This is a genomic window from Pseudomonas sp. FeS53a (genome assembly GCF_000931385.1).
Lineage (GTDB): Bacteria > Pseudomonadota > Gammaproteobacteria > Pseudomonadales > Pseudomonadaceae > Metapseudomonas > Metapseudomonas otitidis.
Genome location: NZ_JYFT01000047.1, coordinates 646 through 57,411, shown reverse-complemented (window position 1 = coordinate 57,411; position 56,766 = coordinate 646). Strand labels below are relative to the sequence as shown.

The window sequence follows — 56,766 nt, the reverse complement described above, 5'->3', positions numbered from 1 at the left end:
CCCCTGGATCCCCCTCGCCCACCCCCGGCAATTCGCCGTCGTGCGCAAGGGCATCAGCGGCTACCAGCTCAACCCACTGGGGTCGAACAACTTTGCGCGGGTGAGGTTGGAGGGGAGGGAATAACCTGCAGTTCGAATGGATACATCTTTATCCCGTCCCCAACTCACCCAACCAACGCAAGGTCAACTCCGGCTGCCCCGTCGCGGCATCCAGCGCTTCGGCGACGACTTCGAAACCAGCCGAACGGTAGAAACCCACCGCCTTGACGTTGGCGCGGTAGACGTTCAGTTCCAGTGAGTGATGCCGCGCCTTGGCGCTGTCCAGCAGGCGACGGCCGAGTCCGCTGCGCTGGTGGTCGGGGTGGATGAAGAGTGCGGCGAGGTGGTGCTCGACCAGGGACAGAAAGCCACACACCTGGCCGTTTTCTTCCACGACCCAGTTTTCCGCGGCGGGCAGGTAGTGGTTGAGCATGGCGTCCCGCTGGCTGTGCCAGAAGGCTTCGGGGATGAAGTCATGGGCCTGGAGGGAGGCCTCCAGCCAGATGTCCACCAGGTCGGCGTACTCGTCGGGGCGGGCAAGGCGGATCATGTGCAGTCCTGTGCGGGGTCACGTTCGAAGCCGGCGATTATAGGCGCCGGCGAACGTCGGTCTGCAGAAGCGCGCCGGCCCCTTCCTCAGTGGTGGCCGGGAAGGGGGTGATGAGACGCGGTGGTCCGCTTCAGCTACAGCAGCGTCGACGACCTCCCCCGCCAGGTGGAGGCCATACCACTGCCGGGCTCAGGCCAACCCGAACGGATCGTCGATGGAGTGGCTCGGCTGGGTGAACCAGCGCGGGCCGTCTTCGGCCATGTAGAAGTGGTCTTCCAGGCGGATGCCGAACTCGCCGGGCACGCAGATCATCGGTTCGTTGCTGAAGCACATGCCCGGCGCCAGGGGTGTGGCGTCGCCGCGTACCAGGTAGGGGCCTTCGTGGATCTCCACGCCGATGCCGTGCCCGGTGCGGTGCGGCAGGCCGGGGAGCTGGTAGTCCGGGCCGAGGCCGTCGGCTTCCAGGGAGCGCCGGGCGGCGGCGTCCACCGCTTCGCAGGGGGCGCCCAGGCGGGCGGCGTCGAAGGCGGCCAGCTGGGCGCGCTTCTCGGCGTCCCACAGGGCGCGCTGGCGCAGGCTGGGGGTGCCGAAGACGTAGCTGCGGGTGATGTCCGAGAGGTAGCCGTGCAGGCGGCAGCCGGTGTCGATCAGCACCATGTCGCCGTCCCGCAATGGCCGGGGCTGGGCCACGCCGTGGGGGAAGGCGCTGTCGGCGCCGAACAGGACGATGCAGAAGTACGAGCCGCTGGCCCCGACGCGGCGGTGGGCCTGGTGAATGAAGGCCTCCACCTCGGCCGGGGTGATGCCCTCGCGGAGGATGCTGGCGGCGGCCTTGTGCACGGCCAGGGTCATGTCCTTGGCGCGCTGCATCAGGGCGATCTCGGCGGCGGACTTGCGGGCGCGGCAGTGCTGGGTGACGCGGCCGCCGTCGATGAAGCGGTAGCGCGGCGACTCATTGCGCAGGCCGTCGAACATGAAGAACGGCAGGCTCGGGCACAGCGCCACGCAGGCGTCGTCGGCCAGGCCCAGGGCGGCCAGGCGATCCAGCAGCAGGCGGTAGGGGGACTCGTGCTCCTGCCAGGTGCGGATGGCGCCCGGCACCACCTGGAAGCCGCGCACGGTGCCTTCCTCGAAGGCCGGGGCGAGGTATTCCAGCTCGCCCACGGCCGGCAGCAGCGCGCCCACCAGGCGTTCGCTGGGGTGCCACTGCACGCCGGTGAAGTAGCGCAGGTTGGCCCCGGCATGGAGGTACAACGCGCCGATGCCCTGCTCGACCATGAAGCGCTGGGCACGGGCGATGCGTGCGTGGTACTCCGCCGCCTCGATGGGTCGCGCGCCGGCGGTCATGTCGTGCAACTGGGCGAGCGCCGCCTCTGGCGTGCTGCCGCCTACACCCCTGGTCATCCCGTGGTCCTCGCTTGTCTGACAATCCGGCGGCGGAATTTAAGGGAGGCTGAACGAGGCGGTCAAAGGATTTTTTAAGTGTGACTTAATTTTATGGCCGCCGATGCACGTCGCGCGCGCCATTCGACCTTTCGCTGACAGCTTCCCGACAGCTTCAGCCACTATGCTGCGCAGGCCGGGCGACACGATCGCCCGACAGCTCCACCCTTCCCTTGCGCGGTACCGTGCCCACCGCCGGCCACAAGCCGGTGGCCCGGGCGCTTGCGCCGGGACTGCCGCCCGCCGCACCGCTCGGTATACTGGCCGTCTCCCGTCTCCCGTCACCAGAGCACCCGCCATGTCCGTCGACCGCATCGGAGAACGCCTGCGCCGCTACCGGCGTGCCGCGAAGAAGACCCTCAACCAGGTCGCCGCCGAATCGGGGCTCACCGCCAGCTTCCTCTCCCAGGCCGAACGCAACCTGACGGGCGTGTCCATCTCCTCCCTGGCCAACATCGCCAAGTCCCTCGGCGTGCCGATGAACGCACTGTTCGACCAGCCGCCGCAGCCCCAGCCCGACTCCCACCAGAACGAGCGCGTGCGCTACACCATCGAGGGCCAGCCGCTGGCCTACGAGCGCCTGTCCACCTCCTTCCCCGGCAACCTGCTCAACGCGGTGAAGATGAACATGCCGGTGGGCTACCAGTCGGAGCTGATCGCCCACGAGGGCTCGGAGTTCGCCTATGTGCTCTCCGGGCAGATCGTCTACACCATCGACGGTCGCCAGTACCCGCTCGCCGCCGGCGACTCGGTGCACTTCGACGCCGGCAAGACCCACTGCCTGGCCAACGTCGGCGAGAACGTGGCCGAGGTGCTGACCGTCACCACCATGCCGCTGTTCGACGACCGCAACGCCTCCTGACCCCTCGCAATTACCTCGATGCGACGCTCGGTGACGCCTGAATGTAAGTCTTGCTTAATTTCTGTTGACCACTTTTTCAGCATGACTTAATTTCGGCCACGCTTTGGCGTTGGGCAAGGAGCCCCGGCCAGAGCGCTCACCGCTGCACAGGGCCGGCCGCCTGACCCCGGGACCGGAACGCAGCGGGTTGTACCGAGCACGTGCCCGGTCCATAAGGCCGCGAGCCCGTGACGCCCTCAGAAAAAGAACAATCGAGGTCCCGCATGCCCAAGAACACCCTCGTCCAGGCCCTGCTCGCTGCCGGCCTGCTCCTCGGCACTTCCTTCGCCTCCGCCGCCAGCAACCTGGTGTTCTGTTCTGAAGGCAGCCCCGCCGGCTTCGACCCCGGCCAATACACCACCGGCACCGACTTCGACGCCACGGCGGAAACCCTCTTCAACCGCCTGGTGCAGTTCGAGCGCGGCAGCACCCGCGCCGGGCCGGCGCTGGCCGAGTCCTGGGACGTTTCCGAAGACGGCCTGACCTACACCTTCCACCTGCGCCCGGGCGTGAAGTTCCACACCACCGAGTACTTCACTCCCAGCCGCGAGTTCAGCGCCGACGACGTGCTGTTCACCTTCCAGCGCATGCTCGACAGGAACCACCCGTTCCGTAAGGCCTACCCCAGCGAGTTCCCCTACTTCACCGACATGGGCCTGGACAAGAACATCGCCAAGGTCGAGAAGCTGGACGATCACACCGTCAAGTTCACCCTCAACCAGGTGGACGCGGCCTTCATCCAGAACCTGGCCATGCCCTTCGCCGCCGTGCACTCGGCCGAGTACGCCGACCAGCTGCTCAAGGCCGGCACGCCGCAGCTGCTCAACCAGAAGCCCATCGGCACCGGCCCGTTCGTGTTCAAGCGCTACCAGAAGGACGCGCAGATCCGCTTCACCGGCAACAAGGAGTACTGGAAGCCCGAGGACGTGAAGATCGACAACCTGATCTTCGCCATCAACACCGACGCCTCCGTACGCGCCCAGAAGCTCAAGGCCGGCGAATGCCAGGTCACCCTCAATCCGCGCCCGGCCGACATCGCAGGCCTCAAGCAGGATCCGCGCCTGCAGGTACCCTCGCAGCCCGGCTTCAACCTCGGCTACATCGCCTACAACGTCACCCACCCGCCGTTTGACAAGGTGGAGGTGCGCCAGGCGCTGGACATGGCGGTGAACAAGCCAGCCATTATCGAGGCCGTCTACCAGGGCGCCGGGCAACTGGCGGTCAACGCCATGCCGCCGACCCAGTGGTCCTACGACGAGACCATCAAGGGCAGCGAGTACAACCCCGAGAAAGCCAAGGAACTGCTCAAGGCCGCCGGCATCGCCGAAGGCACCGAAATCACCCTCTGGGCCATGCCCGTGCAGCGCCCCTACAACCCCAACGCGCGGCTGATGGCCGAGATGATCCAGGCCGACTGGGCCAAGGTCGGCGTCAAGGCGCGCATCGTCACCTACGAGTGGGGCGAGTACATCAAGCGCGCCCACGCCGGCGAGCACGACGCCATGCTGTTCGGCTGGACCGGCGACAACGGGGACCCGGACAACTGGCTCGGCACCCTCTACGGCTGCGACTCGGTCAACGGCAACAACGTCTCCAAGTGGTGCGACGCCGACTACGACAAGCTGGTCAAGCAGGCCAAGGCCAGCACCGACCAGGCCCAGCGCACCGAGCTGTACAAACAGGCCCAGCAGCGCCTGCACAACCAGGTGCCGATCAGCCCCATCGCCCACTCCACCGTCTACCAGCCCATGAGCCGGAGCGTGGAGGGCTTCCGCATCAGCCCGTTCTCCACCAACTCCTTCTACGGCGTGGCCAACGCCCCGTGAGCACAGGGGCCTGGCGGCTGCCCCCGCCAGGCCCCGGTCTTCCGTGACCCACCCCTCCATCCGCCGCAGAGCGGAGGAGACCTTTTTTCATACCTGCCCCAACGAGTCCGCAAGGAAGCTGCGCTTGCGTGCGACGCCACCGGCTTGCCCGGTGACGACGGCAGTCCGCGCCAGCGCTCCTTGCTTCAAAGCGAAGCAATAACAACAAAGGAGCGAACGACATGAAGAAAGACCATTCCCGAGCGACCCTGGCCCTGGCCCTGCTGGCCGCCACCGGCGCGGCAGGGGCCGAGGAACAGCCCATGCCACCGGTGCCGGAGAACCCCAGCTACGCCGCCCAGGTACAGAACATCCCGGCGGTGGACAAGCCGGTGAAGGGCCAGGCCGGCGCCACCGGGTTCATCGAGGGGCAGAGCCTGACCCTCAGCACCCGCAACTTCGCCGCCCGCGAGCAGATGAAGGACAGCTTCGGCTTCACCATCCCCAAGGATGACGGCCCACAGCGCACCCACAGCCGCCGCGCATGGGTGCAAGGCACCCAGCTCAAGTACAGCTCCGGCTACACCCAGGGCACCATCGGCTTCGGCCTCGATGTCGCCGCGTTCAACGCCATCAACCTGGAACGCGGCAAGGGCCGCATCGGCGGTGGCGGCAACCGCACCCTGGCCGACAGCAACGGCCACGGCGTGGAGGAGTGGTCCAAGCTGGGCATCGCCAACGTGCGCCTGCGCGTCTCCAACACCGAGCTGAAGGCCGGCCGCTTCCAGGTGGACACCCCGGTATTCAGCTACTTCGACAACCGCGCCCTGCCCTCCAGCTTCACCGGCTACGCCATCACCAGCGAAGAGCTGGACAACCTGGCCCTGCAGGCCGGCAGCTTCCGCCGCGTCAGCCCGCGTACCGGCTCGGGCGACGAAGCCTTCACCACCGAGTACGGCACCCGCGAAGTGAAGGGCGAGCACATGCATTACCTGGGCGGCAACTACAAGCCGCTGGAGAGCCTGGAGATCGCCGCCTACGGTGGCCGCTTCGAAGACATCTGGGACCAGTACTACCTGGGCATCACCCACACCCTGGGGGACCGCGAAAACCTCTCCCTGCGCACCGCGCTGAACGGCTACCGCACCCGCGACACCGGCTCGCGCAAGGCCGGCTACATCGACAACAACGCCTGGAGCCTGGCATTCACCCTCGCCCACCAGGCCCACGCGCTGACCCTGGCCTGGCAGCAGATCGACGGCGACGAGTACTTCGACTACGTCCACGAAACGGCGGCCATCTACCTGGCCAACTCCCTGCTCTCGGACTACAACGGCCCCAACGAGAAGTCCGCGCAGATCCGCTACGAGACCGACTGGAGCTACTTCGGCGTCCCCGGCCTGTCCACCACCGCCTGGTACGCCAAGGGCTGGGACATCGACGGCACCCACTACGACGGTGATCGCAACGGCGCCTACGGCAACTACGTCGAAGTGCGCGGCATGGACGGCGAACGCCACCACGAGTACGGGCTGATGGCGGCCTACAAGGTGCAGAGCGGGGCCATCAAGGACAGCACCTTCAAGGTCACCTACATGTCCCACAAGGCCAGCAAGCAGCAGATCGACGGCAGCGTGAACGAACTGCGCGTGGTCAGCACTTTCCCCTTCGACCTGCTCTAGATTGAGACGGGCGCCGCCCAGCGGCGCCCCACAAGGAGACTCACATGCGCATGACGCTCCGTACCCTGCCCCTGCTGGTGGCCCTGGCCGCCGGCGCCCCGCTGGCCCAGGCGGCCAACCTGGTGGTCTGCACCGAAGCCGCGCCGGAAGGCTTCGACATCGTCCAGTACACCGGCGCGGTGACCGCCGACGCCTCCGCCGAAACGGTGTTCAGCCGCCTGGTGGCCTTCAAGCCCGGCACCACCGAGCTGGAACCGGCCCTGGCGGAACGCTGGGACATCAGCCCCGACGGCACCGTCTACACCTTCCACCTGCGCCCGGGGGTGAAGTTCCACACCACCGACTATTTCACCCCCACCCGCACCCTGACTGCGGACGACGTGCTCTGGAGCTTCCAGCGCGCCCTCGACCCCAAGCACCCCTGGCATGAGTCGGCCCAGCGCGGCTACGCCTACTTCGACGCCATGGGCATGCGCGAGCTGATCAAGTCCGTGGAGAAGGTCGACGACCTCACCGTGCGCTTCACCCTCAGCCGCCCCGAGGCGCCCTTCCTCGCCGACATGGCCATGGGCTTCGCCTCCATCTATTCCGCCGAGTACGGCGACCAGCTGCTCAAGGCCGGCAAGACCAACCAGCTCAACCAGCAGCCCATCGGTACCGGCCCCTTCGTGTTCAGCCGCTACGCCAAGGACGCCCAGGTGCGCTACAAGGCCAACCCGGACTACTTCCGCGGCAAGCCGCCGATCGACAACCTGGTGTTCGCCATCACCCTCGACCCCAACGTGCGCCTGCAGAAGGTACGCGCCGGCGAGTGCCAGATCGCCCTCTACCCCAAGCCGGAAGACGTGCCCGGCGTGCGCAGCAACCCCAACCTGGCGGTGGACGAGATCGACGCGCTGCTGACCACCTACGTCGCCATCAACACCCAGCACAAGCCGCTGGACGACGCCCGCGTGCGCCAGGCCATCAACCTCGCCGTGGACAAGCAGGCGATGATCCAGGCCGTGTTCGGCGCCGGCAACGCCAGCGTCGCGGTCAACCCCTACCCGCCGACCCTGCTGGGCTACAACCACCAGGTGCAGGACTGGGCGCACGACCCGGAGAAGGCCCGTGCCCTGCTGGCCGAAGCCGGGGTGAAGGACCTGAAGATCACCCTGTTCATCCGCAATGGCACCTCATCCACCATCCCCAACCCGGCGCTGGCGGCACAGATGATGCAAGCGGACCTGGCCAAGGCCGGCATCCAGATGACCATCCGCTCCCTGGAGTGGGGCGAACTGCTCAAGCGTTCCAAGGGCGGCGAGCACGACATGGTGCTGCTGGGCTGGGCTGGCGACAACGGCGACCCGGACAACTTCCTCGGCCCCAACCTGTCCTGCGCGGCAGCCGAGTCGGGGGAAAACCAGGCACGCTGGTGCAACCCCGAGTTCGAAGCCCTGATCCAGAAGGCCCGCAGCGTCAGCGAACCTGCCGAGCGGGCGAAGCTCTATGAACAGGCCCAGGTGGTTTTCCACCGCGAAGCCCCGTGGATTACGCTGGCGCACCCTAAGCTGTTCAACGTGCGCCGCAGCAACGTCGAGGGCTACGTGATCAGCCCGCTGACCAACAACCACTTCGCCACCACCCGGGTGAAGTAACGGCGCCGTCGCGGCACCCGCTGCCGCGACACCCGACAACAAGAACGACGCCCGCCCACCGTTACCCACGGAAGCGGGCGTGATACCTGAGGAGTCAATCACCGAGATGCTCAGTTTCATTGCTCGCCGACTGGGGCTGCTGATCCCCACCTTCTTCGGCGTCACCCTGCTGACCTTCGCGCTGATCCGCCTGATTCCAGGCGACCCGGTGGAAGTGATGATGGGCGAACGTCGCGTCGATCCCGAAATGCACGCCCAGGCCATGATCCGCCTGGGGCTCGACAAGCCCCTGTACGAGCAGTACCTCACCTACATCGGCAAGCTGGCCCAGGGTGACCTGGGCGAGTCGCTGCGCACCCGCGAGAGCGTCTGGCACGAGTTCCTCACGCTGTTCCCCGCCACCCTGGAACTGGCCCTGGCCGCCCTGCTGTTCGCCGGCACCCTCGGCCTGCTGGCCGGCGTGCTGGCGGCCCTGCGGCGCGGCTCGCTGTTCGACCACGGGGTGATGGGCATCTCCCTCACCGGCTACTCCATGCCGATCTTCTGGTGGGGCCTGCTGCTGATCATGTTCTTCTCGGTCTGGCTGGGCTGGACACCGGTCTCCGGGCGCATCGACCTGCTCTACGACATCGAGCCGAAGACCGGCTTCATGCTCATCGACACCCTGCTTTCCGACGAGGAAGGCGCCTTCGTCGACGCCCTCAAGCACCTCATCCTGCCGGCCATCGTGCTGGGCACCATCCCCCTGGCGGTGATCGCCCGCATGACCCGCTCGGCGATGCTCGAAGTGCTGCGCGAGGACTACATCCGCACCGCCCGCGCCAAGGGCCTGTCGCCGAGCCGCGTGGTGTTCGTGCACGGCCTGCGCAACGCGCTGATCCCGGTGCTCACCGTGTTCGGCCTGCAGGTGGGCACCCTGCTGGCGGGCGCCGTGCTCACCGAAACCATCTTCTCCTGGCCGGGCATCGGCAAATGGCTCATCGAGTCCATCGGCGCGCGGGACTACCCCGTGGTGCAGAACGGCATCCTGCTGATCGCCTGCCTGGTCATCCTGGTCAACTTCGTGGTGGACATCCTCTATGGCCTCGCCAATCCCCGCATCCGTCATCAACGTTGAGGAGCCGACCATGACCATCGCCCAGCCCCCGGTCGAGCCGGCCCTGCTCTACCCCTCGCCGCTGAAGGAGTTCTGGCAGAGCTTCTGCCACAACAAGGGCGCCGTCGGCGGCCTCGCCTTCATGATCCTGATCATCGTCTGCGCGCTGTTCGCCCCCTGGATCGCCCCCTACGACCCCAGCGAGCAGTTCCGCGACGCCATGCTGACCCCGCCGGCCTGGCTGGACGGCGGCCAGTGGCGCTTCGTGCTCGGCACCGACGAACTGGGCCGCGACCTGCTCTCGCGGCTGATCCACGGCGCCCGGCTGTCGCTGCTGATCGGCGTGGCCTCGGTGCTGATGTCGCTGATCCCGGGGATCTTCCTGGGCCTTCTGGCGGGCTTCTTCCCGCGCCTGATGGGCCCCTCGATCATGCGCCTGATGGACATCATGCTGGCCCTGCCCTCCCTGCTGCTGGCGGTGGCCATCGTCGCCATCCTCGGCCCAGGGCTGATCAACACCGTGATCGCCATCGCCGTGGTCTCGCTGCCCTCCTACGTGCGCCTGACCCGCGCCGCCGTGATGGTGGAGCTGAACCGCGACTACGTCACCGCCTCGCGCCTGGCCGGCGCCGGGCTGCTGCGGCTGATGTTCGTCACCGTGCTGCCCAACTGCATGGCCCCGCTGATCGTGCAGGCCACCCTGAGCTTCTCCTCGGCGATCCTCGACGCCGCTGCCCTGGGCTTCCTCGGCCTCGGCGTCCAGCCGCCCACCCCCGAGTGGGGCACCATGCTGGCCTCGGCCCGCGACTACATCGAGCGCGCCTGGTGGGTCGTCTCCCTCCCCGGCCTGACCATCCTGCTCAGCGTGCTGGCCATCAACCTGATGGGTGACGGCCTGCGCGACGCACTCGACCCCAAACTGAAGAACGCCGCCTGAGGAGCCCCCATGAGCCTTCTGGATATCAAGAACCTCTGCGTCCGCTTCGGCGACCTCAGCGCCGTGCCCGTGGTGGACGGCCTCGACCTGCAGGTGAACGCCGGTGAAGTGCTGGCCATCGTCGGCGAGTCCGGCTCCGGCAAGTCGGTGACCATGATGGCCCTGATGGGCCTGATCGACGCCCCCGGCTGGATCACCGCCGACCAGATGCAGTTCGACGGCACCGACATGCTGCGCCTCAAGGGCAGGCAGCGCCGGCACATCGTCGGCAAGGACCTGTCGATGGTCTTCCAGGACCCGATGACCGCCCTCAACCCCAGCTACACCGTGGGCTTCCAGATCGAGGAAGTGCTGCGCCAGCACCTCGGCCTCAAGGGCCGCGCCGCCCGCCAGCGGGCCCGCGAACTGCTGGAGCGGGTGGAGATCCCCGGCGCCGAAAGCCGCCTCGACGCCTACCCGCACCAGCTCTCCGGGGGCATGAGCCAGCGCGTGGCCATCGCCATGGCCATCGCCGCCGAGCCCAAGCTGCTGATCGCCGACGAACCCACCACCGCCCTGGACGTGACCATCCAGGCGCAGATCATGGACCTGCTGCTGAACCTGCAGCGCGAACAGGGCATGGGCCTGGTGCTGATCACCCACGACCTGGCCGTGGTCGCCGAGACCGCCAACCGCGTCTGCGTGATGTACGCCGGCCAGGCCGTGGAGGTGGGCAGCGTGCCGCGCCTGTTCGACGCCCCGGCGCACCCCTACACCGAGGCGCTGCTCAAGGCCATTCCCGAACACAGCGTCGGCAAGCCGCGCCTGGAGACCCTGCGCGGCATCGTCCCCGGCCGCTACGACCGGCCCCAGGGCTGCCTGCTGTCGCCTCGCTGCCCCTACGCCCAGGCCAGCTGCAAGGAACGCCGCCCCAGCCTCGACGCCTACGAACACGGTGCCGTGCGCTGCTACTTCCCGCTCAATTTCGACGAGGTGGCCTGATGAGTGCCGTCCTGACCGCCCGTGACCTGACCCGTCACTACTCCGTGTCCCGTGGCCTGTTCAAGGGCCATGCCACCGTGCGCGCCCTCAATGGCGTGTCGTTCCAGCTCGACGCCGGCAAGACCCTGGCCGTGGTCGGCGAATCCGGTTGCGGCAAGTCCACCCTGGCCCGCGCCCTGACCCTCATCGAGGAGCCCAGCTCCGGCTCCCTGCAGATCGCCGGGCGCGAAGTGGCCGGCGCCAGCAGCGAGGACCGCAAGCAGCTGCGCCGCGACGTGCAGATGGTGTTCCAGAACCCCTACGCCTCCCTCAACCCCCGGCAGAAGATCGGCGACCAGCTGGCCGAGCCGCTGGTGATCAACACCGGACTCTCCAGCGCCGAACGCCGCGAGCAGGTGCAGGCGATGATGCAGCAGGTGGGCCTGCGCCCCGAGCACTACCAGCGCTACCCGCACATGTTCTCCGGCGGCCAGCGCCAGCGCATCGCCCTGGCCCGCGCCATGATGCTCAACCCCAAGGTGCTGGTGGCGGACGAACCCACCTCGGCGCTGGACGTGTCCATCCAGGCCCAGGTGCTCAACCTGTTCATGGACCTGCAAGAGCGCTTCAACACCGGCTACGTGTTCATCTCCCACAACCTCGCCGTGGTGCGCCACGTGGCCGACGACGTGCTGGTGATGTACCTCGGCCGCCCGGCGGAGATGGGGCCGAAGGAGCTGATCTACGAGCGCCCGCTGCACCCCTACACCCGCGCCCTGCTCTCGGCGACCCCGGCGATCCACCCGGACCCGGCCAAACCGAAGATCAAGATCGTCGGCGAGCTGCCAAACCCCCTGGACCCGCCCCCCGGCTGCGCCTTCCACAAGCGCTGCCCCCACGCCACCGAGCGCTGCCGCAGCGAAGTCCCCGAACTGCGCCTGCTCGACGCCCGCCAGGTGGCCTGCCACCACGCCGAGAGCATCGCCGTCTAGCACGAGCCTTGTAGCCCGGCTTCAGCTCGGGATTCCCCTCCCCGGACTGAAGTCCGGGCTACGGCTACGAATCGGTGCTCAACAGGTACGAAAGCGGCAACCGTAGGATGGGCTGAGCTGTGCGAAGCCCATCGTTGCCTGGGTGGCCGGGATTGATGCGGTTCGCCGAGCTCACCGCATCCTACGAGCCGTGCCCGGCGCGGGGGCTGTGGGCTGAAGCACAGCCTTGTAGCCCGGGCTTCAGCCCGGGACTCCCCTCCCCGGACTGAAGTCCGGACTACGGCTACGAATCGGCACTCAACGGGTACGACTGCGGCAACCGTAGGATGGGCTGAGCTGTGCGAAGCCCATCGTCGCCTGGGCGGGTCGGGATTGATGCGGTTCGCCGGGCTCACCGCATCCTACGGACCGTGCCCGGCGCGGGATGTGTGGACGGTGGGCTGAAGCACAGCCTTGTAGCCCGGGCTTCAGCCCGGGATTCCCCTCCCCGGACTGAAGTCCGGGCTACGGCTACGAATCGGCACTCAAGGGGTACGACGGCGGCAACCGTAGGATGGGCTGAGCTGTGCGAAGCCCATGGTTACCTGGGCGCTCGGGATTGATGCGGTTCGCCGGGCTCACCGCATCCTACGGGCCTAGCCCGGCGCAGGGGCGGTGGGCTGAAGCCCACCCTACGGCTCCGCTGCGGCTCTTCTGTGGGAGCGGTTTCAACCGCGAATCTCGGTGCCAAACCAATCGCGAATGAATTCGCTCCCACGCGGAGGACGGTCGCTGCGTGGGGTGGATGGCGCCCTTACACCTACCGGCGGCTTCGACCGCGGCAACCGTAGGATGGGCTGAGCTGTGCGAAGCCCATCGTCGCCTGGGCGGGCCGGGATTGATGCGGTTCGCCGAGCTCACCGCATCCTGCGGGCGGCGCCCAGGGCGGGGGGATGGTGGGCTGAAGCGGAACGCCGCCCGGCCCACACTACGGCTTTGCGGGTTCGAAGAAGCGGCGGAACTGGCGCAGGTCGGCCTGGGCGGTGGGGATATCCACAGGCTCGAAGCGCAGCGTCTGGTGGGCGCTGCATTGGGCCAGGCGGTCGCAGTCGCGGGGGTGGAGCCAGCCGAGGATGGGGTAGCCGCCCATGGTCTGGTGGTCGGCCTGGAGGATGATCGGTTGCCCGTCCGGTGGCACCTGCACGGTGCCGCGCACCACGCCGAGGGACCACTGGCGCGTGGGCGGGCTCAGCGGCTCGCCCTTGAGGCGGGCACCCATGCGGTCGGATTGCGGGCTGAGCTGCCAGGGCTGGGCGAAGAAGGCCTGCACGTCGGAGGGCGCGAACAGCGCGGCGTCACCGCCCAGCATCACCCGCAACGGGCGTTCGGCCCGATAGTCCGGCTGCCAGGGCCAGGGGACGCTGGCGCCACGGGCGAACTGCCCGCCCCCGCCCGGCAACAGGTCGCCGTCGGCCAGGCGAGCGCCGCGGCCGTCCAGCCCGCCCAGGCCTTCGCGGGCCTGGCAGGCGACGCTGCCCAGCACCGGCTCGACGCGAAAACCACCGGCAATGGCCAGGTAGGCGCGCTGACCGCTGCGGGCGAAGCCGAGCCGGAGGCGCTGCCCGGCGTGCACGCGAAAGCGCGACCAGTTCGGCCGCACCACACCGTCCAGCTGGATGGGCAGCTCCGCCCCGCAGAGGGCCAGCCAGGTGTCGCCGAGGCTTTCCAGCTCGACGCCGCCCAGGGCGATCTCCAGCAGCGGCGCCGTCGGGGCGTTTTCCAGCAAGCGGTTGGCCCAGGCAGCGGCATGACGGTCCATGGGCCCCGAGGGGGACACGCCCAGGTGCTGCCAGCCGTGCCGGCCGCCGTCCTGCAGCAGGCTCAGCGGCCCGGCCTTGATGACGCGCAGGCCGCTCATGGCGCCACGCACTCGCGGCGGTAGGTGGCCTCGTCGATGGGCTCGAAGCGCACCCGATCCCCCTGCGCCAGCGGGCAAGGCGGCGTCTGGGCGGGGTCGAACAGGCGCTGCGGGCACAGGCCCAGCAGGTGCCAGCCGCCCGGGGAGGCCTGTGGATAAATGGCCGTCTGCCGTTCGGCGATGGCCAGGCTGCCGGCAGGAACCCGGGTGCGTGGGGTGGCCCGGCGCGGCAGGGCGAGCCGGGCGTCGAGTCCGCCCAGGTAGGCGAAGCCGGGGGCGAAGCCGATGGCGCCGACGCGGTATTCCACCGCGCAGTGCAGGTCGATCACCTGGCCGGGACGCAGCCCGCAGGCCTCCGCCACCGCGCCCAGGTCCTCGCCGCCGTACCAGACCGGCAGGCGGTGCAAACGCCCTTGCTCGTCAGGCGACGGGGCCGACTGCCACTGCTCCAGCAACGGCGCCAGGTCGGCGGCCAGCCGGGCGGGGTCGGTCTGCAGCAGGTCGTAGTGCAGCAGCAGGGTGGTCCAGCCCGGCACCAGCTCGCGGAGCTGCGGGCCGAGCCGCTGGCGGATGGCCTCGGCAAGCCGGGCGATGCGCAGCGGCAGGTGGTCGTCCGGGGTGTCGGCCAGCACCAGCAGCACGGCTTCGGCGCCGACCGGCTCAAGGCGGATCATGAGGCGTCCAGGTGGGCTCGCAGGCGCCGCAGCACCGCCAGGGATTCGGGGTTGTCACCGTGTACGCAGAGGCTGTCGGCCACCAGTTGCAGCGGCTTGCCGTCGATGTCGGGGAAGGACTCGCCCCGGGCGATGGCCACCGCCTGGTCGATGATCTGCTCGGGGTCGCGGTGCACCGCGTCGGGCAGGCGCCGGGGGGCGAGCTGGCCGTCGGAGAGGTAGGCGCGGTCGGCAAAGGCTTCGAACATCAGCGGCACGTCGGCGGCATCGGCCAGTTGCAGCTCGCGGCGGTTGTCGGCCAGGGCCAGCACCATCAGCGGCAGGCCCTTGCGGTAGCTGGCGCAGGCGTCGAGCACCGCTTCGAGCAGAGCGTCGTTGCGCACCAGGTCGTTGTACAGGGCGCCGTGGGGCTTGACGTAGGCGACCTGGGTGCCGGCGGCGCGGCAGAAGGCGTCCAGCGCGCCGATCTGGTACAGCACCACGGCGCGTACTTCCTCGGGGGACAGCTCCATGCGCCGCCGGCCGAAGCCCACCAGGTCCGGGTAGGCCGGGTGGGCGCCGATGGTGACGCCATGGTCCACCGCCAGTTCGACGGTGTTGAGCATGGTGAGGGGATCGGAGGCGTGGAAACCGCAGGCCAGGTTGGCCTGGTCCACCAGGGGCATGGCGTGTTCGTCGTCGCCCAGGGTCCAGGCGCCGAAGCTTTCGCCCATGTCGCAGTTCAGCAGGATTCGATTTTTCATCGCGTGATTATGGCGACAGAGTGCGCCCCACGCGAGGTGGCGTTTGTGCAGTTATCCACAGCGGAGCGCCGTGGCCCGGACGTCAGCCCGGGGTTCCGCTGCCCGGGTACGGGCAGCGGAACCGGCCTGGCGATCAGTACACGTCGCGGCGGTAGCGCCCTTCGTTGGCCAGGCGCTCCAGGCCCTCGTCGCCGAGGACCTCGCGCAGCACGGCATCCACGCCACCGGCCATGCCCTCCAGGCTGCCGCAGATGTAGAACACGGCACCCGCCTCGACCCAGGCTCGCACCTCGTCGGCGGCCTCGCGCAGGCGGTCCTGCACGTAGACCTTCTGCGCCTGGTCACGGGAGAAAGCCAGGTCCAGGCGCTCCAGTTCGCCCCGCGCGAGCCAGCCTTCGATCTCTTCGCGGCAGTAGAAGTCGTGGGCCTGGTTGCGTTCGCCGAACAGCAGCCAGTTACGGCGACGGCCCGCGCGGATGGAGGCCTGCAGCAGGCTGCGCAGGCCGGCCAGGCCGGTGCCGTTGCCGATGAATATGGCCGGCGTGTCGGCTTCGGCCAGGTGGAAGCGGGCATTGCGGCGCAGGCGCAGCGGCACGCTGGCGCCCACCGGCAGGTAGTGGGTGAGCCAGCCGGAGGCGATGCCGAGGGCGCCGTCGGCGCGGCGTTCCTGGCGCACGATCAGCTCCAGGGTGCCGTTGACCGGCAACGAGGCGATGGAGTACTGGCGCTGGGCGAGCGGTACCAGGGCATCCACCAGGGCCTGGGCGTGCAGCCCGACCAGATGTTCGAAGCTGTCCGGCAGCACGCGCCCTTCCAGTGCCTGGCGCAGCGGCAGGGTGCGGCCGTCGAGCTGCACCGCCGCTTCGCCGTCCAGGCCGTGGCGGGCCAGCCAGGCGGCCACCACCGGCTCGCCCTGGCAGGGCAGGATGTCCACCAGGTCGCCCGCGTCCCACTGGGCCGCAACCCCTGCCGGGGCGCTCAGGCTCAGTCGCCAGGTCGAGGCACCCTGACTGCCGGGGTTGAGGTGCTCGCGGGCGCTCAGGGTCCAGGTCTCGAAGGGCGCCTCTTCCCAGGTGGGCACCACGTCGCTGCCGGAGAGCGTCGCCAGGTGCCGCTGCCAGGCCTGGATGGCCTGGCCGTCGCCGTTGTCCACCTCGACGGTGTCGAACAGGGTCAGCGCGCCCTGGTTGGCGAGCCAGTCCTGCAGGCGGTGGGCGAAGCCGCAGAAGTGCTGGTACTGGCGATCCCCCAGGGCCAGCACGGCGTAGCGCAGCTCGCCCAGGGCCGAGGCCTGGCCGAGCACGCGGCGCTCGAAGCCACGGGCGCTGTCGGGGGCCTCGCCATCACCGAAGGTGCTGACCACGAACAGGGCATTGCGGGCCTGGGCCAGTTGCCCGGCATCCAGCTCGCCCAGGGACTGCACGCGCACCGGCACGCCGGCGGCCTGCAGTTGACCGGCGGTCTGCCAGGCCAGTTGTTCGGCGAAGCCGCTCTGGCTGGCGAACCCCACCAGCCAGGCGTCGGCCCCGCCCTGCCCGCCCAGGTCGCCACGGGCGGCCCGTACCGCGCGCTTCTTGCGGCGGCGGTCGAGGTAGAGCAGCCAGCCGGTGATGAAGAACAGGGGCATGGCCAGGCTCGCCAGCATCATCAGGATGCGCCCCGGCAGGCCGAAGTACTCGCCCACGTGCAGGGCATAGACGCTGGTGAGCAACTGGGCCTTGAAGCTCTTCTCGGTGTAGCGCTCCACCCGGCTGACGGTGCCGGTGGCCGGGTCGAGGGTGATCTGGTTGAGGGCGCGCGGGTGGGCGGCGTCCTTGAGCAGGAAGAAGACGGTGGCCGGCTGGCCGCCCACCGGGGGTAGGCGCAGGTTGTAGGCGCTCAGCTCCGGGCCGGCGGCGTCGCGGATGCTCGCCCACACGGCGTCGTAGTCCACCACCAGCGGCGGGCCGGCGGGGGCCTGCATGCCACCTGGGCGGCCACGGCCTTCGCCCCGGCGCTCGCCCGGCTTGCCCTGCTCCCCGGCGGGGGCATCGGCCAGCAGGCGGTTGAGGCCTTCGCGGTACCACTCGTAGGACCAGAACAGGCCGGTCAGCGCGGCCAGGAGGTACAGCAGCAGGCACCAGGTGCCGGCCACGGCGTGCAGGTCCCAGTTGAAGCTGCGGCCCTTGCGCGACCAGTCCAGGGTCAGCCAGGCGCGCCAGCTCGCGGCCTGGCGCGGCCAGCGCAGGTAGAGGCCGGAGAGGCAGAAGAAGATGAGGGCCAGGGTGCTGGCGGCGGTGATCTGCTTGCCGGTCTCGCCCATGGCGAGGAAGCGATGCAGTTGCAGCATCAGGCCGAAGAAGGCCTCGCCGGAAGGTTCGCCCAGCAGTTCGCCGGTGTAGGGGTCGAACCAGCGCATGGGCCCACGGCGTTCGCCCGGTGGCGGGGTGAAGAAGACCCGTGCGGCTTCGCCGCCTTCGGTGCGCACCCAGAGGCCGGCGACCGTCTTGCCCGCGGCGGCTTCGATGCGGCTGACCAGCTCGGCGGGGGGCAACACGCCGCCCTCGCGCACCTCCACCTGGAGGGTGTCGCGGTTGAACAGCTCGAGGATCTCCTCCTGGAAGCTGTAGGCCGCGCCGGTGACGCCCATGAGGGACAGCACCAGGCCCGCACTGATGCCGAGCAGCCAGTGCAGCTGGAACAGGATCTTCTTGAACACGTGTCAGTCCTCGGGAGCGGGCCGGGCGGCCCGCCGTATCGCTGGATCGGAACGGCAACCATGCCGGAACGCGGCGATTCTATTTGAGAACCTGACGCATCAGATCGCGATTCCGAAGTTTTACCTTTTATTTACAGCCAGGCCGCGAGCCGCTCTAGGACGCGGCTCACGAACAATCCCCATCAGAACGAGTAGGTGGCGGAGAGGATCGCCGAGCGGGCGTCGCCGTATTCGATGGCGGACGAGCGGGCGTTGGTGCCGTTCTGCTGGCGCACACGCTCCACGTAGTCCTTGTCGAACAGGTTGTTGACGTTCAGCTGCAGGTCGAGGTTCTCGTTGACCTTGTAGCCGAGCATGGCGTTGTGCACCCAGTAGGCGTCCAGCTTGGCGGTGGTGCTGGAGCTGACGTTGCGCTCGCTGACGTAGCGGGCGCCGTAGCCCAGGGTCCAGCCGGCAGGCAGCTCGTAGGTGGTCCACAGGTTCAGCGAACGCGGCGGGGTGTTGCCCAGCGCCTGGCCTTCACGGGCGATGCCGGCGGCGGTGTCGGCGGCCTTGAGGGTCTCGCTGTCGAGGAAGGTGTAGTTGGCGAAGACGTCCCAGCGCTCGCTGATGTGGCCGGTCACGCCCAGTTCGACACCCTGCACGCGCTGCTTGCCGGCCAGTTGGGTGGAGCCGTCGGCCATGGTCTCGCGGGCGTTGGTCTTGTCGACACGGAACAGCGCGCCGTCCAGTTCGAGGCGGCCGGCCAGCAGTTCCCACTTGGTGCCCAGCTCCCAGGTCTCGTTCTTCTCCGGGTCCAGGTTCTCGGTCAGGGCGCTCAGGCCTGTTCCGCTAGAAGCAATACTTTCGGCGCTCGGGTTGAAGGAGTTGCCCCAGGCGACGTAGAAGCGGCCGTTCTCCACCGGTTTGTAGACCAGGCCGGCGCGGCTGCTGAGCTTCTTGTCCTTGGATTCGAAGTCACCGTTTTTCACCTTGGTGGGGGAATAGGTCTTGGCGCGACCGTCGAACCAGTCATAGCGCAGCCCCACGTTCAGGTCCCACTGCTCGTTCAGCGCAATGGTGTCGAAGACGTAAACCGCCTTGTCATCCAACTGATTCCGACCATAGGCGTTCGGGGTTGCGAGCTGCTTGTTGATCGGCCCGCTCCAGTAGCCGGGCGGGTTGGACAGGCTGAAGCCGGTGCTCGGGTACAGGGGAGTGCCCAGGCCGTGGTTGTAGGTCTTGAGCGCGTACTCCTCGCGGGAGATTTCCGCGCCGGTGACGATCTCGTGGTGCAGGCCGGCGGTGTCGGCGCTGATGCGCAGGTTGGTCTGGTTGATCCACAGCTCGGTGGTGGCATCACGGCCGTAGGCCTGCGGCCCGGCGGGCAGGTAGTTGCCAGCGGGTACGCCGGTCAGGTTGACGTGGGAGGCGGACACCACGGTGTCGCGGTCCACGCGGCTGTAGCGGGTCAGGTTCTGCAGGCGCAGGTTTTCGTTGAAGTCGTGTTCGAGGTTGGCGGTGAACGCGTTCTGCTCGATTTCTTCCTTGTCCAGGTTCTTCCAGCCGAAGTAGTCGTTGCGGTCGACGCCGGCCAGCTTCTTGCCGTCCAGGGCCGGTACGCCGTAGTCGGGCAGGTTGTCGTCGGTCTGGTGGAAGGCGCTGAGGGTCAGGCGGGTGGCGTCGCTGAAGCCCAGGCGCAGGGACGGGGCGACACCCCAGCGCTCGCGGTCGATCTCGTCGCGGCCGGGTACGTCGTTCTCGTGGGCCATCAGGTTCAGGCGGAAGGCGCTGTCGGTGCCGACCTCTTCCAGCGGCTGGTTGGTGTCCAGGGTCAGGCGGTGGTAGTTGTCGGTGCCCAGGCCCGCGCCGATGCGGGTGAAGGCGCGGCCCATGGGCTGCTTGCTGATGAGGTTGATGCTGCCGCCGGTGGTGCCGGCGCCGCCGAACACCGAGTTCGGGCCCTTGATGACCTCCACCTGCTCGATGTTGAAGGTGTCGGTGCGGCTGGTCTGGGCGCTGTCGCGCAGGCCGTCGATCTGGATGTTGCTGTTGGCGGAGAAGCCACGGATGTTGATGCTGTCACCGGAGCCGCCACCGCCCTCGCCGGCGTTGAAGGTGATGCCGGAAACGTTGGAGAGCACCTGGCGCAGGCTCAGGGCCTGCTGCTCCTGGATGATCTCCTTGGGGACGACGGTGACGGTCTGCGGGGTGTCCAGCAGCGGTGCGGTGTACTTGGCGGAGGCCGACTCGGTGACCTTGTAGGTCTTCTCGGCCTTGCCGTCGACGTTGACGGTGCCGAGTTCGAGTTTGTTCGAGTCCGCCGCCAGGGCGAGGCCGCTGGCCGAGGCGGAAACCAGGCCGATGGCGGAAGCCAGCAGTGCGCGTTGCGGCAGGCCGTTCTTGTTGCTCATAAGAATCACTCCCCAGTGAAGATGGGGCGCGATTCTATTTGCGAATGTTTATCAGTAAATATTTACCTGCTCATCTTTACATAATCTTTACAAAACTCGGAAAAACCCTACAAAGAGAATCAAGCGTCGAACATTGCCAAAACCGGCACAAGAAGAATCGAACGTGCGCGTTCCACGCCGATCCGCCTGGGGCGTCCAGCCATGAACGGGCAACGGTGCCGTACGAATGTCAGGGGTTTGGCCAGAGCCGCGAAGGGTCGATGGCGGCCAGGTGGGTGCAGCCGGTGAGCGCCATGGTCACCTCCAGCTCGGTGCGCAGCAGGTGCAGCACGTGAGCGACGCCGGAAGCACCGGCCGTGGCCAGGGCCTGGACGTAGGGCCGCCCCACCATGACCGCGCGGGCGCCCAGGGCCAAGGCCTTGAACACGTCGCTGCCGCGCCGCACGCCGCCGTCGAGGATCAGCGGCACGCGCCCGGATACGGCGTCGGCGATGGCCGGCAGCACGTCCAGTGTCGCCGGCAGGCCGTCGAGGGTGCGCCCGCCATGGTTGGACACGACGATGCCGGCCACGCCCTGCTCCACCGCGCGCACGGCGTCGAGGGGGTTCATCACGCCCTTCACCCACACCGGCAGGTGTGTCAGGGATTGCAGCCATTCCAGGTCGCGCCAGGTGGGCGCGTGCTGCAGCAGGGTGCTGCCGAACAGCGGGCTGGCGCCGGGCTGGGCCACGCTGGGGGGCAATGTGCGCATGCCCCGCAGGTTCACCGCCTCGATGCCCTCGGGAAGCTGGAAGCCGGCACGCTGCTCGCGGTTGCGCAGGCCGTTCACCGGGGCGTCCACGGTGACCATCAGGCCGCGATAGCCGGCGGCTTCGGCGCGCCGCACCAGCTCGCGGGTGAAGTCGCGGTCTGGCTGGATGTAGAGCTGGAACCAAAGGGGCGCCTGGGCGGCCTGAGCGATGGCTTCGAGGCTGACGCTGGCCTGGGTGCTGACCACCAGGGCGGCGCCCATGGCCGAGGCGCCCAGGGCGCTGGCCAGTTCGCCGTCCGGGTGGGCCAGGCGCTGGAAGGCCACCGGGGCGAGCAGGATGGGGTAGTCCAGCGTCAGGTCGCCGAGCTGCACGCGGGTGTCGCCGCTGCCCAGGTCTTCCAGCACGCGGTTGAGCAGGCGCACGCGGCGGAACGCGGCGAGGTTGTCGGCCAGGGTCTGCTCGTCCGCCGCGCCGCCGCTGAGGTAGGCCCAGGCGGCGGGGCTCATGCGTTCACGGGCGAAGGCCTCGTAGTCGCCGACGGCGGCGATCTCGGCGGGAATCCGCGGCAACGGCGGCAGGCTCATGGGGCGTTCCTCAGGTCTCAGGTGGTCGACCAGTGCCGCAACAGGTTGTGGTAGACGCCGGAGAGCTGCACCAGCGCGGGGTGCTCGGGCACGCTCTGGCCGAGCTGCTGGATGGCACCGTCCAGCTCCAGCAACATGGCGCGCTGGTTGTCCTCGCGCACCAGGCTCTGGATCCAGAAGAAGGCAGCCAGCCGCGCGCCCCGGGTGACCGGTTCGACGCGGTGCAGGCTGCTGCCGGGGTAGAGCACCAGGTGGCCGGCGGGCAGCTTGACCCGGTGGCTGCCGTAGGTGTCTTCCACCACCAGTTCGCCGCCCTCGTAGTCGTCCGGGTCGCAGAAGAACAGGGTGGCGGACAGGTCGCTGCGCACCCGGTGGTGGGTGCCGGGGACGCTGAAGATGGCGTTGTCGATGTGGTTGCCGTAGGTGCCGCCGCCGCTGTAGCGGTTGAAGCGTGGCGGCAGCACCTTGAGTGGCAGGGCGGCGGCGATGAACTGCGGGTGGCTGCCGAGGCGGTCGACGATGAAGTCGCCGATCTGCTGCGCGAGGGGGTCGTCCGGGGCCAGTTGCTGGTTGTCCTTGCTGCGCACGGCCATGTGCCCGGCGGTGCTGCGCCCGTCCACCCAGGCGGCGCGCTCCAGGGCTTCGCGGCACTGGCGCACTTCGTCGGCGGTGAGGACGTCGGGGATATGGAACATCACGCGGGCTACCCTCCCGGGCCGAACAAAGGCTGCTGATAAGCGTTCGCAAATGAGGCGCTCATCTTACTCGCCTGCCGGCAGCCAAGGAACCGGGACAAAGCGCCGCGCCCGCAGGCGCGGCGGGGCCGTCAGAACGACAGGGTGGCGTTGAGGGTGGCGGCGCGGGCGTCGCCGTACTCGATGGCGGAGGAGCGGGCGCCGGTGCTGCCTGTGCCCTGCTGGGTGCCGAGCTGGGTGCGGACGCGCTCGACGTACTGGCGGTCGAACAGGTTGTCCAGGTTCAGTTGCAGGTCGAAGGAGTCGCTGACCCGGTAGCCGAGCATGGCGCTGTGGACCCAGTAGGCGGCGAGCTTGACGCCGTCGTCACTGGCGGTGAGGTTGCGCTGGCTGACGTAGCGCGCGCCGTAGCCGACGCGCCAGCCACCGTCGAAGTCGTAGGTGGACCAGAGGTTGAATGACTGCGGCGGGGTGTTGGCCAGGGCCTGGCCCTTGGCCGAGACGCCGACGCGCTCGTTGACGGCCTTGAGGGTCTCGCTGTCCATGAAGGTGAAGGTGCTGAACACCTTCCAGCGCTCGTTGAGTTCGCCGGTCAGCCCCAGCTCCAGGCCCTGCACGCGCTGGTTGCCGGCGAGGAGGGTGGTGCCGTCGACAAGCTGGGTGCGGGCGTTGAGCTTCTCGACGCGGAACAGCGCGGCGTCCAGCTGCAGGCGCCGCTCCAGCAGCTCCCACTTGGTGCCCAGCTCCCAGGTGCGGTTCTTCTCCGGGTCGAGCTTCTCGGTGGCGGCGCTGAGGCCGGCACCGTTGGTGGCGATGTTCTCCGCACTGGGGTTGAAGGAGGTGCCGTAGGCCAGGTAGAAGCGCCCGTTCTCCACCGGTTTGTAGACCAGCCCGGCACGGCCGCTGAGGTGCTCGTCGCTGGAGCGGTTGTCGGTGGCCACCCAGTTGCCTTTGGTGAGCTTGTAGTCGTCAGCGTCGCCGTCGAGCCAGTCGTAGCGCAGGCCGAGGTTGAGGTCCCACTGCGGGTTCAGGGCCAGGGTGTCGAAGGCGTACAGGGCGCGGTCGTACAGGCGGGTGGCGAGGTAGCCGGAGTTGCTTCGCTGGGCCGGCCCGCTCCAGTAGCCGGGCGGATCGGCCAGGGGGTAACCCTCGTCGGGGAACTTCAGGCCGTAGTCATAGGTGGTGCGGTGGTAGGTCTCGCGGGAGAACTCCGCGCCGGTCACCAGGGTGTGGCCGATGCCGAGGGTGTCGAACTCGGCGGTGAGGTTGGTCTGGTTGATCCACATGCGGCTGGTGACGTCGCGGCCGTAGGCCTGGGGGCCGGCGGGCAGGTACTGGCCGGGGGCGAGGACGGGGCCCGGCGCACCACTACCGCGGCGGCGGTCGAGGTTGATGTGGGCGGCGGAGATCACCGTGTCGCGCTCCACCTCGCTGTAGCGGGTGAGGTTCTGCAGGCTCAGCTGGTCATTGAAGCGGTGCTCCAGGCGCACGGTGAAGGCGTCGCTGTCGATGCGCTCGCGGTCGAGGTTGCGCCAGCCGAAGTAGGCGTTGCGCTTGACCCCGGCCACGCGTTTGCCGTCGAAGGCCGGGACGCCGTAGTCCGGGTCGTTGTCGTCACGCTGGTGGAAGTAGCTCAGCGTCAGGCTGGTGTCCTCGCCCAGGCCCAGCAGCAGCGAGGGGGCGATGCCCCAGCGCTCGCGCTCCAGGCGCTTGCGGCCGGGGATCTCGTCGTCGTGGGCCATGAGGTTGAGGCGGAAGGCGCTGCCGCTGCCCAGCTCCTGCAGGGGCTGGTTGGTGTCCAGGGTGAGGCGCCGGTAGTGGTCGCTGCCCAGGCCCAGGCCGAGTCGGCTGAAGGCTTCGAAGCCCGGCTGCTTGCTGATCTGGTTGACGCTGCCGCCGGTGGTGCCGGCGCCGCCGAACACCGAGTTGGGGCCCTTGATGACCTCCACCTGCTCGATGTTGAAGGTGTCGGTGCGGTTGTTCTGGGCGCTGTCGCGCAGGCCATCGATCTGCAGGTTGGTGCTGGCGGAGAAGCCACGGATGTTGAGGTTGTCCCCCGAGCCGCCACCGCCCTCCCCGGCGTTGAAGGTGATGCCGGAGACGTTGGAGAGCACCTCGCGCAGGCTCAGGGCCTGCTGGTCGCGCATCACTTCGGCGGGCACCACGGTGATGGTCTGCGGGGTGTCGAGCAGGGGCACGGCGTTCTTCGCCGAGGCGGAGCGCTCGGTGCGGTAGCCGTCGCTGCGCCGCTCTTCGACGTGCAGCGTCTCCAGCTCCAGGCTGGCGCTGCTGCGCGGTGGCTCGGCGGCGACGAGGGGGCCGGCGGCCAGGCCGATGCCGACGGCGAGCAGGGTGCGTGGGCCCGGTTGCGGGCGCAGGGCAAGGCGTTTCATGGAAGGTCCTCCCGGTGGTGAGGGGAGGCAACCTATTTGATAAGAATTCTCATGAACATCCGCAAAAGCACGCTTGGGAAATGCCCTTGCGGCAAACGGATTCCACCTACACGAAAACGACAAAGCCCGCCGTGAAGGCGGGCTTTGTCGGGATGAAGCCCTTACACGTAGTAGGACTTCAGCGGCGGGAAGCCGTTGAATTCCACCGCGCTATAGCTGGTGGTGTAGGCACCGGTGGAGAGCCAGTAGAGGCGGTCACCGCTGGCCAGGTTCAGCGGCAGGCCGTACTTGTAGTTCTCGTACATGATGTCGGCGCTGTCGCAGGTGGGGCCGGCGATCACCACTTCTTCCATCTCGCCCTTCTTCTCGGTCCAGATGGGGAACTTGATGGATTCGTCCATGGTTTCGATCAGGCCGGAGAACTTGCCCACGTCGGTGTAGACCCAGCGCTCGACGGCGGTGCGGGACTTGCGCGCCACCAGCACCACTTCGCTGACGAGGATGCCGGCGTTGGCGATCAGGGAGCGGCCCGGCTCGAGGATGATCTCCGGCAGTTCGTCGCCGAAGTCTTCCTTGAGGAAGCGGGTGATCTCCTCGGCGTAGGTCTCCAGGCTGTTGGTGCGCTGGATGTAGTTGGCCGGGAAGCCGCCGCCCATGTTGATCATCTTCAGGGTGATGCCGTCCTCTTCCTTCAGGCGCTCGAAGATCACCTTGACCTTGGCGATGGCGGCGTCCCAGACGTCGATGTCGCGCTGCTGGCTGCCGACGTGGAAGGACACGCCGTAGGGGTCCAGGCCCAGCTGCTTGGCGAGGATCAGCAGGTCCAGCGCCATGTCCGGGTTGCAGCCGAACTTGCGCGACAGCGGCCAGTCGGCGGAGGTGGAGCCCTCGGTGAGGATGCGCACGTAGACCTTGGCACCCGGGGCGGCCTTGGCGATGTTGCGTAGGTCGGCCTCGGAGTCGGTGGCGAACAGGCGCACGCCCTTCTCGTAGAAGTAGCGGATGTCGCGGGCTTTCTTGATGGTGTTGCCGTAGCTGATGCGCTCCGGGCCGACGCCGGTCTTCATCACCTTGTCCAGCTCATAGATGGAGGCGATGTCGAAATTGGAGCCCTTCTCGCGCAGCAGCTCGGTGATCTCGGTGGCCGGGTTGGCCTTCACCGCGTAGTAGATCTTGGCGAAGGGGAAGCAGCTGACCAGCTGGTCGTAGGAGTCGGCGATGGTCTGCTTGTCGATCACCACGAAGGGGGTCTCGTGCTGATCGGCAAAGGCCTTCATGCGCTGGAAAGTGGCGGGTGCGAAATAGTCTTCGACCTTGATCGACATGCTAGGGACTCCAAATGGCTGAACGGTTCTGAAAAGGTGGAGTGGTTTCGTGACATACGAAACCGCGAACGCCTGACAGTTTCCCCACTTTGGTTCGCCTACTTCCCAAGGCATGTCGCCGAGCATCACCGGTACCGGGCAAGGGCGCCGGTAACCTCTCGTCGTCAGTACTTGAGCCGGATGGATCGTTTCCAGCATGGACGTTCGGGCGCGCACTTTAGGACTGCATGTCCTACATGGCAACCAGAAAATGCCGCCGTTTCGCATCCGATTGTCGCTTGCGTGGTTGATTGTTTTTTATCCTCAACGAAGCGTCCGGAATGCTGCACAAAACCGCGTTCTTGAGCCCCTTCACGGATTTTGCGTTGGCCTGGCGGAACACGTTCCGTATCCTTCCCGACTTCCCCCATGGACAGGCCCACACGAAGGAGTCGCATGCTCGATCTCGCCGCCAGCTTCATCGTCTTCACCACCTTCATCACCTACCTCAACTACCGCTTCACCCGGCTGCCGCCGACCATCGGCATCATGGCCACGGCGCTGCTGTTCTCGGCCATCGCCATCGGCCTGTCCGAGCTGGGCTACCCGATCCTCCACGAGGAGTCCCGCGAGCTGCTGCGGCGCATCGACTTCTCCTCGGTGCTGATGACCTGGTTCCTCCCCGCGCTGCTGTTCGCCGGTGCGCTGCACGTGGACCTGCGCGACCTGCACAGCTACAAGTGGCCCATCGGCCTGCTGGCCACCGCCGGTGTGCTGGTGTCCACCCTCGCGGTGGCGTTGCTGGCGTACTACAGCTTCGGGCTGTTCGGCTGGCACGTGGACTTCATCTATTGCCTGCTGTTCGGTGCGCTGATCTCCCCCACCGACCCCATCGCGGTGCTGGGCATCCTCAAGTCGGCCGGGGCGCCGAAGCCGCTGGCGACCACCATCGTCGGCGAGTCGCTGTTCAACGACGGCACGGCGGTGGTGGTGTTCGCCATCCTGCTGAGCGTGCTGAACCTGGGCGAGGCGCCCACGGTGGCCGGCGTGGCCGGGATGTTCCTGCACGAGGCGGTGGGCGGCGTGCTGTTCGGCGCGGCCCTGGGCTACGGGGTGTTCCTGATGATGCGCAGCATCGACCAGTACCAGGTGGAGGTGATGCTGACCCTGGCGCTGGTGATCGGCGGCGCGGCGCTGGCCAACCACCTGCACGTGTCGGCGCCGCTGGCGATGGTGGTGGCGGGCCTGATCATCGGCAACCACGGCCGCACCCTGGCCATGTCGGACGAGACCCGCCGTTACCTGGACAAGTTCTGGGAGCTGATCGACGAGATCCTCAACGCCCTGCTGTTCGCGCTGATCGGCCTGGAGCTGCTGTTGCTGCCGCTGAGCTGGCTGCACGTGGCGGCGGCCATGGCCCTGGGGGCATCGGTGCAGCTGTCGCGCCTGCTGACCCTGGCACCGGCCATCGTCCTGCTGCGGCAGAAGGCCCTGGGCCGTCGCCAGGTGCCCCGTGGCGCGATCCGCATCCTCACCTGGTGCGGCCTGCGCGGCGGTGTGTCGGTGGCCCTGGCGCTGTCGCTGCCACCGGGCGAGGAGCGCGACCTGCTGCTGACCCTGACCTACATCGTGGTGCTGGTGTCGATCCTGGTGCAGGGCCTGTCGATCGGCTCGCTGGTGCGCTGGATCTACCCCGGCCAGGCGCCGCGCGGCGAGCAAGGCGAACACTAGCCCTGCACACCGGATCGCCGGCCTCTACTGAAGCCGGCGATCCGCTATAATCCCGCGCTTTTCCGGGCTCCCTGCCCGCCCACGTTTCCAGCCAGGCAAGCACCCATGACCATCCAGGCCGCCGAAGTCGCCAAACGCCGCACCTTCGCCATCATTTCCCACCCGGACGCCGGTAAGACCACCATCACCGAGAAGCTGCTGCTGATGGGCAAGGCGATTGCCGTCGCCGGCACCGTGAAGTCGCGAAAGTCCGACCGTCACGCCACCTCCGACTGGATGGAGATGGAGAAGCAGCGCGGCATCTCCATCACCACCTCGGTGATGCAGTTCCCCTACCGCGAGCACATGATCAACCTGCTCGACACCCCCGGCCACGAAGACTTCTCCGAAGACACCTACCGCACCCTGACCGCGGTGGACTCGGCGCTGATGGTCCTCGACGGCGGTAAAGGCGTCGAGCCGCGCACCATCGCGCTGATGGAAGTCTGCCGCCTGCGCGACACCCCAATCGTCAGCTTCATCAACAAGCTGGACCGCGACATCCGCGACCCCATCGAGCTGCTCGACGAGATCGAGGCGGTGCTGAAGATCAAGGCCGCGCCCATCACCTGGCCGATCGGCTGCTACAAGGACTTCAAGGGCGTGTACCACCTGGCCGAAGACAAGATCATCGTCTACGTGCCGGGCCACGGCCATGAGCGCATCGAGACCAAGGTCATCGAGAAGCTGGACTCCGACGAGGCCCGCGCGCACCTGGGCGATCTCTACGACAACTTCCTCGAAGAGCTGGAGCTGGTGCAGGGCGCCTGCCACGTCTTCGAGAAGGACGCCTTCCTCAAGGGCGAGATGACCCCGGTGTTCTTCGGCACCGCGCTGGGCAACTTCGGTGTCGACCAGGTGCTCGACTGCATCGTCGACTGGGCGCCCAAGCCGCTGCCCCGCGCCACCCACGAGCGCAGCGTCGAGCCCACCGAGGAGAAGTTCTCCGGCTTCGTGTTCAAGATCCAGGCGAACATGGACCCGAAACACCGCGACCGCATCGCCTTCATGCGCATCTGCTCGGGCAAGTACGAGAAGGGCATGAAGATGCGCCACGTACGCCTGGGCAAGGACGTGAAGATCGCTGACGCGCTGACCTTCTTCTCCAGCGAGCGTGAGCAGCTGGAAGAGGCCTTCGCCGGCGACATCATCGGCCTGCACAACCACGGCACCATCCAGATCGGCGACACCTTCACCGAAGGCGAAGCCCTGGGCTTCACCGGCATCCCGCACTTCGCCCCGGAACTGTTCCGCCGCGTGCGCCTGAAGGACCCGCTGAAGTCCAAGCAGCTGCGCCAGGGTCTGCAGGAGCTGGCCGAGGAAGGCGCCACCCAGGTGTTCTTCCCCGAGCGCAACAACGACATCATCCTCGGTGCCGTCGGCGTGCTGCAGTTCGACGTGGTCGCCAGCCGCCTGAAGGAGGAATACAAGGTGGAATGCGCCTACGAGGCGATCAACGTCTGGTCGGCGCGCTGGATCGAGTGCAAGGACGAGAAGAAGCTCAAGGAGTTCCAGGACAAGGCCTTCGAGAACCTCGCCGTGGACGGCGGTGGCCACCTCACCTACCTGGCACCGACCCGCGTGAACCTCAGCCTGATGGAAGAACGCTGGCCGGACGTGAAATTCCGCGCCACCCGCGAACACCACTGATTCGCCCCCTCGGCACGGAGGCGCCGCCCGCTGGCGGCGCCTCTGGGCTAGGCTGACAGCCAGGTCCCAGGCAGCCGACCGCCATGCTGATCGATACCCACACCCACCTGGACTTCCCAGAATTCGATGCCGACCGCCCGGCCGTGCTGCAGCGCGCCCGTGCACTGGGCGTGGAGCGTCAGGTGCTGATGGGGGTGTTCGAGGCCAACTGGGCGCGCATCTGGCACCTGGCCGAGACCGAACCGGACCTGTACGCCGCCTTCGGCCTGCACCCCATCTACCTCACCGACCACCGCCCCGAGCACCTGGCGGCCCTGCGCCAGCGCCTGGAAGCCCTGGCCGGCCACCCGAAGCTGTGTGCGGTGGGCGAGATCGGCCTCGACTACTTCCTCCCCGAACTCGACCGCGACGCCCAGCAGGCGCTGTTCGAGGCGCAGCTGGCGCTGGCCGTCGACCTGCACCTGCCGGCCCTGCTGCACGTGCGCCGTAGCCACGCGGCAGTGATCGCCACCCTCAAGCGCATCCGCCTTGCCCGGGGCGGCATCGTCCACGCCTTCGCCGGCAGCTACGAGGAAGCCCGCGAGTACCTGAAGCTGGGCTTCCGCCTGGGCTTGGGCGGCGCCCCCMCCTGGCCCCAGGCCAACCGCCTGCGCAAGGTGGTGCCGCGCCTCCCCCTGGACGCCATCGTGCTGGAGACCGATGCGCCGGACATGGCGCCCTCCATGCATCCGCACCAGCGCAACAGCCCGGAATATCTGCCGGCCATCTGCGCCAACCTCGCCGAACTGATGGGGCTGACGCCGGATGCCCTGGCGGCGGCCAGCAGCCGGAACGCCTGCGAGCTGTTCGGCTGGGCGCCGTTCCCGGGCTGAAGCCCGGGCTACGACCTATCCCGTAGGCCAACAAACGAAAAGCCCGCCGATTGGCGGGCTTTTGCTTGCGACTGACGATCAGACGCGGAACGCGCCGATCAGCTGCTTGAGCTGCGCGACCAGGTCGGACAGCTGGCGGCTGGCCTGTTCGGTCTGGCTGGCCCCCTGGGCGGTGCGTTCGCCGGCGCTGTTGATCTCGACGATGTTCTGGTCGATGTCGTGGGCGACGGCGGTCTGCTGCTCGGCAGCCGCGGCGATCTGCTGGTTCTGGTCGACGATCATCCCCACGGCGCCAAGGATGTTCTCCAGCGCCTGCTGCACGCGGCCGGACTGGTTGACGGTGCCGCCGGCCATCTGGTGGCTGGTGTTCATCGCCTTCACGGCCGCGCCGACACCGCCCTGCAGGCGGGCGATCATCTGTTCGATCTCCTCGGTGGACTGCTGGGTGCGCTTGGCGAGGGTGCGCACCTCGTCGGCCACCACGGCGAACCCGCGCCCCTGCTCACCGGCACGGGCGGCTTCGATGGCGGCGTTGAGGGCCAGCAGGTTGGTCTGCTCGGCGATGCCCTTGATCACTTCCAGCACCCGACTGATGGAGGCGCTGTCGGACGCCAGCTGGTTGATGACGTTCACCGACTGCTCGATCTCGTGGGCCAGGCGTTCGATGCTGCCCAGCTGGGATTCCACCAGGCTGCGGCCGTTGACGGTCTCTTCGTTGACGCTGTGGGCGCTGCCGACGGCGGCCGCCGCGCTGCGCGCCACTTCCTGGGCGGTGGCGGACATCTGGTTCATGGCGGTGGCGACCTGCTCGATCTGGCTGCGCTGCCCGGCGACGGCGAGGTTGCTCTCCTCGGACACCTGCTGGACGCGGCTGGCCTGGCGTTCGACCTCCGAGACGGTCTGCCCGACCAGCTGGATCAGGTCATGGATCTTGGCCACGGTGCCGTTGAACACCTGCCCCAGCTCGCCCAGTTCGTCGCGGCTTTCGGCCTGGAAGCTGACGGTCATGTCGCCAGCGGCCACCTGGTCGAGCACCTTGCCCAGGCGCTTGAGGGTGGTGCGGGTGGAGACGTAGAAACCGCTGTAGAGGTAGACGATGGCGAGGAAGACACCCACCAGCGCCACCACCAGCAGGATGGTCTGGACACGCTTCTCGCCGAGGCGCTTGTCCAGGTCGCTGCGCAGGAACTCCAGGGCGGCGTCGTTCAGCGCGTAGGTCTTGTCCATCAGCGCGCTGGCCTGGTCGTAGAAGCTGGCCCAGGGCGTGTCGAGGGTATCGGCCATGATCACCTGCTCCTCGAACAGGGTGGCGGCCTCCTTGAGGGTGGCGCGGCTGGCGTCGGCCTGCTGGCTGAGGGCGGCCTGGGCGCGCGGGTTGCCGGTGAGGGCGTCCTGCAGCTTGAGGCCGTACTCGCTGCCGAGCTTCTCCAGGTCCAGCAGCAGGTCGTCGAGCTTGGTGCTGGCGGCGGAGTTGAGGAAGCCCTGGCCAAGAGAGTAGGAACCGATGGCACGCCCCTGGCTGATGCCAGCGGTGACATCGGGGGTAACGCTGGTGATCAGTTCGGCCACCTGGCGCACATCGCGCTGGCTGTCCTGGCTGAGGCCGGCCTGGCTGGCGACCAGCTTGATGAAGACCTGGGCATTGCCGAGGAGCTTCTCGATCATCGCGCTCTTGCTCTGCAGGGAGGTTTCCTTCTGCGCGGCCTGGAGGGCATTGAGCATTTCGTCGCGCTTGGCGTTGAACTCGGTGACCTGCTCGGCGTCGGTGGTGACCGGCTGCAGCGCCTTGAGGGCCGCGAGCACGTCCTGTTCCACGCGGGTGACGCGGCTGTCGAGGTCGCCCGCCTGGCCGGACTGGCCGATCAGGGAGTTGATCAGCACCAGGTCGTTGAGGCTTTCCAGGTTGCGCCGCAGGCCCTGGCTGGCGTGCAGCAGGTCCAGGCTCTGCAGTTCGTTGCGGGTGCTGACGAACTGCTCGTAGGACTCGCGAACGAGAAAGTAGTTGGTGACGATCATCGGCAGGAAGAACAGTACGCTGATCAGACTGAACTTCATGCCGAAGCTGAGGCGATTCATCAGCGCGATGGCCGGATACAGCAGAGTCTTCACACGACGTCTCCTGGCTTGCTTATTTATTGTTATGCGGCGTCTTGGACGGAATCAGGATGGCACGGTGACAGCATGCCGTCCCCTATCGCCCGACCTGCGGCAGACCGATCAGGGCGTCCTATGCCCGGCGATAAAAGTGACGGATATCACAAAAGACCCTCACTCGACGCAGGCCCTGTGTACCCGATATCGGCGAGGGTTTCTGTAACTTAAGGTTAAGAACGGCTACAGATCAACGCGAAAGGCGCCGTCAGAAGAACAGCGTCCACAGGGCGAAACCCGCGTACCAGAGCACGGCGGAACGGACCAGCAGGTGCCACAGGGCGTCCAGGCTGGCCACGCCCTCCTCGCCCGCGCTGGACTCGGGCAGTTCGCCGGCGGCACGCCCGGCGATCACCACGAAACGCTCGGCGGGCATCTCCCAGTTGAGCAGCTCATGCAGCAGTACGCGGCTGACGGCGACGAAGTTGCCCACCAGGGAGAAGCTGGCCGCCAGTACCCGCACCGGTACCCAGTCGAAGGCATGCCGCACCTGTCGGGCCTGCTCGCGGATGGCGGGGGACGCGGCGCGCACCTCGGCCAAGGCCAGCAGGCGGTAGGCCAGGGCCGCCACCGGGCCCAGCAGGAAGTACCAGAAGATCACCGCGAAGAAGCTCTGGTAGGCCTGCCAGACCAGGTACTCCTGCACCCGCATCAGCAGGTCGTCGCCCTCCTCCACCCGCAGGCCCAGGTCGCGCTCGGCGACATGCAGGGCACCCTGGGTATCGCCCCGGCGCCAGGCGTCGCGGAAGGAGCCGAGGTCGGCCTGGACATCGCCACGACCAAGGGCGAACACCACCACCAGCAGGTGCACCGGAAGGGCCAGCCAGCCATAGGCCAGGGGCTGCAGCAAGGTCAGCACCAGGGCCAGCGCCACCAGCGGCAGCACCACCCAGATCCCCAGCGCCAGCCAGGGCCGCCCCGCCAGGGGGCGGCTGGCGGCGGCGCCATCCAGCTGCCGCAGCCAGGCACTGTCCCGTTGCAGGCGCTGGCGCCAGTTGGAGAGTTTCTCGATCCACAGCACCAGCAGCAGTACCAGGAAGCTCATGGGGTCATCTCCTTATGCAGCAGGCTGGCGCGCAACCGCGCCCAGTCGAAAGCGGGCCCTGGGTCTGTCTTGCGCACGGGGGCGATGTCGCTGTGGCCGCAGACCCGCTCGGGGGTTATGGCGGGGTAGGCACGCAGCAAACCACGGGCCAGTCGGCCCAGGGCGTCGTACTGGGCATCGCTGTAGGGCAGGTCGTCGGTGCCTTCCAGTTCGATACCCAGGGAAAAGTCGTTGCAGTTCTCGCGACCTTCGAAAGAGGACTTGCCGGCGTGCCAGGCGCGGTCGAGGCAGGAGACGAACTGGGTCACCCGGCCGTCGCGCTCGATGAGGAAGTGTGCGGACACCTGCATGTCGGCGATGCCGGCGAAGTAGGGATGCTCGTCGGCGTCCAGGCGGTTCTGGAAGAACTCCACCACCTTGCCGGTGCCGAACTGGCCCGGGGGCAGGCTGATGTTGTGAATGACCAGCAGGGAGATTTCCCCGTACGGACGGGCATTGAAGTTGGGCGAGGGGCAGTGGCGGGCGTCTTCACACCAGCCGGTGGCGATGTCCGGTTGCATGGCGGCTCCTTGATCCGCCGACACTCTAGAGCAGCCTGCTGCCCGGGCCAAGGCCCGGAAACGCAGACGCCCGGCCGGGGCCGGGCGTCCTGGGTGAAGCGCTTGGATCAGGCGCCCTTGAGCTTGCGCAGGTTGCCGATCACCGACTCCAGGGCCCGGTCGAACAGCAGGGCGTCGTCCAGCAGGCGGATGGCGCCACGGCGGAACTCCACGGCCAGGCCCATGCGGGTCTTCTCCAGCACCTTCATGCCGGTGCGGTTGACGAAGATGTACTTGCCGGTGGGCTTGATGATCGCCGCCAGCTTGCAGCGGACCTTGTGGTCCTCGTCTTCCTGGAACTCGACCCAACTGCCGACACGCAGGTTGTCCACCTGGTCCAAGGCCTCGTCGCCCTCGGGCAGCGAGGCTTCCGGCTCGGGCGCGCGGCTTTCGCCGGGCGCCAGCAGGATGATCTCTTCCACCACCTCGACCATGGCCGGCGCTTCTGCAGCGGCTTCCAGCTCCAGTTCGGGCAGGTCCACGACCAGGGCGGCATCTGCGGCTATCGGCGCATCGGGTTCGGCGACGTCGGCCACCACCGGCTCCGGCTCGGGGCGTTTGAAGCGCTGGAAGGCCTGGACATGCAGGGATTCCAGCTGGCTGAAGAATTCGCTGGTGGAGAACGGGTCGAAGGCGGCGCTGGTCAGCCCTTCGCGCAGCGACTTGAGCAGGCCGGGCACCAGTTCCAGCAGGCGCATGCGGGCCTCGGGCGCCTCGTGGGGCTCCACGCTCCAGATCAGGTCGTCCATGGTGGCCAGGGTGGCACGCCATTCTTCGGACTCGGCACCGTGCTTGAGGCAGGTGAGCAGCATCACCTTGCTCCAGGCTTCCTGCAGCAGGCGCACCACCACTTCGGGCAGGGTACGGCCCAGCAGGCGCTCGTTGAGGGCCTGCTCCACCTGCTGGCGAGCCAGCTCGGCCTTGGCGCGGCCTTCTTCGGCGTCACGGGTGCGCTGTTCCAGCAACTCGCTGCGGCGGCGCTCGTCGCCGGTGTAGGCGAGGAAGTCGGACAGCAGGTCGGAGAAGATGCCCGGATCGTCGACGAAATCGTTCAGCAGGCGCAGCACCACCTGTTCGATGCGCTGGTAGAGCACGTCGCGCTGGAGGTCGTCCTGCTCGCTCCAGCCCATGGCGGCCGAGGCGATCTCGTTGAGCAGGCGGCGCGCTGGGTGGCTGCCGCGGCTGAAGAAGGTCTTGTCCAGCACGGCGACCTTGAGCATCGGGATCTGCAGGCGGCCGATGAGGGCCTTGAGCGAATCCGGCAGGGAGCGGTCGTCGAGGATGAATTCGAAGAGCATCGACACCAGGTTGATGACGTCGTCATCCACCTGACCGACTACGCGGGAACGGCCGCTCTTGGCGCTGGCGCGGGTGAGCAGGCTGTCCAGCTGGAAGCGGACGTCGATGTCGTCCACCTTCTGGGCGGACAGGTGCTGCTGCAGGTGCGACAGCAGGCGCATGAGGTCGTTGCTGGTGATGGGCACGGCATCGGCCGGCACCTCACGGCGGGGCAGCCCGCTGCCACGCACTTCGGAGAGCAGGGCCTGCAGGGCGCCGAAGACTTCCTGGACCTCTTCGCTGGCCATGTCGGCGACGACACCGGCGGCATCCCCGCCAGCAGCAGCGGAACGCGCAGCGCCAGGGGTGCGGCCTTGGGGACGGCGGGCCGGTGGCGCGGACTTCAGCTCCGGCAACACGCCGGCGGTGATCAGCAACTGGTTGGCTTCGGCGTAGAGCTGGTCCAGTTCGGTCAACACGTACTTGTCAAACAGCTTGAAGATGATCAGCTTGACCTTGATCTCAACGCCTAGGCCGCGGCAGGCGTCGAGGAAGGCCTCGCACAGGGCGCGCGGACCGAGCGGGTTGGTGCGGTCGTCGATCTTCTTGCTGACGAGGGTATTGATGCGGGTGGTGAGGTGGCCGAGGGCGACAGCGTCACGGCTCATCACCTTGGACACCATGGTGTCCTGGGCGACGGACTCTTCGAGGTCGTCGTTCTGGACCAGGCTCAGGCTCTCGAACGACACCGCGTCGAGCTGCGGCGCGCGGCCGATCTCGTACTGGTTGAGGTTGGAGAAGGTCTCGAAGACCTTTTGCAGGAAGCCACGCTCGATGCTCTTGCGCTTGAGACGCAGGTCGCGCATGGCTTCGAAGAATGCATTCTGCTCGGCATTGCTGGTCGCGCGGTCGGCCATCTGGAAGAGAGTGTCGTCCGCGTTGTCGAACAGCGCCTGCAGCGCTTGCTTGAGCTGTTGTGCAGCCTTGTCGCGCACCTGGATGAGTGCCACGGGCAGCCTTCCTACCGGCGAAGTTGGCGTTTGCTCGGAGGCGCCCTTGAGAGGCACCACGTTCGCGTCGGTCTGCATAGCGAGTCTCCCGCAGCCGACCACCTGGGACAGGGGATTCGGACTGCTCAGCTACGTCGAAGGATCACTTCAACGTCAAGCCTCTGGCGTCAAATAGAGAAATTCAGACTCATTATAGGGATACTCGTTCCGCAACCAAGGGGACACTTCCTGCAGTTATGACGCATGTCACACAGAACCCAACCCTTGTAGGCACGCGGCTGACAGCCGGTGCCGTTCTGAATATCTAGCAGAAAGCCAGCGACCGTTACCACCGCCGCTGCACCGGCGGTCCGCCGGCCTCTATAATCGCGCCATCTCGCAGCGGAGCCTCCCATGCCCAACCTGACCCTTGCCGACCTGAGCGCGGAAATCGAAGCCAACGTACGACGCGCGCTGACCGAGGACATCGGCAGCGGCGACATCACCGCACAGCTCATCCCCGAGGAACGCCTCGCCCATGCCACGGTGATCACCCGCGAAGCCGCTGTGATTGCTGGGACCGCGTGGGTCGACGCGGTGTTCCGCCAACTCGACCCTCGCGTGGCCGTGCATTGGCAGGTGGCGGACGGTGATCGCGTCCAGCCCAACCAGGCCCTCTTCCATCTGGAAGGCCCGGCGCGGGCATTGCTCAGCGGCGAACGCAGCGCACTGAACTTCCTCCAATGCCTCTCCGGCGTCGCCACCCGCGTCGCTCATTATGTGGAGCTGGTGAAAGGCACCTCGGTGAAGCTGCTGGACACCCGCAAGACCCTGCCCGGCCTGCGCCTTGCGCAGAAGTACGCCGTCACCTGCGGCGGCGGCCACAACCATCGGATCGGCCTGTACGACGCCTTCCTGATCAAGGAAAACCACATCGCCGCCTGCGGCGGAATCACCCAGGCCATCAACGCCGCCCACCGCATCGCACCCGGCAAGCCGGTTGAAGTGGAGGTGGAAAACCTGGACGAACTGCAACAGGCGCTGGATGCCGGTGCCGACATCATCATGCTGGACGAGCTGAGCCTCGACGACATGCGCACCGCCGTCACCCTCACCGCCGGCCGCGCCAAGCTGGAAGCCTCCGGCGGCATCAACGACACCACACTGCGCACCATCGCCGAGACGGGGGTCGACTACATCTCCATCGGCACCCTGACCAAGGATGTCCGGGCGGTGGACCTGTCCATGCGGCTCAGCCTCTGAGGGCGAACCGCCAGAAAGCAAAAAGCCCCGCGATTGCGGGGCTTTTTGTTGAGCTGGTGCCGGAAACAGGAATCGAACCTGCGACCTTCGCGTTACGAGTGCGCTGCTCTACCTACTGAGCTATTCCGGCGGCGGGGCGGAATTTAGCATTCAGCAGCGGGGCAGGCAATCAGCCTTGCGGTACGGAAAGAACAGAAAAATCAATTTCAGGGAATACCCGCTCAGCATCTGCTTTCGCTGCTAACAGCTGCTGCTCAGCAAGCGCGCCGTAATACAAGCGAGCATCCTCGGCGGTCTTCCGACCTTCCTCGACATCACCCATGGCGACCTGGACACACGCCAAACGAGCCATCAAGGGTGCGTAAGGCAGGAAGCGCTGAAAGCGCTCAAGAACGTCCCGCTCCTGTTGCAGCGTCTTTAGTGACAACTGGAAGTTGGCGAAGTAGATCAAATAGCCCGCCGGCTCCATCAAAGGATCACGGATCATGGCATTCATGAAGGTGTATTCATTGGCATCAACAGGCGCTCTGACTATGTACTGCTTAAAGGACCAGTAAAAACGTTCAACCAGCGGAACGTAGATGACCATCACCATCAGCAAGGCGGCACCGATGACAGATGCGAGAATTTTGCCCAGCTTCAACGGCAACAAAACGACAGGCCTTGAAAGGCATCCCACCAAAAGCAGGTTCAGCACCAAAAAATGCATGGTCCAAAGAGGGAACTCGAAGAGGCTGTAGATACAAAAGACGGACAATATGGATATCGGCAATTGTTTACTCTCGGACTGAAGCGCCCTCCAGCCAGAGAAACACAATGCAGCGACAACAAGCACACACCACAGCCCCCCCATGACACCCAGCTCTGTCGCAAGCTGAAGGATTGAGTTGTGTGAGTGAACAAAAAGCCCCTGAGGCGAGGCAATTCCTTGGCGAATATGCTCTGAATAGGCCTCACCTGCATAATTGCCTATGCCGACACCAAACCAAGGATGATCGGCCAGGACGGCAAGGGCAACTTTCCATTCCAGTATGCGCCCAGAACTGTCAAGCCCTCTCGATCCAATGACAGACAAGCGACCATCTTCCAGTGCCGGTGATCCGAATTGCGACAGCCAGGCCGCGATGCTGCCACCGAAAGGCGCTATGCACAGCGCTATAACCAACCCTATTGACAAGGCAAACCGATAGCGACTGGCTTGCCGATCACGCAGCCACAACACCACGACCAAGGCCAGCCAAGCCACCAAAGCAGAGCGCGCACCGGAAAGAACAAGCCCCGAGAGCATCAGCAACCCAACGATCAAAAACCAAGGGGTTACTACCTTTCTACGATGCCAGCACCAAGCACCACAGAAAAAACCAAGGAGACAAAGATAAGCAAAGAAATTGGCGTGACCTATCAGCCCGACCATCCGACTCGATACCACATGGGGTATGAAAGCCGCCCAAGCCCCCAGTAGATCGAGATGACGGGCCCAACCTACAACCACCCCTACCAATGCGCACCAGCAAAATATCCGGGCAATCCAATCAACAATGTCATAGCCCTCCCAATCAACCTGCTCGCCGATCAGGATCGCCATCCACCCCATAAGCCAGTAGACAAGATAAGCGGCCTTGCCCGCCTGAAAGGCAGCGGGGTGAAAGAGCACGGAGAACAGGAAAAGAACGCCAAGCCCGAGCCAGATAAACGTACCTACCGAAAACCTTAACGTTTGAACGCGCCAGAGCATGGCGACGACAGCCCCCGTCACTGCGAAGGAACTCATGAGCTCCTCTATGTAATTAGGAAGGGGGTAAAGGTGCATTGGGTTGCTGAAAGAAACCGCAAGCAGTAGCAGCAGGAAGGCGACTGCAGGCCTTACATTCGCATCAGACATTCTTGGCACTCATTGACGTTTTTTGTCAGCCCCTGCACGACTTTCAAGCTCTGAACCAGGCAATCTCAGGAATTTAAAAGTTGGCAAGGCTCTTGCTTGCAAGAATGGCAGCTGCCTGAGCAGTCGTAAACATTTACCCTTGGAGAACATGAATGAAAGCTCAAAAAGGCTTTACCTTGATCGAACTGATGATCGTCGTTGCGATCATCGGCATCCTGGCTGCCATTGCTATCCCGGCCTATCAGAATTACATCGCGCGCTCGGAAACCGCTACCGGCCTGGCTGCGATCGCGCCGCTGAAGACGGGTGTGGAAGACGCGTTTGCTCAGGGTGCAGGCGGTGCCTCCGTCACTCTGGCCCGCCTCGGAAGCGGCACTACTGCAAGCCCGCTGGGTGATATTTCCGATCCGAAATTCAATGATGATGGTTCTGGCGACCTGGTCTTCACCTTCAAAAATTCAGGCCCCAAAACCAAAGGCGCCACCATCACCCTGAGCCGTGATGCCAACGGGGTCTGGACCTGCAAGACTAATAAACTGGCCGATGAATTCAAGCCTCGCAACTGCAGCTGATAGGCTCGTCTGACAGATGAAGGCGCCTGACGGCGCCTTCATTTTTTCCATCACTGAGGAAGTAAATAGGCTATAACATCCGTTGCCCCATGACTCGGCGAAGCAGACATGAGTGAAAATGTAAATCTATCAGGCCTTGCCAAGCAAATGGTTTCCGCAGGGATCATAGATGAGAAAAACGCCATCCAAGCACTTCAGCAGTGCGCCCGCAATAAAGTTCCACTGGTATCTTACCTAGTCCAAAATCGACTGGTGAAAAGCCGCGTAATTGCAGAATTAGCAGCCGAGCAATTCGGAGTAGCCCTCTACGACCTAAGCGCATCAGAAAGGGAGGGGCTCCCTAAGGATTTAGTAACTGAAAAGCTGATTCGCCAGCATCGTGCCCTCCCTCTTTGGCGCCGGGGCAATAAGCTCTTCATTGCAGTATCTGATCCGACTAACCACCAAGCAGTAACTGATATTCAGTTTAGCACTGGACTAACAACGGAAAGCATCCTCGTTGAGGATGATAAACTTGGCGATGCTATTGAAAAGTATTTTGAAAGCACCGTCTCCGCAATGGAAGACCTTGGTGACGTAGACCTAGATGGCGTCGACATTGAAGCAGTTGACGATGCCAAGCAGGATAATGGAGCAAATACTGAAGCTGACGATGCTCCCGTTGTCCGCTTTGTAAACAAAATGCTTCTTGACGCTATAAAAGGAGGGGCGTCAGACCTCCACTTTGAACCTTATGAGCGAACTTACCGAGTCAGGTTTCGTACAGACGGAATTCTACATGAGGTAGCTCGCCCCCCCATACAACTAGCCAGCCGTATCTCAGCACGCCTTAAAGTTATGGCCGCACTGGACATATCCGAACGTCGAAAACCCCAGGACGGCCGGATCAAAATGAAGATATCCAAGTCCAAAGCCATCGACTTCCGCGTTAATACGCTTCCCACCCTCTGGGGCGAGAAGATCGTGATGCGTATCCTTGACCCATCCAGCGCTCAGATGGGTATTGACGCCCTAGGCTATGAAGAAGAGCAAAAAGAACTCTATCTGAATGCCCTGAAGCAGCCTCAGGGTATGATTTTGGTCACGGGCCCTACAGGCTCAGGCAAAACCGTTTCACTCTACACCGGCCTAAACATCCTCAACACGGTAGATATCAATATTTCCACAGCAGAGGATCCGGTAGAAATCAATCTGGAAGGCATCAACCAAGTCAACGTCAACCCGCGTCAAGGCATGGACTTCGCACAAGCACTCCGCGCCTTCCTTCGCCAAGATCCAGACGTAATCATGGTGGGTGAGATTCGCGACCTAGAGACGGCTGAGATCGCAATCAAGGCCGCCCAAACCGGGCACATGGTAATGTCTACATTGCACACTAACAGCGCCGCAGAAACCTTGACGCGTCTGCGCAACATGGGTGTGCCGGCCTTCAATATTGCAACTTCAGTCAATTTGATTATTGCTCAGCGTCTTGCACGGAAGCTCTGCAGCGCCTGCAAGAAGGAGGTCGATGTTCCGCGAGAAACCTTGCTGAGGGAGGGATTTCCCGAAGACAAGATCGGTACCTTCAAGATATTCGGCCCTATCGGATGCGAAAACTGCAAGGGTGGATACAAGGGAAGGGTCGGTATTTATGAAGTGGTTAAAAACACTCCGGCCCTGCAGCGTATTATCATGGAAGAAGGAAACTCCATCGATATCGCAGCACAAATGCGTATAGATGGCTTCAATGATCTGCGCGCTTCGGGTCTGCTGAAAGCCATGCAAGGCGTAACCAGCCTCGAGGAAGTCAACCGCGTGACCAAGGACTAATCCATGGCGGAAAAAGCATTAAAAACAAGCGTCTTCAAATGGGAAGGCACCGACAGAAAAGGCACCAAGGTCACAGGTGAAATCAGCGGTGTAAACCCTTCACTAGTCAAAGCTCAGCTACGTAAGCAGGGTATTAATCCGCTCAAAGTACGAAAAAAAACAGTCTCTTTATTCAGTGCCGGCAAGAAAATCAAACCACTGGATATTGCGCTATTTACTCGCCAGATGGCGACGATGATGAAGGCTGGCGTGCCGCTTCTTCAAAGCTTCGACATCATTGGCGAAGGCCTCGAAAACCAAAACATGCGCAAATTGGTAGATGAAGTGAAGCAAGAGGTAGCAGCTGGAAATAGCTTTGCTAATTCCCTTCGCAAAAAACCGATTTATTTCGATGAACTTTATTGTAACCTAGTAGACTCTGGAGAGCAGTCAGGCGCACTGGAAACACTATTAGACAGAGTGGCAACTTACAAAGAAAAGACCGAACAACTAAAAGCAAAAATTAAAAAAGCAATGACTTACCCGATTGCTGTTTTAGTTGTAGCAGTCATTGTTTCAGCCATCCTGCTGATTAAAGTAGTCCCTCAGTTCAAGGACGTTTTTTCCGGTTTCGGCGCGGAGCTCCCAGCTTTTACCCAGATGGTCGTCAACCTTTCTGAGATGCTCCAAAAATGGTGGTTTGTAGTTCTCATACTAACCTTCAGCGCAATATTCGGGATTGGCCAACTCTATAAGCGATCACAAAAATTCCGTGACTCGGTAGACAGAGGCGTCCTTAAGCTCCCGATTATCGGAGATATCGTCTACAAGTCTGCCGTCGCGCGCTATGCGCGTACACTTTCCACTACGTTCGCAGCAGGCGTTCCCTTGGTAGATGCTCTGGACTCTGTTTCAGGCGCCACTGGCAACGTCGTATTCAAGAATGCAGTCGGCAAGATCAAGCAAGACGTATCAACGGGTATGCAGTTGAACTTCTCCATGCGAACCACCGGCGTGTTCCCCTCCATGGCTATCCAGATGACAGCTATTGGTGAAGAGTCCGGTGCGCTGGACACTATGCTTGATAAGGTCGCGTCCTTTTACGAAGAAGAAGTGGACAATGCAGTGGACAACCTGACTACCCTGATGGAGCCGATGATCATGGCTGTACTCGGTGTATTGGTTGGCGGTCTTATTATCGCGATGTACCTCCCCATCTTCACGCTCGGCTCGGTAGTAGGCTAAGTGACCGTTCTCGACTTTCTGGCCGGCAACTTGCCGGCCTTTGTTTTCTGTGTATTCCTCCTCGGCCTCTTGGTCGGCAGTTTCCTCAACGTGGTCATTTACCGCTTGCCGGTGATGATGTTCCGCGATTGGAAAGTCCAAGCCCGCGAGGCCCTGGAGTTACCGCCGGAGCCGCCGGGCGAGACGTTCAACCTGGTTCTGCCGAACTCCCGCTGCCCCCATTGCCAGCACGAGATCAAGGCCTGGGAGAACATCCCGGTGGTGAGCTGGCTGGCCCTGGGCGGCAAGTGTTCGTCGTGCAAGGCACCGATCAAGAAGCGCTACCCGCTGGTGGAACTGGCCTGCGGGCTGCTTTCCGCCTACGTCGCCTGGCACTTCGGTTTCACCTGGCAGGCGGGTGCCTTCCTGGTGCTGACCTGGGGTTTGCTGGCGATGAGCATGATCGACATCGACCACCAGCTGCTCCCCGACTCCCTGGTGTTGCCGCTGCTCTGGCTTGGGCTGATCGTCAACAGCCAGGGCCTGTTCACCGGGCTGGAGGATGCCCTCTGGGGCGCGGTGGGCGGCTACCTGAGCCTGTGGAGCGTGTACTGGGTGTTCAAGCTGGTGACCGGCAAGGAGGGCATGGGCTATGGCGACTTCAAGCTGCTGGCCATGCTCGGCGCCTGGGGTGGCTGGCAGGTGCTGCCGCTGACCATCCTGCTTTCGTCCCTGGTCGGTGCGGTACTGGGGATCATCATCCTCAAGCTGCGCAATGCTGACAGCGGCACGCCCATTCCCTTCGGCCCCTACCTGGCGATTGCCGGCTGGATCGCATTGCTCTGGGGTGATCAAATAACCGGGACCTATCTGCAGTTCGCCGGTTTCAAATGACCTCACCCTGGATTCTTGGCCTCACAGGCGGCATCGGCAGCGGCAAGAGTGCCGCTGCCGCTCATTTCAACGCCCTGGGCGTCCACATGGTGGATGCCGATCACGCCGCCCGCTGGGTGGTGGAACCCGGCCGCCCTGCCCTGGCTCGCATCGCCGAGCATTTCGGCGAAGGCGTCCTCCTGGCCGACGGGCAGCTCGACCGCGCCGCCCTGCGCCAGCACATCTTCCAGCACCCGGAGGAACGCCGCTGGCTGGAAAACCTGCTGCATCCGCTGATCAACCAGGAGATCGCCAGCAACCTGGCGGAGGCCAAGTCCCCCTACGCCATCCTGGTTTCCCCGCTGCTCGTCGAGTCCGGGCAGCACCGCATGACCCAGCGCGTGCTGGTGGTGGACGTCCCCGAGGCCCTGCAAGTGCAGCGCACCATGGCCCGCGATGGCGTCTCCGAGGAACAGGTCCAGGCCATCCTCAAGGCCCAGGCCGACCGGGACAAGCGCCTGGCTGCCGCCCACGACGTGCTGCTGAATGACCGGGACCTGGCCTGGATGCGCACCGAAGTCGAACGACTGCACGCCTTCTATCTGACACTGCGAGGAGGCCAGCCATGAGCCAACCCATGACCGTTGAATGCCCTACCTGCGGAGCCCCTGTCGAATGGGGCCCGCAAAGCCCCAACCGGCCCTTCTGCTCCCACCGCTGCAAGCTGATCGACCTGGGCGCCTGGGCCGCCGAAGAGCACGCCATCCCCGGTGACAACCTCGAGGACGAGCTGTTCTCCGGTGACCTCCCTGATCGCCACTGATCCCATGCGCCCTCAGGGGCGCATGAAGGCGTAGTCCCGCCCGTCATCCAGGTTGTCCGCCAGGAACATCAGCTCCGCCGCCAGGTCCTCCTGTGAGCGCACGCCCTTGCTGCGCTCCACCACCGCACTCAGCAGCGCCCGCAAGGCCAGCGCCTCGTCGAAGCCCTCACCCCCGCCCTGCTCCAGCAGCTGCGCCAGCGCGGCACGCGCCCAATCGTGAACACCCATGGTTGCATCCTCGTTCGAAGTGACCGGGGGATCATCCGCGCGCGCCAGGTCGCCCGACCTTGATCGGCGTCAATCGGCGCCGATCATCGGGGCAGTGAATCCAGCGCCATTCAGCTCTTGTCGTCGTCCTTCCAGGGCGCCTGCAGGTAGCGCGTGCGGTTGAAGGTCTCCAGCCACTCGGGGCAGAACACCACCAGCGCGGTCACCGCCGTACCGTTGATGAAGGCCTCCGGGAACATCACCAGCCACAGGTAGCCGACGAAGTCCTCCAGCCAGGGCGGCATCGGGAAGATGCCATCGATGAACAGCAGCCCCAGCCCCACCAGGGTGCAGAGCAGAGCCGCCAGCGCCGCGGGAAAGAACCCGCAGCAGAAGATGTAGACGAACAGGTTGCGCGGCTGGAAGTGCTCCACCCACTTCGCGCACAGCTCCGTCACCAGGACCGGCAGCAGCACCAGCAGCGCCCCGTTGATGCCCATCGCCGCAACGTCCTGGCGCCCCAGCGCCAGCAAGCCGAGCTGTGCAACGAGGCCGCCCAGCACCGCCAGGGGCCAGTCCAGCAGCAGCGTCACCGCCGTCATGCCGATGAAGTGATAGGAGACCCCGGAGTCGAAGTCCCGCCGCACCATCCACAACAGGAACAGCGCCAGCACCGTGCCGAACAGCAGGTGCTGGCGCCGGAAGTCGCTGAACAACTCCAGCCACGGCGCGCGCATCACCGCCCAGGCCAGGGCCGGGACGTAGATCGCCCAGCCCAGCCCCAGGCTGGTGTCGGACAGCAGCTCGGCGGCAATCACGGCGCCGGCGGCACCGCGTCCAGCGCCGCGCGCAGCGACTCGGCCGACGCAAAGGCCTTCTGCCCCTGCAGCACGCCGTCACGCAGGGTCAGCACCAGCACCTGGCCCTCGGGGGCCTCGTAGCGCGGCGCCACGCGGGACTCGCGGTCCAGCAGCACGCGGTAGTTGTAGTCCTGCATCGCCGGCACGGCGAACAGCTTGGAAATCACCGACGGCATGCGGCTGATGTCTGCCACGAACACCGCATGGCGCTGCTCGAGGAAGTCCTTCGGCTTGCCGTCCAGAGCCGCCTTCACCAGCTTCGCCCCATCCATGTCGCGCGCCACCAGCAGCAGCCCCAGCTGGTTGTCCAGGCTGTAGGGTTTCTCGTACTGGTCCAGCAGGGTCCAGGGCGCCAGGCGCTCACCCTGTTCCAGCGCCTGCGCACCACCGGCCAGCAGAGCCAGCAGCAGCGCCAAAGAGAGCCGTTTCATCGTGTCACTCCGTTCGTGGAAAAAACCGCGATATCCCCGCGCCGGGACCAGTCCGCCTGGGCGGACCAGAACGCCAGCGCCTCGGGCGCGTCCCGCAGGACGAATACATGGGACTTGCCGATGCCCTCGGCCGCCAGCCGCTGCAGCACCGCATCCAGCAACCGCCGCGCCAGGCCCTGCCCACGCAGCGGCACATCCACCACCAGGTGCTGCAAGTAGCCGCGGCGGCCGTCATGCCCGGCCATCAGCGAGGCCACCACCTGGCCCTCGCGCTCCACCAGCAGGCTGAGCCCCGGGTTTCGCGCCAGGTAGGCGCAGAACGGCGCATGAGCATCGTCCTCGCGCAGGCGCAGCCCCGGCGTACGCTGCCAGAGGGCGATCAGTTGGGCGTGGTCATCAGAGGTGACAGGGCGAAGGTGCATGGCGGGCATCCGGCAAACGCAGCAGAGTCTATACCAAGGCGCCGGCCGCCACATCGCAGCGCAATGCCACACCTGGCGGCGGCTTGCAGCCGACCGCCCTCGCCCCCTACTCTCCGGCCATGGACGAATCCGACTACCTGCGCCTGCTCACCCGCCAGGCCGAGCAGGCCAATGAATTCCTCTCCAACGCGCGCAAGTGGGAGCGCGAACGCTGGGTCTGCCAGCGCCTGCTGCAGGCGCTCAACCAGCCCTATCGGCTGGAAGATTTCAGCACCGGCGCCGAGCCCCCCGACGTGGAGTTCCGCGAGGCCAACTTCGAGGTCTTCTTCGTGCTCGACGAAGGCCGCCGCCTCAACGACGAGTGGCGCGCCGAACTGGAGCGCCGCCGCAGCGCATCCTCCCTCAGCCAATTGCTGCGCCGGGAGACGCGCCCCAAGCGCATCGCCATGAAGGAGCTGCAGGCGACGCTCGCCCCCACGCTGCGCAAGAAGGCCCACAACTACCGCGAACGCGGCCTGGACCCGGCCGAGCTCGACCTGCTCGCCTTCGTCAGCCTCAAACGCGTGCGCCCCGACTTCAACAGCCCGTTCCCGCCACCGACCGAATTCCTCCTGCAGGGCTGGCGCTCGCTGTCCGTGGTGGGCCCCACCTACGCTCGTGTGCTTTTCGCCCAGCCGGGTGCCCCGGAGTTCCTCCGTGCCAACCTCGGGCGGACCGTGCTCTTCGACCTTGGCATCGGCCTGTGACCGCTCACGCAAACGCGCATTGAGCGCCGCCGGAAGGCACGTCTAGAATGCACGTCATATTTCCCCGTCGAGGCACGCCATGCCCAGCCGCCTGACACCCGACGACCAGCAGAAGGTCGAGCAGTACCTGAGCCTCCCCCAGCACCAGGTCGAACGCCAGCCGTTCAAGCCCTGGCGGCTCCTGCTCATCCTCCTGGCACTCGTCATCGGCCTGGGCCTGCTCAGCCGCCTCCTCGCGCGACTCGTCCTGTGAGCCGCGCCAAGCGCCACGAAGGCGCCCACGAAAAGAATTCTTATAGCCTTGTGAGAAATCCCCATGACCCATCGCATCGTGATCGTCGGCGGCGGCGCCGGCGGCTTGGAGCTTGCCACCCGCCTGGGTAGAACCCTCGGCAAACGCGGCCAGGCGAAGATCATCCTGGCCGACGCCAACCTCACCCACATCTGGAAACCGCTGCTGCACGAAGTCGCGGCGGGCTCGCTCAACTCCACCGAGAACGAGCTGAACTACGTCGCCCAGGCCAAATGGAACCACTTCGAGTTCCAGCTCGGCCGCATGAGCGGGCTGGACCGCAGCCGCAAGGCCATCCAGCTGGCCGCCACCCTCGACGAGGAAGGCCGCGAACTGGTGCCCGCCCGCGAAGTGGCCTACGACACCCTGGTGATCGCTGTCGGCAGCACCACCAACGACTTCGGCACCGAGGGCGCCGCCCGCCACTGCATCTTCCTCGACACCCGCGAGCAGGCCGAGCGCTTCCACCGGCAGATGCTCAGCCACTACCTGCGCGCCCACGCCCGCGACGGTGACGACGACCAGATCAGCGTCGCCATCGTCGGCGCCGGTGCCACCGGCGTCGAACTGGCCGCCGAACTGCACCACGCCGCCCACGAACTGGCGGCCTACGGCCTGGACAGCATCCAGCCGGAGAACATGCGCATCACCCTGATCGAAGCCGGCCCGCGGGTACTGCCCGCCCTGCCCGAGCGCATCAGCGCCCCGGTGCACCGCACCCTGGAAGGGCTCGGCGTGCGCGTCATGACCGGCGCCGCCGTCAAGGAAGTCACCGCCGACGGCCTGCTCACCGCCCAGGGCGAGAAGATTCCCGCCAGCCTCAAGGTCTGGGCCGCCGGCATCCGCGCCCCGGCCTTCCTCAAGGACCTCGACGGCCTGGAAAGCAACCGCATCAACCAGCTGGTGGTCACCCCCACCCTGCAGACCACCCGGGATGCCGACATCTTCGCCTTCGGCGACTGCGCCGCCTGCCCCCTGGGCGACGGCAGCGAGCGCAACGTCCCGCCCCGCGCCCAGGCCGCTCACCAGCAGGCCTCCCTGCTGGTGAAATCGCTCAAGGCGCGGATCGCCGGCCAGCACACCCTGCCCGAGTACCGCTACCAGGACTACGGCTCGCTGATCTCCCTTTCCAGCTTCAGCGCCGTCGGCAACCTGATGGGCAACCTCATGGGCAGCGTGAAGCTGGAAGGCTGGCTGGCGCGGATGTTCTACATCTCCCTCTACCGCATGCACCAGATGGCCCTGTACGGCGCCTTCCGCACCTTCCTGCTGATGCTCAGCGACCGCATCGGCCGCAGCACCGACCCCCGCCTCAAGCTGCACTAGAAAGAAGCCGGCCGGGCGCTCTAGGCCCGGCCATCCGGCCCGCAAATTCAAGCGCAAGAAACGGAGTGCCAACGTCCCACTGTCCCCCGATAGTGGGCGCGTCGGCCCGTGCGCCCCGCGCAACGGCCACCCGGGGCCCAGGCATGGCCTGGCCCGGCGTGCCCCCTCATTCGCAGTAACCCGGGAGAACGCCCCGCACCCAGCCCTGAAGAACGCAGAGTCGATGACAGACAGGAGACGAAACACACATGGAGCTACGTCATCTTCGCTATTTTCTCGCCGTGGCCGAGGAACTGAACTTCACCCGCGCCGCCGCCCGCCTCCACATCGAGCAATCCCCGCTGTCCCGGGCCATCAAGGAACTGGAGTCCGAGCTCGGCATCCAGCTGTTCGAGCGCAACCCCCGGGGTGTGCAGCTCACCTGGGCCGGCAGCGTGTTCCTCGATAACGCCAAGCGCATCTTCGCCGCCCTCGAACAGGCCCGCATGGACATGCGCGGCGTCGCCCTCGGCTTTCGCGGCACCCTGCGCATCGCCGTGTCCGACGGCATCGCCCCGAATCGCCTGGCCGACCTGCTCGCCCGCTGCCGGCAGGAGGAGCCGGAACTGGGCATCCGCCTGTTCGAGGTCAGCTACGCCCAGCAGGTGAAAGGCCTGCTGGAACACCACTACGACCTCGGCTTCGCCCGCATCGACGCTGCCGGCAGCGGCCTGCAGGCCCAGCCCGTCTGGAGCGACCCACTGGTCGCCGCCCTGCCCGCTCGCCACCCGCTGCTCTCGCACCGGCGCATCCCGCTGCAGGAGCTGGTCCGCCACCCGCTCATCCTCAGCCACAGCGAAGTCCACGAAGGGCAGTTCCAGCAGATCAGCCGGCTGCTCCGGGCCCACCTCAGCGAAGACGAAGCCGCCCGCCTCGACATCGCCGAGCAGTACATCTCCCGCGAGACCATGCAGGCCCTGGTCGCCGCCGGCTATGGCGTCGCCCTGGTGAGCGGCACCGAGCGCAGCGACCTGGCCGGCAGCGAGATCGTAACCCGCGCCCTGTCGCTGCCCGACTCCGAACTCACCACCTACCTGCTGCGCCCGGCAGGCGAACCCAGCGCCCACCTCTCGCGCTTCCTCGAACGGGTCGCGCAGACCTGCCGACGCACCGAAGAGCCCAGCCCACAAGGCCTGTTCGACAGCCTGCGGCCCCTGGCACCGCTCACCCGCCTGCGCCCCATGGGCCTGCCCCAGGCCCACGGCAGCCTGTCCGTATCATGAGTGCCGTGCTCTCGTGCCCGGCGGCGCCGGACCTCACCCCCACCGCCCTCCTCGACCGGCTCGATGCCCTGGACTGGCCCCAACTGGAAGCGCAGCTGGAGCGCCACGGCCACGCCTGCATCGAGCAGCTGCTGGACGCCGACACCTGCGCCCACCTGGCCGCGCTCTACCCGGACGCACGCACCTTCCGCTCGCGCATCGTCATGGCCCGGCACAGCTTCGGCCAGGGCGAGTACAAGTACTTCGCCTACCCCCTGCCCGCCCTGCTCACGACCCTGCGCCACCGGCTGTTCCCGCCGCTGGCACGGATCGCCAACCGCTGGCAGGCCCGCCTCGGCCTGGAGACGCGCTACCCCGAGACCCTGGATGCCTTCCTCATGCGCTGCCACCGGGCCGGGCAGACACGCCCCACCCCGCTGCTGCTGCGCTACGGAGCGGGCGACTACAACCGCCTGCACCAGGACCTCTACGGCGAGCACAACTTCCCGCTGCAGATCGCCGTCCTGCTCTCCGAGCCCGGGCGCGACTTCACCGGCGGCGAGTTCGTCCTCACCGAGCACCTGGCCGGCACCCAGCGGGCCGACGTGGTGCCCCTGCGCCAGGGCGACGCGGTGATCTTCCCGGTGGACCTGCGCCCCGTACCCGGCAAGCGCAGCGGCTTCCGCCGCGCCGCCATGCGCCACGGTGTCAGCCTGGTGCGCAGCGGCCAGCGCCACACCCTTGGGCTGATCTTCCATGACGCCACCTGAGGAGCGCCGATGACCCCCGACCTCTTCGCCACCCACGCCAGCGGCCAGCGCGAAGCCATGGCCGAGCAGGCCGTGATCCTGCGCGGCTTCGCCCTGGACCAGGCCGACGAACTGCTGCGGCAGATCCTCCAGCTGCAGGCCCAGGCGCCGTTCCGCCACATGCTCACCCCCGGCGGCTTCCGCATGTCCGTCGCGCTGACCAACTGCGGCGCCCTGGGCTGGACCACCGACCGCCGCGGCTACCGCTACAGCGCCACCGACCCGGACAGCGGCGCCCCCTGGCCGGCCATGCCGGAGCGCTTCCGCCAACTGGCCCGCCAGGCGGCCGAAGCCGCCGGCTTCCCGGGTTTCGACGCCGACGCCTGCCTGCTCAACCGCTACCAGCCCGGCGCCCGCCTGAGCCTGCACCAGGACCGCAACGAACGCGGCTTCGACGCCCCCGTGGTGTCCGTCTCCCTCGGCATGAGCGCCACCTTCCTGTTCGGCGGTCAGAGCCGCAACGACCCGGTCCGGCGCTTCCTCCTGCATCACGGCGACGTGGCCGTGTGGGGTGGCCAGGACCGCCTGCGTTTTCACGGCGTGGCCCCGCTCAAGGGGCCGCCGCACCCGAGCCTGGGCGAGCAGCGCCTGAACTTCACCTTCCGCCGCGCCGGCTGACGCCGCCGTGCCAGCCACGAGAGCCCCTTCGTGCCCGACCTCACCGACATTCCCGCCGCAGCGGCCGCCCACCTCGGCGAACCGCCAGCGGCCCACGACGCGGCGGAACAGGCCAAGCGCCAGGTGCTGGATGCCTTCCAGGCCATGGTGGATGCCCGCCAGGCCTGGTGGCGCACCCACGAAACGGGGCGGACCGAACTGCACCTCGCCAGCGGCGAGGTCTACCTCTTGCAACGCCACGGCGTGGTCCGGCTGCGCTGAACCCCGCCACAAGGAACGCCGTCCATGACAAGGAGAACCACCCCATGAACCTGTTGCTGAGCGCCCTCGAGTCCCCGCTGGGCACCCTGCTGGTAGTCACCGACACCGAACAGCGCATCCGCGCCCTCGGCTTCGGCGACTACCGCCTGGCGCTGCTGCGCAACCTGCGCCAGCGCTTCGGTGACTACCGCCTGCAGGACACCCCGCTGCCGCACGGGATCGCCGACGCCCTGCGCGGCTACTTCCAGGGCGACCTGGGCGCCATCGACTGCCTGGTGCTGGAGCCCGACGGCACGCCCTTCCAGCGCAAGGTCTGGGACGCCCTGGGGCAGATCCCGCCCGGCAGCACCCGCAGCTACGGCGAAGTCGCCCGCCAGCTGGGGCTGAACGACCCACGCGCCGCCATCGAAGTGGGTGCCGCCAACGCCGCCAACCCCATCGCCGTGCTGATCCCCTGCCACCGGGTGGTGGCCAGCAACGGCGAGCTGCGCGGCTACGCCTGGGGCCTGGAGCGCAAGCACTGGCTGCTGGAGCACGAGCGCGCCCTGCGGCCCCTTGCCGCCACGCCGCGTACCGCCAGCCTGCCGGGGTTCTGAGCATGGCGCTGACGCTGACCCCGCCGGCCTTCACCGATGCCAGCCGCTTCCTCGCCGCCCAGGACGCCGACTGGGCGCGGCACATCGACGCCATCGGCCCCTGCCGGCACCAGCCCCACCCCCAGCGCGAACCCTACGAGGCCCTGGTTCGCGCCGTGGCCTACCAGCAGCTGCATGCCCGCGCGGGCGACGCCATCCTCGCCCGGCTGCTGGCGCTGTACCCCGGCGGGCGCTTCCCCACCCCGAGTGAACTGCTGGCCACCGAACCCGAGCGGCTGCGCGCCTGCGGCTTCTCCGCACGCAAGCTGCAGACCCTGCAGGGCATCGCCCAGGCCACCGTCGACGGCCAGGTACCCGGCCGCGACGAAGCCCTCACCCTGGATGACGACGCCCTGCTGGCGCGCCTCACGCCCCTGCACGGCGTCGGGCGCTGGACGGTGGAGATGTTCCTCATCTATACCCTTGAGCGCCGCGACATCCTCCCCGCCGACGACTTCGGCGTGCGCGAGGGCTACCGCCGCCTCAAAGGCCTGGACCAAGCCCCCAGCGCCGCCCGCATGCGCCAGCTCGGCCAGGCCTGGAGCCCCTGGCGCACCGTCGCCGCCTGGTACCTGTGGAGGATGCCGCCCACAGCGTGAATTCGATCGCAAGAACCGGAGTTCTCACCGCCACCAACCCCGTTAACCTGCAACCGTCAACAGGCCCTTTTGGATGAATGCCATGAGCAGGACCCTTCCCACCGCCCCGCGCTACCTCACGGATGACCAGCGCTGGGCCGCCGTCCAGGCACGCGACCCGGCCGCCGACGGCCAGTTCGTCTACGCCGTGCGAACCACAGGCGTGTACTGCCGCCCCAGCTCCTCCGCGCGCCTGCCCAATCGCCGCAACGTCGAGTTCTTCGACACCCCCGAGGCCGCCGAAGCCGCCGGCTACCGCGCCAGCCGCCGCCAGGCCGGCGACCGCACCGCCGCCGCCGCCCACCGCACCGCCGTGATCGCCGAGGCCTGCCGCGCCATCGAGGCCGCCGACTCGCCGCCCAACCTGCACCAGCTGGCGGAATGCGCCGGCATGAGCCCCTCGCACTTCCACCGGCTGTTCAAGACCGAGACCGGGCTCACCCCCAAGGCCTACGCCTCGGCCTACCGCGCCCAGCGCCTGCGCCGGGAACTGAGCGAACAGGGCACCACGGTGACCGACGCCATCTACGGCGCCGGCTTCAACTCCAACAGCCGCTTCTACGAAACCGCCGACCAATTGCTGGGCATGCGCGCCAGCGACTACCGCGACGGCGGCACCGGTGCCTCCATCCACTTCGCCGTCGGCCAGTGCTCCCTCGGCTCCATCCTGGTTGCCCAGAGCCAGCGGGGCGTCTGCGCGATCCTCCTGGGCGACGACCCGGACGCCCTGGTCCGCGACCTGCAGGACCAGTTCCCCAAGGCCCAGCTGGTGGGCGGCGATGCCGACTTCGAACGCCTGGTGGCCCAGGTGGTGGGCTTCGTCGAAGCCCCGTCCCTGGGGCTCGACCTGCCGCTGGACGTGCGCGGCACCGCCTTCCAGCAACGGGTCTGGCAGGCCCTGCGGGAAATCCCGCCGGGGGCCACCGCCAGCTACACCGAGATCGCCGAACGCATCGGCGCGCCCAAGGCCGTACGGGCCGTGGCTCAGGCCTGTGGCGCCAACCACATTGCCGTGGCCATCCCCTGCCACCGCGTGGTGCGCCGCAACGGCGACCTCTCCGGCTACCGCTGGGGCGTCGAGCGCAAGCGCGAACTGCTGCAACGTGAAAGCCAGCCCAGCCACCCGACGAGCACAGCGCCATGCCTGAAACAGCCTGCGCTCTGAACCTGCCCGAGGACTGGGCCGCCATCGCCCAGGCCCTGGACGAACACGGCCACGCGCCCCTGCCCGGCCTGCTCGACCCCGAGGCCGCGCGGCTGCTGGGGGAACGCCTGGCCCAGGGCCCGCGGGAGCGCCTGGAAACCCTCGGCATGGGCCAGGGCGAAGGCGTGCGCGCCGGCCTGCCCCACGGCCACTGGGACAGCCTCCACGCCCCGCTCGCCGCCATCGCCAACCGCTGGTGCCAGGCGTTCGGCCAGCCCGAACAGCACGCCACCCACGGCCAGGTTCACTGCGCCCACCTGACCCGCCTCGGCCCTGAGGACTTCATGACCCTGCACCCGGGCGAAGAGGACCCGGCGCTGCTGCCGGTGCGGCTGCTGGTGCTGCTCTCCGACCCACAGGACTTCAGCGGCGGCGAGCTGGTACTCACCGAGCAGCGGCCGCGCATGCAGTCGCGGCCCTGGGTGGTGCCCCTGGCCCGTGGCGATGGCGTGCTGCTGTGCAACCAGCGCCGCCCCGTGCGCAACAACCAGGGGCAGCTCTACGGCGCCCAGCTGCGCCACGGCATCGGCCGGGTGCGCAGCGGCGTGCGGGTTGGCCTGGAAGTGAGCTTCCAGGGCCGTCATGACGGCTGAAGCAGGCGAACCCAAGGCCTGGCGCCTGATCGGCGCCGACGGCCGCCCCTGCCTCAGCCCGGTGCCCGGCACCCTCGGCGGGCACCGCCGCAACCGCCTCTACGGCCGCCTGGATTGCCGCAGCGCCCTGCAGGCCCTGGCGCGCGGCGGCTACGTGGTACAGCGGGTGTTCTTCCTCGACGAAGCCACCGCCTTGAGCGCCGGCTACCGGCCCTGCGCCGTGTGCATGCCCGAGCGGTACCGGGCGTGGAAAGCCGGCGAGCTGTCGCCTCTCCCGTAGGGTGAGCTTCAGTTCGTAGCCCGGGCTTCAGCCCGGGGAGCACAGACACAGAACCCGGACTGAAGTCCGGGCTACGGAGCCAGCCTGAACAGCCGTCGCGAGCAGAGCTCGCTCCTACAAGGATGCGCAGGCGGGCGGGGCCTCCCCCGTAGATACCGTCTTGATTTCTAGTGAGCAAGGGCCAGTTTTGCGTCAAACGGCTGGCCCGATTTCAGCACGCCATAGGCGATGTTCAGCAACTTGCGCATCGCTGCGCAGACGATCTGCTTGCCGGTCTTGCCCCGCTCCCTTAGCCGTTCGCCCATGGCTCTGATCGCTTCGTTGTAGGTCAGGGCGCTGATCGCGGGCATGTACAGGCCGGCCCTCAGGCGCGATGAGCCCATCTTGGAGATGCCCGTAGATACCGTCTTGATTTCTAGTGAGCAAGGGCCAGTTTTGCGTCAAACGGCTGGCCCGATTTCAGCACGCCATAGGCGATGTTCAGCAACTTGCGCATCGCTGCGCAGACGATCTGCTTGCCGGTCTTGCCCCGCTCCCTTAGCCGTTCGCCCATGGCTCTGATCGCTTCGTTGTAGGTCAGGGCGCTGATCGCGGGCATGTACAGGCCGGCCCTCAGGCGCGATGAGCCCATCTTGGAGATGCGTGTCTGCCCCCGGTAGCTCCCGGACTCCTGCAGCCGTGGATTGAGCCCGGCAAAGGCGGTGATGGCGCGGCTGTTGGCAAAGCGCAGTGGGTCGCCCAGTTCCGCCAGGAGCAGGGCGGCGGTCTTGTCGGCGACTCCGTCGATGCTGGTCAGCAGGTCGCGCTTTCCACGCAGGTCCGGGTCGTTGTCGATGTGGTCGTTGATCGCCTTGAGGGTTTCTTCGATCTCCTGGCCGACATGTTCCAGAACCGACTGGATCGAGGCCTGCACGCTGGCATCGGCCACTTCCAGACGGTTGCGCTCCATCTGTTCGATTTCGCGAAGATCCCCCAGGCGCCGTACCAGGGCCTTCAGGCGCTTTACGGCACGGGGCTCGGGTTGCCAGGGGCGCAGCTCGTCCTGGTGGCGCTCGCCGTATTCGGCGATCAGCTTGGCGTCGACCTTGTCGGTCTTCACCCGCTGCAGCTGGCTGCGGGCGTAGTGGGCGATCTGCGCCGGGTTGAGGACACAGACCCGATAGCCTTGCTCCAGCAGCCATTCGGCCAGGGCTTCATGGTGGATGCCGGTGGCCTCCATCACGACCCAGGCTCCGGGTTCGCTGTG

General features: G+C 66.5%; 52 protein-coding genes, 1 tRNA gene and 1 pseudogene. 30 read left to right on the top strand and 24 right to left on the bottom strand.

The window, feature by feature from the left end:
- Positions 1-148: 148 nt before the first annotated feature.
- Both SZ55_RS13985 and SZ55_RS13980 read right to left on the bottom strand, forming a co-directional pair.
- Complete coding sequence (locus SZ55_RS13985; RefSeq protein WP_044406950.1) at positions 149-589, bottom strand: N-acetyltransferase; 441 nt, start codon at positions 587-589, stop codon at positions 149-151.
- Positions 590-778: 189 nt separating this feature from the next.
- Entirely contained in the window at positions 779-1,993 is a 1,215-nt protein-coding gene (locus SZ55_RS13980) for a M24 family metallopeptidase (protein ID WP_044406948.1), read from the bottom strand.
- 337 nt (positions 1,994-2,330) lie between these two features.
- On the opposite strand from SZ55_RS13980, the gene SZ55_RS13975 reads away from it, so the two are divergent.
- The 8 genes from SZ55_RS13975 to SZ55_RS13940 all read left to right on the top strand — a co-directional run bounded on the left by SZ55_RS13975 (position 2,331) and on the right by SZ55_RS13940 (position 12,042).
- Positions 2,331-2,894, top strand: coding sequence for a helix-turn-helix domain-containing protein (locus tag SZ55_RS13975; protein WP_044406946.1), 564 nt, complete (start codon positions 2,331-2,333; stop codon positions 2,892-2,894).
- A gap of 263 nt (positions 2,895-3,157) precedes the next feature.
- Positions 3,158-4,759 (top strand): ABC transporter substrate-binding protein, encoded by a 1,602-nt coding sequence (locus tag SZ55_RS13970; RefSeq protein WP_044406944.1) that lies wholly within the window; start codon positions 3,158-3,160, stop codon positions 4,757-4,759.
- A 221-nt stretch (positions 4,760-4,980) separates the two neighbouring features.
- Positions 4,981-6,420, top strand: a complete 1,440-nt coding sequence (locus SZ55_RS13965) for an OprD family outer membrane porin (RefSeq protein WP_044406941.1) — start codon at positions 4,981-4,983, stop codon at positions 6,418-6,420.
- Between the two features lie 44 nt (positions 6,421-6,464).
- Positions 6,465-8,057, top strand: coding sequence for an ABC transporter substrate-binding protein (locus SZ55_RS13960; protein ID WP_044406938.1), 1,593 nt, complete (start codon positions 6,465-6,467; stop codon positions 8,055-8,057).
- Between the two features lie 106 nt (positions 8,058-8,163).
- Positions 8,164-9,174: an ABC transporter permease subunit gene (locus SZ55_RS13955; protein ID WP_044406935.1), complete on the top strand. Its 1,011-nt coding sequence runs from the start codon at positions 8,164-8,166 to the stop codon at positions 9,172-9,174.
- A 10-nt stretch (positions 9,175-9,184) separates the two neighbouring features.
- Positions 9,185-10,090 carry an ABC transporter permease subunit gene (locus SZ55_RS13950; protein WP_044406932.1) on the top strand — a complete coding sequence of 302 codons (906 nt, stop codon included), beginning with the start codon at positions 9,185-9,187 and terminating at the stop codon, positions 10,088-10,090.
- Between the two features lie 9 nt (positions 10,091-10,099).
- Positions 10,100-11,071 (top strand): ABC transporter ATP-binding protein, encoded by a 972-nt coding sequence (locus tag SZ55_RS13945; RefSeq protein ID WP_044406929.1) that lies wholly within the window; start codon positions 10,100-10,102, stop codon positions 11,069-11,071.
- A complete protein-coding gene (locus SZ55_RS13940; protein ID WP_044406925.1) occupies positions 11,071-12,042 on the top strand; it encodes a peptide ABC transporter ATP-binding protein in 972 nt (323 codons plus the stop codon). Before SZ55_RS13945 ends, SZ55_RS13940 begins: the two co-directional genes overlap by 1 nt.
- Before the next feature lie 967 nt (positions 12,043-13,009).
- On the opposite strand, the gene SZ55_RS13935 is transcribed toward SZ55_RS13940, so the two are convergent.
- From SZ55_RS13935 to SZ55_RS13895, 9 genes are all read right to left on the bottom strand, one after another.
- A complete protein-coding gene (locus SZ55_RS13935; protein ID WP_044406922.1) occupies positions 13,010-13,939 on the bottom strand; it encodes a biotin-dependent carboxyltransferase family protein in 930 nt (309 codons plus the stop codon).
- Positions 13,936-14,613, bottom strand: coding sequence for a 5-oxoprolinase subunit PxpB (gene pxpB, locus SZ55_RS13930; RefSeq protein WP_044406920.1), 678 nt, complete (start codon positions 14,611-14,613; stop codon positions 13,936-13,938). The genes SZ55_RS13935 and pxpB overlap by 4 nt, the downstream gene beginning before the upstream one ends.
- The gene (locus tag SZ55_RS13925; protein WP_044406919.1) at positions 14,610-15,356 is read right to left on the bottom strand and encodes a 5-oxoprolinase subunit PxpA; all 747 of its coding nucleotides are present in this window, start codon (positions 15,354-15,356) and stop codon (positions 14,610-14,612) included. The genes pxpB and SZ55_RS13925 overlap by 4 nt, the downstream gene beginning before the upstream one ends.
- A 133-nt stretch (positions 15,357-15,489) precedes the next feature.
- Positions 15,490-18,054 (bottom strand): PepSY domain-containing protein, encoded by a 2,565-nt coding sequence (locus SZ55_RS13920; protein WP_044406915.1) that lies wholly within the window; start codon positions 18,052-18,054, stop codon positions 15,490-15,492.
- Between the two features lie 182 nt (positions 18,055-18,236).
- Entirely contained in the window at positions 18,237-20,447 is a 2,211-nt protein-coding gene (locus SZ55_RS13915) for a TonB-dependent receptor (protein ID WP_044406912.1), read from the bottom strand.
- A 229-nt stretch (positions 20,448-20,676) separates the two neighbouring features.
- Positions 20,677-21,783, bottom strand: coding sequence for an alpha-hydroxy acid oxidase (locus tag SZ55_RS13910; RefSeq protein ID WP_044406910.1), 1,107 nt, complete (start codon positions 21,781-21,783; stop codon positions 20,677-20,679).
- Positions 21,784-21,800: 17 nt separating this feature from the next.
- Positions 21,801-22,481 (bottom strand): Fe2+-dependent dioxygenase, encoded by a 681-nt coding sequence (locus SZ55_RS13905; RefSeq protein WP_044406907.1) that lies wholly within the window; start codon positions 22,479-22,481, stop codon positions 21,801-21,803.
- 128 nt (positions 22,482-22,609) lie between these two features.
- The gene (locus tag SZ55_RS13900; protein WP_044406904.1) at positions 22,610-24,871 is read right to left on the bottom strand and encodes a TonB-dependent receptor; all 2,262 of its coding nucleotides are present in this window, start codon (positions 24,869-24,871) and stop codon (positions 22,610-22,612) included.
- Between the two features lie 161 nt (positions 24,872-25,032).
- Positions 25,033-26,196, bottom strand: coding sequence for a type III PLP-dependent enzyme (locus tag SZ55_RS13895; RefSeq protein WP_044406901.1), 1,164 nt, complete (start codon positions 26,194-26,196; stop codon positions 25,033-25,035).
- Between the two features lie 435 nt (positions 26,197-26,631).
- On the opposite strand from SZ55_RS13895, the gene SZ55_RS13890 reads away from it, so the two are divergent.
- The 3 genes from SZ55_RS13890 (at position 26,632) to SZ55_RS13880 (ending at position 30,467) form a co-directional block, all read left to right on the top strand.
- Positions 26,632-27,906 (top strand): cation:proton antiporter, encoded by a 1,275-nt coding sequence (locus SZ55_RS13890; protein WP_044406899.1) that lies wholly within the window; start codon positions 26,632-26,634, stop codon positions 27,904-27,906.
- 105 nt (positions 27,907-28,011) lie between these two features.
- Complete coding sequence (locus SZ55_RS13885) at positions 28,012-29,595, top strand: peptide chain release factor 3 (RefSeq protein WP_044406897.1); 1,584 nt, start codon at positions 28,012-28,014, stop codon at positions 29,593-29,595.
- A gap of 83 nt (positions 29,596-29,678) precedes the next feature.
- The gene (locus tag SZ55_RS13880) at positions 29,679-30,467 is read left to right on the top strand and encodes a TatD family hydrolase (protein WP_044406895.1); all 789 of its coding nucleotides are present in this window, start codon (positions 29,679-29,681) and stop codon (positions 30,465-30,467) included.
- 78 nt (positions 30,468-30,545) lie between these two features.
- Here the strand turns inward: SZ55_RS13880 and SZ55_RS29090 are convergent, their stop codons facing one another.
- From SZ55_RS29090 to SZ55_RS13860, 5 genes and pseudogenes are all read right to left on the bottom strand, one after another.
- Positions 30,546-31,250, bottom strand: coding sequence for a methyl-accepting chemotaxis protein (locus tag SZ55_RS29090; protein WP_373870794.1), 705 nt, complete (start codon positions 31,248-31,250; stop codon positions 30,546-30,548).
- A gap of 153 nt (positions 31,251-31,403) precedes the next feature.
- Positions 31,404-31,694: pseudogene (locus SZ55_RS29085) on the bottom strand (HAMP domain-containing protein); the annotation flags it as partial.
- Between the two features lie 1,132 nt (positions 31,695-32,826).
- Positions 32,827-33,663: a regulatory signaling modulator protein AmpE gene (gene ampE, locus SZ55_RS13870; protein WP_044406889.1), complete on the bottom strand. Its 837-nt coding sequence runs from the start codon at positions 33,661-33,663 to the stop codon at positions 32,827-32,829.
- Positions 33,660-34,223: a 1,6-anhydro-N-acetylmuramyl-L-alanine amidase AmpD gene (gene ampD, locus SZ55_RS13865; RefSeq protein WP_044406886.1), complete on the bottom strand. Its 564-nt coding sequence runs from the start codon at positions 34,221-34,223 to the stop codon at positions 33,660-33,662. The genes ampE and ampD overlap by 4 nt, the downstream gene beginning before the upstream one ends.
- Positions 34,224-34,330: 107 nt before the next feature.
- Positions 34,331-36,628 carry a DUF1631 domain-containing protein gene (locus tag SZ55_RS13860; protein WP_044406883.1) on the bottom strand — a complete coding sequence of 766 codons (2,298 nt, stop codon included), beginning with the start codon at positions 36,626-36,628 and terminating at the stop codon, positions 34,331-34,333.
- A 315-nt stretch (positions 36,629-36,943) separates the two neighbouring features.
- On the opposite strand from SZ55_RS13860, the gene nadC reads away from it, so the two are divergent.
- Positions 36,944-37,792: a carboxylating nicotinate-nucleotide diphosphorylase gene (nadC, locus tag SZ55_RS13855; RefSeq protein ID WP_044406880.1), complete on the top strand. Its 849-nt coding sequence runs from the start codon at positions 36,944-36,946 to the stop codon at positions 37,790-37,792.
- 54 nt (positions 37,793-37,846) lie between these two features.
- On the opposite strand, the gene SZ55_RS13850 is transcribed toward nadC, so the two are convergent.
- Together SZ55_RS13850 and SZ55_RS13845 are read right to left on the bottom strand one after the other, a co-directional pair.
- Positions 37,847-37,922 (bottom strand) — tRNA-Thr (locus tag SZ55_RS13850).
- A gap of 39 nt (positions 37,923-37,961) precedes the next feature.
- Positions 37,962-39,563, bottom strand: coding sequence for a PglL family O-oligosaccharyltransferase (locus SZ55_RS13845; RefSeq protein ID WP_160298839.1), 1,602 nt, complete (start codon positions 39,561-39,563; stop codon positions 37,962-37,964).
- Between the two features lie 263 nt (positions 39,564-39,826).
- On the opposite strand from SZ55_RS13845, the gene SZ55_RS13840 reads away from it, so the two are divergent.
- The 6 genes from SZ55_RS13840 (at position 39,827) to yacG (ending at position 44,957) form a co-directional block, all read left to right on the top strand.
- Positions 39,827-40,246 carry a pilin gene (locus SZ55_RS13840; protein WP_044406873.1) on the top strand — a complete coding sequence of 140 codons (420 nt, stop codon included), beginning with the start codon at positions 39,827-39,829 and terminating at the stop codon, positions 40,244-40,246.
- Positions 40,247-40,354: 108 nt separating this feature from the next.
- Positions 40,355-42,058, top strand: a complete 1,704-nt coding sequence (pilB, locus tag SZ55_RS13835) for a type IV-A pilus assembly ATPase PilB (protein ID WP_044406870.1) — start codon at positions 40,355-40,357, stop codon at positions 42,056-42,058.
- Between the two features lie 3 nt (positions 42,059-42,061).
- Positions 42,062-43,282, top strand: coding sequence for a type II secretion system F family protein (locus tag SZ55_RS13830; RefSeq protein WP_044406868.1), 1,221 nt, complete (start codon positions 42,062-42,064; stop codon positions 43,280-43,282).
- A complete protein-coding gene (locus SZ55_RS13825; protein ID WP_044406863.1) occupies positions 43,283-44,155 on the top strand; it encodes a prepilin peptidase in 873 nt (290 codons plus the stop codon).
- On the top strand, positions 44,152-44,763 hold the full coding sequence (gene coaE / locus SZ55_RS13820) for a dephospho-CoA kinase (RefSeq protein ID WP_044406860.1): 612 nt from the start codon (positions 44,152-44,154) through the stop codon (positions 44,761-44,763). Before SZ55_RS13825 ends, coaE begins: the two co-directional genes overlap by 4 nt.
- Positions 44,760-44,957 (top strand): DNA gyrase inhibitor YacG, encoded by a 198-nt coding sequence (gene yacG / locus SZ55_RS13815; protein WP_044406857.1) that lies wholly within the window; start codon positions 44,760-44,762, stop codon positions 44,955-44,957. The genes coaE and yacG overlap by 4 nt, the downstream gene beginning before the upstream one ends.
- A gap of 12 nt (positions 44,958-44,969) precedes the next feature.
- Here the strand turns inward: yacG and SZ55_RS13810 are convergent, their stop codons facing one another.
- The 4 genes from SZ55_RS13810 to SZ55_RS13795 all read right to left on the bottom strand — a co-directional run bounded on the left by SZ55_RS13810 (position 44,970) and on the right by SZ55_RS13795 (position 46,877).
- On the bottom strand, positions 44,970-45,185 hold the full coding sequence (locus SZ55_RS13810) for a hypothetical protein (protein WP_044406854.1): 216 nt from the start codon (positions 45,183-45,185) through the stop codon (positions 44,970-44,972).
- A 110-nt stretch (positions 45,186-45,295) separates the two neighbouring features.
- Positions 45,296-45,982, bottom strand: a complete 687-nt coding sequence (locus SZ55_RS13805) for an energy-coupling factor ABC transporter permease (RefSeq protein ID WP_044406853.1) — start codon at positions 45,980-45,982, stop codon at positions 45,296-45,298.
- Positions 45,979-46,455, bottom strand: coding sequence for a hypothetical protein (locus SZ55_RS13800; RefSeq protein WP_052807598.1), 477 nt, complete (start codon positions 46,453-46,455; stop codon positions 45,979-45,981). Before SZ55_RS13800 ends, SZ55_RS13805 begins: the two co-directional genes overlap by 4 nt.
- A complete protein-coding gene (locus tag SZ55_RS13795) occupies positions 46,452-46,877 on the bottom strand; it encodes a GNAT family N-acetyltransferase (protein ID WP_044406849.1) in 426 nt (141 codons plus the stop codon). The genes SZ55_RS13800 and SZ55_RS13795 overlap by 4 nt, the downstream gene beginning before the upstream one ends.
- Positions 46,878-46,996: 119 nt before the next feature.
- Between SZ55_RS13795 and SZ55_RS13790 the strand changes: the two genes are divergently transcribed.
- From SZ55_RS13790 to SZ55_RS13735, 12 genes are all read left to right on the top strand, one after another.
- Positions 46,997-47,623 carry a DUF1780 domain-containing protein gene (locus tag SZ55_RS13790; protein WP_044406964.1) on the top strand — a complete coding sequence of 209 codons (627 nt, stop codon included), beginning with the start codon at positions 46,997-46,999 and terminating at the stop codon, positions 47,621-47,623.
- A 79-nt stretch (positions 47,624-47,702) separates the two neighbouring features.
- Complete coding sequence (locus SZ55_RS13785; protein WP_044406847.1) at positions 47,703-47,876, top strand: DUF3094 family protein; 174 nt, start codon at positions 47,703-47,705, stop codon at positions 47,874-47,876.
- 63 nt (positions 47,877-47,939) lie between these two features.
- Positions 47,940-49,241: an NAD(P)/FAD-dependent oxidoreductase gene (locus SZ55_RS13780; protein ID WP_044406844.1), complete on the top strand. Its 1,302-nt coding sequence runs from the start codon at positions 47,940-47,942 to the stop codon at positions 49,239-49,241.
- A 248-nt stretch (positions 49,242-49,489) separates the two neighbouring features.
- The gene (locus SZ55_RS13775) at positions 49,490-50,503 is read left to right on the top strand and encodes a LysR family transcriptional regulator (protein ID WP_082078230.1); all 1,014 of its coding nucleotides are present in this window, start codon (positions 49,490-49,492) and stop codon (positions 50,501-50,503) included.
- The gene (locus SZ55_RS13770; RefSeq protein ID WP_044406842.1) at positions 50,500-51,252 is read left to right on the top strand and encodes a 2OG-Fe(II) oxygenase; all 753 of its coding nucleotides are present in this window, start codon (positions 50,500-50,502) and stop codon (positions 51,250-51,252) included. The genes SZ55_RS13775 and SZ55_RS13770 overlap by 4 nt, the downstream gene beginning before the upstream one ends.
- Before the next feature lie 9 nt (positions 51,253-51,261).
- Positions 51,262-51,909, top strand: coding sequence for a DNA oxidative demethylase AlkB (gene alkB, locus SZ55_RS13765; RefSeq protein ID WP_044406839.1), 648 nt, complete (start codon positions 51,262-51,264; stop codon positions 51,907-51,909).
- 30 nt (positions 51,910-51,939) lie between these two features.
- A complete protein-coding gene (locus SZ55_RS13760; protein ID WP_044406836.1) occupies positions 51,940-52,170 on the top strand; it encodes a hypothetical protein in 231 nt (76 codons plus the stop codon).
- Between the two features lie 44 nt (positions 52,171-52,214).
- Positions 52,215-52,766 carry a methylated-DNA--[protein]-cysteine S-methyltransferase gene (locus SZ55_RS13755; RefSeq protein ID WP_044406834.1) on the top strand — a complete coding sequence of 184 codons (552 nt, stop codon included), beginning with the start codon at positions 52,215-52,217 and terminating at the stop codon, positions 52,764-52,766.
- 2 nt (positions 52,767-52,768) lie between these two features.
- The gene (locus tag SZ55_RS13750; protein ID WP_044406831.1) at positions 52,769-53,404 is read left to right on the top strand and encodes a DNA-3-methyladenine glycosylase family protein; all 636 of its coding nucleotides are present in this window, start codon (positions 52,769-52,771) and stop codon (positions 53,402-53,404) included.
- Between the two features lie 82 nt (positions 53,405-53,486).
- On the top strand, positions 53,487-54,608 hold the full coding sequence (gene ada / locus SZ55_RS13745; protein ID WP_044406829.1) for a bifunctional DNA-binding transcriptional regulator/O6-methylguanine-DNA methyltransferase Ada: 1,122 nt from the start codon (positions 53,487-53,489) through the stop codon (positions 54,606-54,608).
- The gene (locus tag SZ55_RS13740) at positions 54,584-55,240 is read left to right on the top strand and encodes a 2OG-Fe(II) oxygenase (protein WP_044406827.1); all 657 of its coding nucleotides are present in this window, start codon (positions 54,584-54,586) and stop codon (positions 55,238-55,240) included. Before ada ends, SZ55_RS13740 begins: the two co-directional genes overlap by 25 nt.
- Positions 55,230-55,520 (top strand): Ada metal-binding domain-containing protein, encoded by a 291-nt coding sequence (locus SZ55_RS13735; RefSeq protein WP_044406825.1) that lies wholly within the window; start codon positions 55,230-55,232, stop codon positions 55,518-55,520. The genes SZ55_RS13740 and SZ55_RS13735 overlap by 11 nt, the downstream gene beginning before the upstream one ends.
- A 167-nt stretch (positions 55,521-55,687) precedes the next feature.
- Here SZ55_RS13735 and SZ55_RS13730 read toward each other — a convergent pair whose 3' ends face one another.
- Positions 55,688-55,870 (bottom strand): hypothetical protein, encoded by a 183-nt coding sequence (locus SZ55_RS13730; protein ID WP_052807646.1) that lies wholly within the window; start codon positions 55,868-55,870, stop codon positions 55,688-55,690.
- A gap of 65 nt (positions 55,871-55,935) precedes the next feature.
- On the bottom strand, positions 55,936-56,766 hold an 831-nt coding region (locus SZ55_RS13725; protein ID WP_082078229.1), incomplete at its 5' end, for an IS110 family transposase.

Coding starts and splice junctions, on each gene's coding strand:
- SZ55_RS13790 (WP_044406964.1), top strand. CDS start 46,997: ATGGACGAATCCGACTACCTGCGCCTGCTCACCCGCCAGGCCGAGCAG.
- SZ55_RS13985 (WP_044406950.1), bottom strand. CDS start 589: ATGATCCGCCTTGCCCGCCCCGACGAGTACGCCGACCTGGTGGACATC.
- SZ55_RS13945 (WP_044406929.1), top strand. CDS start 10,100: ATGAGCCTTCTGGATATCAAGAACCTCTGCGTCCGCTTCGGCGACCTC.
- SZ55_RS13935 (WP_044406922.1), bottom strand. CDS start 13,939: ATGAGCGGCCTGCGCGTCATCAAGGCCGGGCCGCTGAGCCTGCTGCAG.
- SZ55_RS13895 (WP_044406901.1), bottom strand. CDS start 26,196: ATGTCGATCAAGGTCGAAGACTATTTCGCACCCGCCACTTTCCAGCGC.
- SZ55_RS13795 (WP_044406849.1), bottom strand. CDS start 46,877: ATGCACCTTCGCCCTGTCACCTCTGATGACCACGCCCAACTGATCGCC.
- SZ55_RS13950 (WP_044406932.1), top strand. CDS start 9,185: ATGACCATCGCCCAGCCCCCGGTCGAGCCGGCCCTGCTCTACCCCTCG.
- SZ55_RS13940 (WP_044406925.1), top strand. CDS start 11,071: ATGAGTGCCGTCCTGACCGCCCGTGACCTGACCCGTCACTACTCCGTG.
- nadC (WP_044406880.1), top strand. CDS start 36,944: ATGCCCAACCTGACCCTTGCCGACCTGAGCGCGGAAATCGAAGCCAAC.
- SZ55_RS13980 (WP_044406948.1), bottom strand. CDS start 1,993: ATGACCAGGGGTGTAGGCGGCAGCACGCCAGAGGCGGCGCTCGCCCAG.
- SZ55_RS13750 (WP_044406831.1), top strand. CDS start 52,769: ATGGCGCTGACGCTGACCCCGCCGGCCTTCACCGATGCCAGCCGCTTC.
- SZ55_RS13775 (WP_082078230.1), top strand. CDS start 49,490: ATGGAGCTACGTCATCTTCGCTATTTTCTCGCCGTGGCCGAGGAACTG.
- SZ55_RS13780 (WP_044406844.1), top strand. CDS start 47,940: ATGACCCATCGCATCGTGATCGTCGGCGGCGGCGCCGGCGGCTTGGAG.
- SZ55_RS13955 (WP_044406935.1), top strand. CDS start 8,164: ATGCTCAGTTTCATTGCTCGCCGACTGGGGCTGCTGATCCCCACCTTC.
- SZ55_RS13975 (WP_044406946.1), top strand. CDS start 2,331: ATGTCCGTCGACCGCATCGGAGAACGCCTGCGCCGCTACCGGCGTGCC.
- SZ55_RS13755 (WP_044406834.1), top strand. CDS start 52,215: ATGAACCTGTTGCTGAGCGCCCTCGAGTCCCCGCTGGGCACCCTGCTG.
- SZ55_RS13915 (WP_044406912.1), bottom strand. CDS start 20,447: ATGAGCAACAAGAACGGCCTGCCGCAACGCGCACTGCTGGCTTCCGCC.
- SZ55_RS13885 (WP_044406897.1), top strand. CDS start 28,012: ATGACCATCCAGGCCGCCGAAGTCGCCAAACGCCGCACCTTCGCCATC.
- SZ55_RS13900 (WP_044406904.1), bottom strand. CDS start 24,871: ATGAAACGCCTTGCCCTGCGCCCGCAACCGGGCCCACGCACCCTGCTC.
- SZ55_RS13840 (WP_044406873.1), top strand. CDS start 39,827: ATGAAAGCTCAAAAAGGCTTTACCTTGATCGAACTGATGATCGTCGTT.
- SZ55_RS13925 (WP_044406919.1), bottom strand. CDS start 15,356: ATGAAAAATCGAATCCTGCTGAACTGCGACATGGGCGAAAGCTTCGGC.
- SZ55_RS13770 (WP_044406842.1), top strand. CDS start 50,500: ATGAGTGCCGTGCTCTCGTGCCCGGCGGCGCCGGACCTCACCCCCACC.
- ampD (WP_044406886.1), bottom strand. CDS start 34,223: ATGCAACCGGACATCGCCACCGGCTGGTGTGAAGACGCCCGCCACTGC.
- SZ55_RS13960 (WP_044406938.1), top strand. CDS start 6,465: ATGCGCATGACGCTCCGTACCCTGCCCCTGCTGGTGGCCCTGGCCGCC.
- SZ55_RS29090 (WP_373870794.1), bottom strand. CDS start 31,250: ATGTCCGCCACCGCCCAGGAAGTGGCGCGCAGCGCGGCGGCCGCCGTC.
- SZ55_RS13800 (WP_052807598.1), bottom strand. CDS start 46,455: ATGAAACGGCTCTCTTTGGCGCTGCTGCTGGCTCTGCTGGCCGGTGGT.
- SZ55_RS13785 (WP_044406847.1), top strand. CDS start 47,703: ATGCCCAGCCGCCTGACACCCGACGACCAGCAGAAGGTCGAGCAGTAC.
- ada (WP_044406829.1), top strand. CDS start 53,487: ATGAGCAGGACCCTTCCCACCGCCCCGCGCTACCTCACGGATGACCAG.
- coaE (WP_044406860.1), top strand. CDS start 44,152: ATGACCTCACCCTGGATTCTTGGCCTCACAGGCGGCATCGGCAGCGGC.
- yacG (WP_044406857.1), top strand. CDS start 44,760: ATGAGCCAACCCATGACCGTTGAATGCCCTACCTGCGGAGCCCCTGTC.
- ampE (WP_044406889.1), bottom strand. CDS start 33,663: ATGAGCTTCCTGGTACTGCTGCTGGTGCTGTGGATCGAGAAACTCTCC.
- SZ55_RS13845 (WP_160298839.1), bottom strand. CDS start 39,563: ATGAGTTCCTTCGCAGTGACGGGGGCTGTCGTCGCCATGCTCTGGCGC.
- SZ55_RS13860 (WP_044406883.1), bottom strand. CDS start 36,628: ATGCAGACCGACGCGAACGTGGTGCCTCTCAAGGGCGCCTCCGAGCAA.
- SZ55_RS13970 (WP_044406944.1), top strand. CDS start 3,158: ATGCCCAAGAACACCCTCGTCCAGGCCCTGCTCGCTGCCGGCCTGCTC.
- SZ55_RS13965 (WP_044406941.1), top strand. CDS start 4,981: ATGAAGAAAGACCATTCCCGAGCGACCCTGGCCCTGGCCCTGCTGGCC.
- alkB (WP_044406839.1), top strand. CDS start 51,262: ATGACCCCCGACCTCTTCGCCACCCACGCCAGCGGCCAGCGCGAAGCC.
- pxpB (WP_044406920.1), bottom strand. CDS start 14,613: ATGATCCGCCTTGAGCCGGTCGGCGCCGAAGCCGTGCTGCTGGTGCTG.
- SZ55_RS13810 (WP_044406854.1), bottom strand. CDS start 45,185: ATGGGTGTTCACGATTGGGCGCGTGCCGCGCTGGCGCAGCTGCTGGAG.
- pilB (WP_044406870.1), top strand. CDS start 40,355: ATGAGTGAAAATGTAAATCTATCAGGCCTTGCCAAGCAAATGGTTTCC.
- SZ55_RS13740 (WP_044406827.1), top strand. CDS start 54,584: ATGCCTGAAACAGCCTGCGCTCTGAACCTGCCCGAGGACTGGGCCGCC.
- SZ55_RS13830 (WP_044406868.1), top strand. CDS start 42,062: ATGGCGGAAAAAGCATTAAAAACAAGCGTCTTCAAATGGGAAGGCACC.
- SZ55_RS13735 (WP_044406825.1), top strand. CDS start 55,230: ATGACGGCTGAAGCAGGCGAACCCAAGGCCTGGCGCCTGATCGGCGCC.
- SZ55_RS13890 (WP_044406899.1), top strand. CDS start 26,632: ATGCTCGATCTCGCCGCCAGCTTCATCGTCTTCACCACCTTCATCACC.
- SZ55_RS13910 (WP_044406910.1), bottom strand. CDS start 21,783: ATGAGCCTGCCGCCGTTGCCGCGGATTCCCGCCGAGATCGCCGCCGTC.
- SZ55_RS13730 (WP_052807646.1), bottom strand. CDS start 55,870: ATGCCCGCGATCAGCGCCCTGACCTACAACGAAGCGATCAGAGCCATG.